This is a genomic window from Nocardioides sp. CF8 (assembly GCF_000389985.1).
GTDB lineage: Bacteria > Actinomycetota > Actinomycetes > Propionibacteriales > Nocardioidaceae > Nocardioides > Nocardioides allogilvus.
The window spans coordinates 3,769,330-3,825,092 of record NZ_CM001852.1; the positions used below are offsets into that span (position 1 = coordinate 3,769,330).

General features: G+C 70.2%; 54 protein-coding genes, 2 tRNA genes and 1 pseudogene (1 of these 57 running past the window's edge). 38 read left to right on the forward strand and 19 right to left on the reverse strand.

Features of this window, described 5'->3' with window-relative positions; genetic code table 11:
* Positions 1–61: 61 nt before the first annotated feature.
* Entirely contained in the window at positions 62–748 is a 687-nt protein-coding gene (locus tag CF8_RS18365; protein ID WP_010834599.1) for a winged helix-turn-helix transcriptional regulator, read from the reverse strand.
* 105 nt (positions 749–853) lie between these two features.
* On the opposite strand from CF8_RS18365, the gene CF8_RS18370 reads away from it, so the two are divergent.
* The 3 genes and pseudogenes from CF8_RS18370 to CF8_RS23705 all read left to right on the forward strand — a co-directional run.
* Positions 854–1,216 carry a peroxiredoxin-like protein gene (locus tag CF8_RS18370; RefSeq protein ID WP_010834600.1) on the forward strand — a complete coding sequence of 121 codons (363 nt, stop codon included), beginning with the start codon at positions 854–856 and terminating at the stop codon, positions 1,214–1,216.
* 44 nt (positions 1,217–1,260) lie between these two features.
* Positions 1,261–2,505, forward strand: a complete 1,245-nt coding sequence (locus CF8_RS18375) for a geranylgeranyl reductase family protein (RefSeq protein ID WP_010834601.1) — start codon at positions 1,261–1,263, stop codon at positions 2,503–2,505.
* Positions 2,506–2,556: 51 nt separating this feature from the next.
* Positions 2,557–2,994 (forward strand): annotated as a pseudogene (locus tag CF8_RS23705) (lysophospholipid acyltransferase family protein); the annotation flags it as partial.
* A 142-nt stretch (positions 2,995–3,136) separates the two neighbouring features.
* Here CF8_RS23705 and CF8_RS18385 read toward each other — a convergent pair.
* Entirely contained in the window at positions 3,137–4,354 is a 1,218-nt protein-coding gene (locus CF8_RS18385; protein ID WP_010834602.1) for an acyltransferase family protein, read from the reverse strand.
* Between the two features lie 48 nt (positions 4,355–4,402).
* Between CF8_RS18385 and CF8_RS18390 the strand changes: the two genes are divergently transcribed.
* The 5 genes from CF8_RS18390 (at position 4,403) to CF8_RS18410 (ending at position 9,964) form a co-directional block, all read left to right on the forward strand.
* Positions 4,403–5,287: an NUDIX hydrolase gene (locus CF8_RS18390; RefSeq protein WP_036491430.1), complete on the forward strand. Its 885-nt coding sequence runs from the start codon at positions 4,403–4,405 to the stop codon at positions 5,285–5,287.
* A complete protein-coding gene (locus CF8_RS18395; protein WP_010834604.1) occupies positions 5,284–6,555 on the forward strand; it encodes a hydroxyacid-oxoacid transhydrogenase in 1,272 nt (423 codons plus the stop codon). The genes CF8_RS18390 and CF8_RS18395 overlap by 4 nt, the downstream gene beginning before the upstream one ends.
* 101 nt (positions 6,556–6,656) lie before the next feature.
* Positions 6,657–7,889, forward strand: a complete 1,233-nt coding sequence (locus CF8_RS18400) for a class I SAM-dependent methyltransferase (protein WP_010834605.1) — start codon at positions 6,657–6,659, stop codon at positions 7,887–7,889.
* Positions 7,882–8,907: a hypothetical protein gene (locus CF8_RS21220; protein WP_051204266.1), complete on the forward strand. Its 1,026-nt coding sequence runs from the start codon at positions 7,882–7,884 to the stop codon at positions 8,905–8,907. The genes CF8_RS18400 and CF8_RS21220 overlap by 8 nt, the downstream gene beginning before the upstream one ends.
* 55 nt (positions 8,908–8,962) lie before the next feature.
* The gene (locus CF8_RS18410; protein ID WP_010834607.1) at positions 8,963–9,964 is read left to right on the forward strand and encodes a DNA topoisomerase IB; all 1,002 of its coding nucleotides are present in this window, start codon (positions 8,963–8,965) and stop codon (positions 9,962–9,964) included.
* Here CF8_RS18410 and serC read toward each other — a convergent pair.
* Positions 9,961–11,082, reverse strand: coding sequence for a phosphoserine transaminase (gene serC / locus CF8_RS18415; protein WP_010834608.1), 1,122 nt, complete (start codon positions 11,080–11,082; stop codon positions 9,961–9,963). The two genes, CF8_RS18410 and serC, sit on opposite strands and share 4 nt — an antisense overlap.
* A gap of 83 nt (positions 11,083–11,165) precedes the next feature.
* Between serC and CF8_RS18420 the strand changes: the two genes are divergently transcribed.
* Both CF8_RS18420 and CF8_RS18425 read left to right on the forward strand, forming a co-directional pair.
* Positions 11,166–11,702 (forward strand): GNAT family N-acetyltransferase, encoded by a 537-nt coding sequence (locus CF8_RS18420; RefSeq protein ID WP_010834609.1) that lies wholly within the window; start codon positions 11,166–11,168, stop codon positions 11,700–11,702.
* 53 nt (positions 11,703–11,755) lie between these two features.
* Positions 11,756–12,331 carry a hypothetical protein gene (locus CF8_RS18425; protein WP_010834610.1) on the forward strand — a complete coding sequence of 192 codons (576 nt, stop codon included), beginning with the start codon at positions 11,756–11,758 and terminating at the stop codon, positions 12,329–12,331.
* A gap of 7 nt (positions 12,332–12,338) precedes the next feature.
* On the opposite strand, the gene CF8_RS18430 is transcribed toward CF8_RS18425, so the two are convergent.
* Together CF8_RS18430 and CF8_RS18435 are read right to left on the reverse strand one after the other, a co-directional pair.
* Positions 12,339–13,019 carry a hypothetical protein gene (locus CF8_RS18430; protein WP_010834611.1) on the reverse strand — a complete coding sequence of 227 codons (681 nt, stop codon included), beginning with the start codon at positions 13,017–13,019 and terminating at the stop codon, positions 12,339–12,341.
* 123 nt (positions 13,020–13,142) lie between these two features.
* On the reverse strand, positions 13,143–14,246 hold the full coding sequence (locus CF8_RS18435; RefSeq protein ID WP_010834612.1) for a citrate synthase 2: 1,104 nt from the start codon (positions 14,244–14,246) through the stop codon (positions 13,143–13,145).
* 137 nt (positions 14,247–14,383) lie between these two features.
* On the opposite strand from CF8_RS18435, the gene CF8_RS18440 reads away from it, so the two are divergent.
* The 4 genes from CF8_RS18440 (at position 14,384) to CF8_RS18455 (ending at position 18,059) form a co-directional block, all read left to right on the forward strand.
* Positions 14,384–14,902, forward strand: coding sequence for a hypothetical protein (locus tag CF8_RS18440; RefSeq protein ID WP_010834613.1), 519 nt, complete (start codon positions 14,384–14,386; stop codon positions 14,900–14,902).
* Positions 14,899–15,552 carry a pyridoxamine 5'-phosphate oxidase gene (pdxH, locus tag CF8_RS18445; protein ID WP_010834614.1) on the forward strand — a complete coding sequence of 218 codons (654 nt, stop codon included), beginning with the start codon at positions 14,899–14,901 and terminating at the stop codon, positions 15,550–15,552. Before CF8_RS18440 ends, pdxH begins: the two co-directional genes overlap by 4 nt.
* A gap of 435 nt (positions 15,553–15,987) precedes the next feature.
* A complete protein-coding gene (locus CF8_RS18450) occupies positions 15,988–17,607 on the forward strand; it encodes an MDR family MFS transporter (RefSeq protein WP_332248894.1) in 1,620 nt (539 codons plus the stop codon).
* Positions 17,604–18,059 (forward strand): MarR family winged helix-turn-helix transcriptional regulator, encoded by a 456-nt coding sequence (locus CF8_RS18455; RefSeq protein WP_010834616.1) that lies wholly within the window; start codon positions 17,604–17,606, stop codon positions 18,057–18,059. The genes CF8_RS18450 and CF8_RS18455 overlap by 4 nt, the downstream gene beginning before the upstream one ends.
* Positions 18,060–18,065: 6 nt before the next feature.
* On the opposite strand, the gene CF8_RS18460 is transcribed toward CF8_RS18455, so the two are convergent.
* Both CF8_RS18460 and CF8_RS18465 read right to left on the reverse strand, forming a co-directional pair.
* On the reverse strand, positions 18,066–19,649 hold the full coding sequence (locus tag CF8_RS18460; RefSeq protein ID WP_010834617.1) for a glycoside hydrolase family 13 protein: 1,584 nt from the start codon (positions 19,647–19,649) through the stop codon (positions 18,066–18,068).
* Positions 19,646–20,440: a hypothetical protein gene (locus tag CF8_RS18465; RefSeq protein WP_010834618.1), complete on the reverse strand. Its 795-nt coding sequence runs from the start codon at positions 20,438–20,440 to the stop codon at positions 19,646–19,648. Before CF8_RS18465 ends, CF8_RS18460 begins: the two co-directional genes overlap by 4 nt.
* Before the next feature lie 223 nt (positions 20,441–20,663).
* On the opposite strand from CF8_RS18465, the gene CF8_RS18470 reads away from it, so the two are divergent.
* Entirely contained in the window at positions 20,664–21,350 is a 687-nt protein-coding gene (locus tag CF8_RS18470; protein WP_036491435.1) for a metal-dependent transcriptional regulator, read from the forward strand.
* Here CF8_RS18470 and CF8_RS18475 read toward each other — a convergent pair.
* Genes CF8_RS18475 through CF8_RS18485 form a run of 3 tightly spaced genes read right to left on the reverse strand, consistent with a single transcriptional unit; the run spans position 21,326 to position 24,283 of the window.
* Positions 21,326–22,168, reverse strand: coding sequence for a Sir2 family NAD-dependent protein deacetylase (locus CF8_RS18475; RefSeq protein ID WP_010834620.1), 843 nt, complete (start codon positions 22,166–22,168; stop codon positions 21,326–21,328). The genes CF8_RS18470 and CF8_RS18475 overlap by 25 nt on opposite strands.
* Positions 22,165–22,434 carry a DUF2277 domain-containing protein gene (locus CF8_RS18480; protein WP_010834621.1) on the reverse strand — a complete coding sequence of 90 codons (270 nt, stop codon included), beginning with the start codon at positions 22,432–22,434 and terminating at the stop codon, positions 22,165–22,167. The genes CF8_RS18475 and CF8_RS18480 overlap by 4 nt, the downstream gene beginning before the upstream one ends.
* A gap of 4 nt (positions 22,435–22,438) precedes the next feature.
* On the reverse strand, positions 22,439–24,283 hold the full coding sequence (locus CF8_RS18485; RefSeq protein WP_036491437.1) for a beta-propeller domain-containing protein: 1,845 nt from the start codon (positions 24,281–24,283) through the stop codon (positions 22,439–22,441).
* Between the two features lie 55 nt (positions 24,284–24,338).
* Here CF8_RS18485 and CF8_RS18490 point away from each other — a divergent pair, with 55 nt between their 5' ends.
* Positions 24,339–25,493 (forward strand): saccharopine dehydrogenase family protein, encoded by a 1,155-nt coding sequence (locus CF8_RS18490; RefSeq protein WP_010834623.1) that lies wholly within the window; start codon positions 24,339–24,341, stop codon positions 25,491–25,493.
* Between the two features lie 9 nt (positions 25,494–25,502).
* Here CF8_RS18490 and CF8_RS18495 read toward each other — a convergent pair.
* The 3 genes from CF8_RS18495 to CF8_RS18505 form a co-directional block, all read right to left on the reverse strand.
* Positions 25,503–25,578: transfer RNA gene (locus tag CF8_RS18495), tRNA-Arg, on the reverse strand.
* A 212-nt stretch (positions 25,579–25,790) separates the two neighbouring features.
* A complete protein-coding gene (locus CF8_RS18500; protein ID WP_010834624.1) occupies positions 25,791–27,440 on the reverse strand; it encodes a hypothetical protein in 1,650 nt (549 codons plus the stop codon).
* Positions 27,437–28,543, reverse strand: a complete 1,107-nt coding sequence (locus CF8_RS18505) for a hypothetical protein (RefSeq protein ID WP_010834625.1) — start codon at positions 28,541–28,543, stop codon at positions 27,437–27,439. The genes CF8_RS18500 and CF8_RS18505 overlap by 4 nt, the downstream gene beginning before the upstream one ends.
* A 330-nt stretch (positions 28,544–28,873) precedes the next feature.
* On the opposite strand from CF8_RS18505, the gene CF8_RS22110 reads away from it, so the two are divergent.
* From CF8_RS22110 to CF8_RS21225, 4 genes are all read left to right on the forward strand, one after another.
* Complete coding sequence (locus CF8_RS22110; RefSeq protein ID WP_156887269.1) at positions 28,874–29,419, forward strand: hypothetical protein; 546 nt, start codon at positions 28,874–28,876, stop codon at positions 29,417–29,419.
* A gap of 762 nt (positions 29,420–30,181) precedes the next feature.
* Positions 30,182–30,763: an RNA polymerase sigma factor gene (locus tag CF8_RS18515; protein ID WP_010834627.1), complete on the forward strand. Its 582-nt coding sequence runs from the start codon at positions 30,182–30,184 to the stop codon at positions 30,761–30,763.
* 2 nt (positions 30,764–30,765) lie between these two features.
* The gene (locus CF8_RS22115; protein ID WP_156887270.1) at positions 30,766–31,713 is read left to right on the forward strand and encodes a hypothetical protein; all 948 of its coding nucleotides are present in this window, start codon (positions 30,766–30,768) and stop codon (positions 31,711–31,713) included.
* 475 nt (positions 31,714–32,188) lie between these two features.
* Complete coding sequence (locus tag CF8_RS21225) at positions 32,189–32,800, forward strand: hypothetical protein (RefSeq protein ID WP_051204267.1); 612 nt, start codon at positions 32,189–32,191, stop codon at positions 32,798–32,800.
* Between the two features lie 337 nt (positions 32,801–33,137).
* On the opposite strand, the gene CF8_RS18530 is transcribed toward CF8_RS21225, so the two are convergent.
* On the reverse strand, positions 33,138–34,661 hold the full coding sequence (locus CF8_RS18530) for a sulfatase-like hydrolase/transferase (protein ID WP_010834629.1): 1,524 nt from the start codon (positions 34,659–34,661) through the stop codon (positions 33,138–33,140).
* Positions 34,662–34,847: 186 nt separating this feature from the next.
* On the opposite strand from CF8_RS18530, the gene CF8_RS18535 reads away from it, so the two are divergent.
* Positions 34,848–36,104 (forward strand): LCP family protein, encoded by a 1,257-nt coding sequence (locus tag CF8_RS18535; RefSeq protein WP_198016881.1) that lies wholly within the window; start codon positions 34,848–34,850, stop codon positions 36,102–36,104.
* Positions 36,101–36,307: a hypothetical protein gene (locus CF8_RS18540; RefSeq protein ID WP_036493632.1), complete on the forward strand. Its 207-nt coding sequence runs from the start codon at positions 36,101–36,103 to the stop codon at positions 36,305–36,307. Before CF8_RS18535 ends, CF8_RS18540 begins: the two co-directional genes overlap by 4 nt.
* 83 nt (positions 36,308–36,390) lie before the next feature.
* On the opposite strand, the gene CF8_RS18545 is transcribed toward CF8_RS18540, so the two are convergent.
* From CF8_RS18545 to CF8_RS18555, 3 genes are all read right to left on the reverse strand, one after another.
* Positions 36,391–36,735, reverse strand: coding sequence for an MscL family protein (locus CF8_RS18545; protein WP_010834631.1), 345 nt, complete (start codon positions 36,733–36,735; stop codon positions 36,391–36,393).
* Between the two features lie 63 nt (positions 36,736–36,798).
* Entirely contained in the window at positions 36,799–37,422 is a 624-nt protein-coding gene (locus CF8_RS18550) for an SAF domain-containing protein (RefSeq protein ID WP_010834632.1), read from the reverse strand.
* 62 nt (positions 37,423–37,484) lie between these two features.
* Positions 37,485–37,805, reverse strand: coding sequence for an FmdB family zinc ribbon protein (locus tag CF8_RS18555; protein WP_010834633.1), 321 nt, complete (start codon positions 37,803–37,805; stop codon positions 37,485–37,487).
* Positions 37,806–37,912: 107 nt separating this feature from the next.
* Here CF8_RS18555 and CF8_RS18560 point away from each other — a divergent pair, with 107 nt between their 5' ends.
* Together CF8_RS18560 and CF8_RS18565 are read left to right on the forward strand one after the other, a co-directional pair.
* Positions 37,913–40,534, forward strand: a complete 2,622-nt coding sequence (locus CF8_RS18560; RefSeq protein ID WP_010834634.1) for a penicillin acylase family protein — start codon at positions 37,913–37,915, stop codon at positions 40,532–40,534.
* Between the two features lie 16 nt (positions 40,535–40,550).
* On the forward strand, positions 40,551–41,261 hold the full coding sequence (locus CF8_RS18565; protein WP_010834635.1) for an AIM24 family protein: 711 nt from the start codon (positions 40,551–40,553) through the stop codon (positions 41,259–41,261).
* Here the strand turns inward: CF8_RS18565 and CF8_RS18570 are convergent.
* Positions 41,251–41,844, reverse strand: coding sequence for a 5-formyltetrahydrofolate cyclo-ligase (locus CF8_RS18570; protein WP_010834636.1), 594 nt, complete (start codon positions 41,842–41,844; stop codon positions 41,251–41,253). The two genes, CF8_RS18565 and CF8_RS18570, sit on opposite strands and share 11 nt — an antisense overlap.
* A gap of 22 nt (positions 41,845–41,866) precedes the next feature.
* On the opposite strand from CF8_RS18570, the gene CF8_RS18575 reads away from it, so the two are divergent.
* The 8 genes from CF8_RS18575 (at position 41,867) to CF8_RS18610 (ending at position 47,604) form a co-directional block, all read left to right on the forward strand.
* Positions 41,867–43,249, forward strand: coding sequence for a UTP--glucose-1-phosphate uridylyltransferase (locus tag CF8_RS18575; RefSeq protein WP_036491450.1), 1,383 nt, complete (start codon positions 41,867–41,869; stop codon positions 43,247–43,249).
* Positions 43,242–44,471 (forward strand): molybdotransferase-like divisome protein Glp, encoded by a 1,230-nt coding sequence (gene glp, locus CF8_RS18580; RefSeq protein ID WP_010834638.1) that lies wholly within the window; start codon positions 43,242–43,244, stop codon positions 44,469–44,471. Before CF8_RS18575 ends, glp begins: the two co-directional genes overlap by 8 nt.
* Positions 44,471–44,941: a cyclic pyranopterin monophosphate synthase MoaC gene (gene moaC / locus CF8_RS18585; protein WP_010834639.1), complete on the forward strand. Its 471-nt coding sequence runs from the start codon at positions 44,471–44,473 to the stop codon at positions 44,939–44,941. The genes glp and moaC overlap by 1 nt, the downstream gene beginning before the upstream one ends.
* Positions 44,938–45,408 carry a MogA/MoaB family molybdenum cofactor biosynthesis protein gene (locus CF8_RS18590; protein WP_010834640.1) on the forward strand — a complete coding sequence of 157 codons (471 nt, stop codon included), beginning with the start codon at positions 44,938–44,940 and terminating at the stop codon, positions 45,406–45,408. The genes moaC and CF8_RS18590 overlap by 4 nt, the downstream gene beginning before the upstream one ends.
* Entirely contained in the window at positions 45,405–46,010 is a 606-nt protein-coding gene (locus tag CF8_RS18595; RefSeq protein ID WP_010834641.1) for a GNAT family N-acetyltransferase, read from the forward strand. Before CF8_RS18590 ends, CF8_RS18595 begins: the two co-directional genes overlap by 4 nt.
* A gap of 87 nt (positions 46,011–46,097) precedes the next feature.
* The gene (gene sepX, locus CF8_RS18600) at positions 46,098–46,937 is read left to right on the forward strand and encodes a divisome protein SepX/GlpR (RefSeq protein WP_010834642.1); all 840 of its coding nucleotides are present in this window, start codon (positions 46,098–46,100) and stop codon (positions 46,935–46,937) included.
* 75 nt (positions 46,938–47,012) lie between these two features.
* Entirely contained in the window at positions 47,013–47,483 is a 471-nt protein-coding gene (locus tag CF8_RS18605; protein WP_010834643.1) for an SRPBCC family protein, read from the forward strand.
* A 48-nt stretch (positions 47,484–47,531) separates the two neighbouring features.
* A tRNA-Ala gene (locus CF8_RS18610) sits at positions 47,532–47,604 on the forward strand.
* A 47-nt stretch (positions 47,605–47,651) separates the two neighbouring features.
* Here CF8_RS18610 and CF8_RS18615 read toward each other — a convergent pair.
* Positions 47,652–49,271, reverse strand: coding sequence for a dolichyl-phosphate-mannose--protein mannosyltransferase (locus CF8_RS18615; protein WP_010834644.1), 1,620 nt, complete (start codon positions 49,269–49,271; stop codon positions 47,652–47,654).
* A 38-nt stretch (positions 49,272–49,309) separates the two neighbouring features.
* Here CF8_RS18615 and rsmI point away from each other — a divergent pair, with 38 nt between their 5' ends.
* From rsmI to CF8_RS18645, 6 genes are all read left to right on the forward strand, one after another.
* Positions 49,310–50,158, forward strand: a complete 849-nt coding sequence (rsmI, locus tag CF8_RS18620; RefSeq protein WP_036493645.1) for a 16S rRNA (cytidine(1402)-2'-O)-methyltransferase — start codon at positions 49,310–49,312, stop codon at positions 50,156–50,158.
* On the forward strand, positions 50,145–51,041 hold the full coding sequence (locus CF8_RS18625; RefSeq protein ID WP_036491454.1) for a TatD family hydrolase: 897 nt from the start codon (positions 50,145–50,147) through the stop codon (positions 51,039–51,041). The genes rsmI and CF8_RS18625 overlap by 14 nt, the downstream gene beginning before the upstream one ends.
* 275 nt (positions 51,042–51,316) lie before the next feature.
* A complete protein-coding gene (locus tag CF8_RS23535; protein ID WP_010834647.1) occupies positions 51,317–52,447 on the forward strand; it encodes a resuscitation-promoting factor in 1,131 nt (376 codons plus the stop codon).
* A 37-nt stretch (positions 52,448–52,484) separates the two neighbouring features.
* Positions 52,485–53,348 (forward strand): 16S rRNA (adenine(1518)-N(6)/adenine(1519)-N(6))-dimethyltransferase RsmA, encoded by an 864-nt coding sequence (gene rsmA, locus CF8_RS18635; protein WP_036491456.1) that lies wholly within the window; start codon positions 52,485–52,487, stop codon positions 53,346–53,348.
* Positions 53,345–54,253 (forward strand): 4-(cytidine 5'-diphospho)-2-C-methyl-D-erythritol kinase, encoded by a 909-nt coding sequence (locus tag CF8_RS18640; protein WP_198016882.1) that lies wholly within the window; start codon positions 53,345–53,347, stop codon positions 54,251–54,253. The genes rsmA and CF8_RS18640 overlap by 4 nt, the downstream gene beginning before the upstream one ends.
* Positions 54,253–55,763: the 5' portion of an ABC-F family ATP-binding cassette domain-containing protein gene (locus CF8_RS18645; RefSeq protein ID WP_010834650.1), read on the forward strand. 286 nt of this gene lie beyond the right edge of the window; the window shows 1,511 of its 1,797 coding nt (coding positions 1–1,511); the start codon lies at positions 54,253–54,255; the stop codon falls past the right edge of the window. The genes CF8_RS18640 and CF8_RS18645 overlap by 1 nt, the downstream gene beginning before the upstream one ends.

Consider the following 55,763-nt stretch of genomic DNA (forward strand, 5'->3'; position numbering starts at 1 on the left):
CCCAAATTGCTTCGACCGATTGACATTGCCGCGCTGGAGACAGCACAAACGTTCGGAACGCTCAGGTGGGTACGGCGCTGGGCACACCGCCGAGGAGCGGGTGGCAGCCCAGCCACACCGGGAAGCGGCTGGCCAGCTCGGGCGGGCCGAGCAAGGAGATCGTCCCGTCGGCCACGGCCTCGGCCATGGTGCGATCACCCATCCAGACCTCGGTCAGCGCCCTGAGCTCCGCCTCGACACACAGGTCGACGTCGCGCTGCGGGTCGACCAGGCACAGGTCGATCGCGGTCTTCTCGACCACCAGCCAGTAGCGCGTCTTGCGTGGGGGACCGCCGCGGATCCGGAACTCGACGACGGTCGGCCGCTCGGCCAGGCCGGCCGGGACGAGCATGCGGCGCATGTCCCACATCAGCAGTGACGGGTCGAGCTCGTCGACGCCGTAGCGGCTGCGTGCCCAGCGCTGGCCCCAGACCCCCATCGCCTCGATGATCGGGTAGAGCTCCCAGCCGGCGGGCGTGAGGGTGTAGGTGATGTCGCGGCCGGTCGCCGTACGCTCCGCGACTCCGGCGAGGACGAGCTGGCGCAACCGCTTGGTGAGCAGGCCGGGGGAGATGAGCGGCACCCCGCGCTGGATCTCGCCGAAGCGGGCGCTGCCGCACATCAGCTCGCGCAGGACCAACGGCATCCACCGCTCGCACAACAGCTCGGAGGTCTTGGCCACCGGGCAGAACTGACCGTAGGTCGGCATCCTCCGACGGTAGGCCTGCATCGGCGCCGTCGCTACAGAACGTGAAGTGCGGAGGGAAGAGCCCCGGGCCTCCAATGGGTTCCTCACCACTCACAGGAGGAAGCGATGGGCAAAGCAGTCATCTCACTGACCACCGGGCTGGAGGACGCGGAGAAGGTCACCGTGGCGTTCCTGGTCGCGGTCGGCGCGGCCGAGTCGGGGCGCCCGACACTGATGTTCCTGGCCAAGGAGGCGGTCCGGCTCGCGTTCGCTGGGGTCGCCACGGCGACCGCGTGCACGGGCTGTCCGACGCTGGAGAGCCTGATGGAGCGGTACGTCGCGGCGGGCGGCACCTATCTCGTGTGCCCGATCTGCGTGGACGCGAAGGGCCTCACGGACGGCGACCTGGTCGACGGCGCGAGCAAGGGCGGCACCATCCCCATGTGGGAGTGGATCGGCGACGAGGGGGCGACCACGTTCAGCTACTGAACCCGGATTCACCGGGGGTGGGTGCCGGCTGAGAGAATCCCGGTGTGACGACACCCACCTCGACCGACGTCCTCGTCGTCGGCGCCGGCCCGGCCGGCTCTGCTGCCGCGGCGTGGAGTGCGAGGGCCGGCCTCGACACCGTCCTGGTCGATGCGGCCGTCTTCCCGCGCGACAAGACGTGTGGCGACGGGCTGACGCCTCGCGCGATCGCGGAGCTGGGCAAGCTCGGCCTGACCGAGTGGCTGCAGGCACACACGGTCAACCTCGGGCTGCGCGCGCACGGCTTCGGCCAGACGCTGCTGCTGCCCTGGCCGGCGCTGCCCGACAGCGACCTGCCGGCGTGGGGATCCGCCGTGGCCCGCACCGAGCTCGACGACCACATCCGCACGGTCGCCATCAAGAGCGGCGCGCTGGCCCTCGACGGCGCGCGTGCCGTCGCCGTACGCATGGATGGCGACCGCGTCGCCGCCGTGACGTTCAGGTCGGGCGAGGACACCTTCGAGATCGAGTGCCGGCGCCTCGTCGTCGCCGACGGCGTCCGGTCGCCGCTGGGCAAGCTGCTGGGCCGCGAGTGGCACCGCGACACGGTCTACGGGGTGGCCGGTCGCTCCTACATCGAGTCGGCCATGTCCGACGACCCGTGGATCAGCTCCCACCTCGAGCTGCGCGGGGAGGACGGCGAGCTGCTCAGCGGCTACGGCTGGATCTTCCCCCTCGGCACGGGCGAGGTGAACCTCGGTGTCGGCACCCTCGCGACGCTGAAGCGTCCCGCCAACATCGCCATCAAGCCGTTGATGGGCTTCTACGCCGAGCAGCGCCGCGAGGAGTTCCAGCTCTCCGGCGACCTGCGGGCGCCGACGTCGGCGCTGCTGCCGATGGGCGGCGCGGTCTCCGGGGTCGCCGGTGCCAACTGGGCGCTGATCGGCGACGCGGCGGCCTGTGTGAACCCGCTCAACGGCGAGGGCATCGACTACGGCCTCGAGACCGGACGGCTCGTCGCCGAGCTGATGGCGGACGGTGCGGACCTCGGGACGACGTGGCCGCAGGTCCTGCGCGAGCACTACGGCGAGGCCTTCTCCATCGCCCGGCGGCTGGCAGGTGTCGCGACGATGCCGCAGGTCGTGGCTGCCCTCGGCCCGGCCGGGATGCGCTCCGACTGGCTGATGACCCTGGCCCTGCGCTGGATGGGCAACCTCGTCGACGAGGCCGACCGCGACCGCGCTGCGCGGGTATGGCGTTGGGCCGGTCGACGCTCGATCGCGCGCGACGCCCGCCCGCCCTTCGCGTAGTCCGATGGGGCTCCGACCGATCCATCGCGGGGGCGACTACGAAGGCATGACATGACCGACGGCTGGTATCGCACCGCGAACGCGCTGGGACGACTGGCCCTCAGGGGACTCGACGTCGACGTCCGGGCCACCGGGCTCGAGCACCTGCCGACGACCGGGCCGGTGCTGATGGCCGCCACCCACGTCTCCTATCCCGACTTCATCTTCATCGAGAAGGCCGCGGTCATGCGCCGGCGCTACGTGCGCTTCATGACCCGGCACGACATCTGGCACCAGCGGCTGCTGGCCGCCCCGATGGATCGGATGCAGCACATCCCGGTCGATCGCGAGGCGCCCGCGGCGGCGTACCTCAAGGCCCGACGGCTGCTGCGCGAGGGCGAGGCCGTCTGCGCCTTCCCCGAGGCCGGCATCTCCTACTCCTACACCGTGCGTGCCCTGATGCGTGGCGTGGCGAGCCTCGCCCGCGAGAGCGGGGTGCCGGTGGTCCCGGTGGCGATCTGGGGCAGCCAGCGGATCTACAGCGTCGGGCGGCTCGACCACACCGGCCGCGAGCCCAGGCCGGACTTCACCCGGGGTCGACGTGTCGACGTCACGTTCGGCGAGCCGATGCCGGTGGCGCCCGACGCGGACCTCACCGAGTCGACTCGGGACCTCGGCGTTCGCCTGACGGAGCTGCTCGAGGAAATCCAGGGTCGTCCGTACCACCGCCCACGGCCGGGGGAGCATGCGCCGTGGTATCCGTTTCACCTGGGAGGAGCGGCGCCGACCCGGCACGAGGCAAGGGAACTGGACTCGGTGCCGCGCTCGGCGGTGCGGCCGTCGTGGGGGCCGGAGGTGTGTGGTCGTCCCGACCAGCCCGCTTGCGATGCTTCTCCCACGTGCCGAGAGGGTTGACCAGCCACGACAGGTAGCGCCGTGACCAGGGGCTCGCCAGCGCCAGCCCCAGGAGCACGGCGCCGATCGTGGTGACCGCGAGTGCGGCGTACGGGTGGTCCCCGCTCCACTGGGTGAAGCCCTGTGCCTTGACCGTCTTGATCACGAAGCCGTGCAGCAGGTAGACGTTCATGGTGGCCGCACCCATCGCGGTGAACCACCCGCCGCGGCGCGGCACCAGCGCCATCACCGAGAAGGCGCCGATCAGCCCGACGGCCATCACCGAGAGCCGTGTCTGAGCGGCGGTCGCGACCTGCATGTCCAGGTCCTCGTAGCCGGCGTCGTACCAGAGGAAGGCGGTGCGGGCCCAGTCGTCGAGGTCTCGGGACAGCACCGCAATGAGCACGAGCGCACCGACCGCGGCGACCTTCACCCAGGGGTCGTCGAGGCGAGCGAGGTGTCGGGGCTTGAGGTGCAGGCCGAGCACGAAGAACGGCAGCAGGCCGAGGATCCGCGGGAGCATGAACCAGTCGAGCGTCCACAGTCCGCCGGCGAGGCTCACCACCACCGCCGCGGGCAGGAAGAGCCAGTGCCGCTTGAGGACCGGCGTCATCAACCGCCAGAAGAACAGGACGGGGAGATACCACATCGTCCAGTGCGGCTGGAGGTAGAGCAGCCCGGGCTCGCTCTCGCCGAGGCTGACGCGGTAGTAGTACAGCGCCGGCTCGAAGACGAGGTAGGGGATGACCAGGACGTAGAGCAGGCCCTTGAAGTGCCGCGGCGTCCATTCGAACGACTTCGAGAGGTAGCCGCTGATGAAGACGAACGCCGGGATGTGCCAGAAGTAGAGGAAGTCGTAGGCCCAGTTGCTGAAGTGGGTGTCGGGCAGCAGTCCCCAGGAGTGCCCGATCACGACGAGGGTCACCAGCGCCATCTTGGTGTTGTCGAGCCAAGGGTCTCGCTGTGTTGCCGCCACGAGTGTCACGCTACGACAACGCTGGGGGGCCATGGCAGGTTAGGTCCCATGGGTTCCCTGCCGAGACGACAGCGCGTGGCGGCCTATGCCGTGATCATGCGCGTCACCACCGAGCCCGAGGTGCTCCTGTGCCGGCTCGCGCCGCGCGTCAGCCGCACCGAGCTGTGGACGCTCCCGGGCGGCGGCCTCGACCACGGCGAGGACCCGCGCGACGCGCTGCTGCGCGAGATCGTCGAGGAGACCGGCCTCGACGCGACGATCGGTGACACCGCCCACGTCTATTCCGCCCACCTGCCGCGAGCCTCGCGCGACGGCGTGATGACCGACTTCCACGCACTGCGGATCGTCTACGACGCGTGGGTGCCCTCGGACGCGCCGGAGCCGCGTGTCATCGAGATCGGCGGCTCGACCGTCGAGGCCGCCTGGCACCCGCTCTCCCGGGTGGCCGACGGGTCGCTGCCCGTGGTGGCGATGGTGGGGGAGGCGCTGGCCGACCACTCACCCTTCCAGCTGCAGCGGATCGCCGCCTATGCGCTGGTGCGCCGCGGGTCGGCGGTGCTGCTCACGCGGCTGTCGGGGCGCGCCCACCACACCGGCTTCTGGACGCTGCCGGGCGGCGGGGTCGACCACGGCGAGCGACCCGCTGACGCGCTGGCCCGCGAGGTCGCCGAGGAGTGCGGGGTCGACTGTGAGGTCGGCCCGCTCCTCGACGTGCACGACACGCATTTCTCCGGTACGGCGCCGAGCGGCCGTGTCGAGGACTTCCACGGCGTCCACCTGATCTTCGCCGCCACGGTGCTCGCCGACGCCGAACCGCGCGTCGTGGAGGTCGGTGGCACCACCGATGCCGTGGCCTGGGTGGAGATCGCGGACATCGAGTCCGGGTCCGTGCGCGTGCTCGACCTCGTCCGCCATTCCTTGGAGCTCTCATGACCGAGACCGTGTTCACCTACGCCGCCCCCGGACTGAAGTTCGGCACCGGCGCCTCGGCCGAGATCGGTCACGACCTCCACCAGCTCATCGGGTCGTCGAGCGCCCGACCGCGGGTGCTGCTCGTGACGGATCCGGGCGTGGCGGCGACCGGGCACCCGGCGCGGATCGCGCAGCAGATCGGCGAGCGTGGTCTCGACGTCACCGTCTTCGACCGGGCCCGGGTCGAGCCCACCGACGAGTCGCTCGAGGAGGCGATCGCCTTCGCCCGCGACGGTGGGCCCTGGGCCGCGATCGTGGCCGTCGGCGGGGGCTCTGCGATCGACACCGCGAAGGCGGTCAACCTGCTGGTGACCAACGAGGGCGAGCTGTTCGACTACCTCAACGCGCCTGTGGGTGCCGGCCGGGCGCCGACCGAGCCGCTGCTCCCGCTGGTCGCAGTGCCGACGACCACCGGCACGGGGTCGGAGTCGACGACGATCTGCGTGCTCGACGTGCTCGCGCTCAAGGTCAAGACCGGCATCAGCCACGCCCGCCTGCGACCGACGCTCGCCGTCGTCGATCCGGCCCTGACGATGAGCCAGCCGGCGATGGTGACCGCGAGCTGCGGCATGGACATCCTGTGCCACGCGCTGGAGAGCTACACCGCGCGCTGGTTCGCCGACTTCGACGCCAAGCGCCCCGAGGAGCGGGTGCCCTACTGCGGCGCCAACCCGATCGCGGACATGTGGGCCGAGAAGTCGCTCTCGCTGCTGGCCGGCGCCTTCCGCACCGCCGTACGCGACGGCTCGTCGGTCGAGGCCAGGGAGCAGATGGCGCTCGCGGCGACCTTCGCGGGGCTCGGCTTCGGCAACGCCGGCGTGCACATCCCGCACGCCAACGCCTACCCGATCGCCGGGCGGGTGCGGGACTACCGACCCGAGGGCTACCCGCAGGACGAGCCGATCGTGCCGCACGGCATGGCCGTCTCCCTGACGGCACCCGCGGCCTTCGCGCTCACCTTCGACGCCGCGCCCGAGCGGCACCTGAGGGCCGCCTCGCTGCTCGGCGGGTCAGGCACCGGACCTGATGCCCTGCCGTCGGTGCTTCGCTCGCTGATGCGTGACATCGCCATCCCCAACGGGCTGGCCGAGGTCGGCTATCTCGACAGCGACGTCGACGACCTGGTCGAGGGCGCGCTCAAGCAGCAGCGGCTGCTGGCGACCGCGCCGCGCGCGGTGACTGGCGAGGACCTGGCCGGCGTCTTCCGCGCGTCCATGGAGCACTGGTAGCGCCAGTAGACTGAGCAGGTGAACCCCCGCCACCGCCGTCTTGTCATCCCGGTCGCGTTGGGAGCACTCATCCTGATCGTCATCGTCGCCGCCCTGTTCTGATGGCGGCCCTGCCCCTCTCCGAAGCGCTGGACCGGGTCCGCGCCCTGCTGCTCGACCCCGAGGGCCTGGTCCGCGCCGTCGCCTCCGGTCGCCAGAAGGGCCAGCGGCTCCCGCACGTCGCGGACCGTGACGTCCGCCGCGTCGAGCTCCGCCACGTCGACCTGAAGACCGGGCGCCACCTGCAGGTCGTGTCGTACGACGACACGCAGGCCCACACCGCGAACTTCGCCGTCGGCAGCGAGGCCGAGGCGGCGGTGGCCGCCCTCCTCGCCGAGCCCTTCGGCAACTGGCACGTCGACACGACGGAGCGGACCCACCAGCTGCGGGTCACCAAGAAGCTCGAGGCGATCGTGCACACCCAGGACCGCGCCGAGGCGCTCACCGCCGAGCGCGGCCACGACCGCGACAAGCAGCGGCTCCTGGCCGAGGACGACCCGGTGCTGGTCGCCCTCGGCATCTCGGACGCACAGGGGCGGATCAAGCCCACGCGGCAGGCGAAGTACCGCCAGGTCGAGGAGTTCCTCCGGCTGCTCGACAGCTCGATCACCGATGCCCTCGCCAAGGGCCACCTCCGCCGCCCGACCGAGGACGAGCCGCTGCGGGTCGTCGACCTGGGCTGCGGCAACGCCTACCTCACCTTCGCCGCGCAGCGCTACCTCAGCCACGTGCGCGAGCTGCCGGTGCGCGTCACCGGCGTCGACGTCAAGCAGCAGTCGGCCGACCACAACACCGGGGTGGCTGCCACCCTCGGCATCGACGCCGACTTCGTCGTCGGCACGATCGGCGAGGCCGACCTCCCGCAACCGCCCGACGTGGTGCTCGCGCTGCACGCCTGCGACACCGCGACCGACGACGCGCTGGCTCGCGCGATCGGGTGGGGAGCCGGGCTGGTGCTCGCCGCCCCCTGCTGCCACCACGACATCGCGGCCCAGCTCCGCAAGGCGACCACGCCGGCGCCGTACGCCCTGCTCACCCGGCACGGCATCCTGCGTGAGCGCTTCGCCGACACGCTCACCGACGCGCTGCGCGCCTCGATCCTGCGACTGGCCGGCTACCGCGTGGACGTGGTCGAGTTCGTCGAGAGCGCGCACACGCCCCGCAACACGCTGCTGCGCGCCACCAGGGTCGGTGAGCGCGCGCCCGCGGACGTGGGCGAGGACTACGACGACCTCGTGGCCACGTGGGGAGTGACCCCGAAGCTCGCCGACCTGGTGGAGCTGGACCGTGGCTGAGCGCGTGCTGCGCGGGCTCGGCGCCCTCGCCGTCCTCGCGCCGTTCGTCGTCGGGCTCACCGCCGCGGGCGCGGACCGCGACGGCGAGGAGGTCTTCCGCTTCCTCGACTCCGAGATCGTCGAGTCCAGCGGGCTGGTCCTCGAGGATGACCGCGCCCACACGATCAACGACTCCGGCGACACCGGCCGCGTGTTCACCGTCGACGTCGCGACGGGCGAGACGGTCGGCGTCACCTACTGGGCCGACGGCCCCGACGACGTCGAGGCGCTCGCCCCCGCGGGCCCCGGTCACGTGTGGGTCGCCGACATCGGTGACAACACCGCGTCGCGCGACTCGATCGAGGTCACCCGCGTGCCGGTCGGCGACGGCGAGCGGACCGTCGACGAGGAGACCATCGACCTCGTCTATCCCGACGGCCAGCGTGATGCCGAGGCGCTGCTCGTGCACCCCGTCACCGGTCGGTTGTACGTCGCCACGAAGGGCTTCTTCGGCGGCGAGCTCTATGCCGCGCCTCCCGAGCTGGCTGACGACGCCCCCAACATGCTGGGACTGGTGGGGGAGACCGCCGGCATCGTCACCGACGGCGCGTTCTTCCCCGACGGCGAGCACCTGGTCCTGCGGACCTACACCAACGCCGTCGTCTACTCCTTCCCCGCGCTCGAGCAGGTCGGCGCCTTCGACCTGCCCAGCCAGCAGCAGGGGGAGGGGATCGCGGTTGCCTCGACACGGGCCGTCCTGCTCAGCAGCGAGGGCCAGCAGGCACCCGTGCTGCGCGTGCCGCTGCCGGCGTCGATCCGCTCGGTGCTCTCGGCCACGGCCGGCCCCACGCCGTCGCCCCTGGCCTCGTCCTCGACCTCGCCCTCCGCGACGCCCGCCCCCGAGCCCGAGGGTGGAGCCAGGGCGGTGGACGACCTGACGGAGGCTGCCGGCGACCGCAGCGTGTGGTGGTGGGTCGTGAGCGGTCTGCTCGGTCTCGGTGTGCTGGTCGTGCTGGTGCGCGCGCTCAGGCCGCGCTGAGCCTGCCGCCCCGCGGGTGAGGCGACGGAGCGCGGCGCGCGGCTAGCGTGCGAGCATGCCCCGCCTGCGCCGTACCTCCCCGGACCAGAAGGGCTGGTCGCGCCGGCGGGCGGGGAAGGGCTTCACCTACCTCGACGAGCACGGCACGACGCTGACCGGCGAGGACCGGCAGCGCTGCGTCGACCTCGTCATCCCGCCCGCGTGGACGGACGTCTGGATCACGCCCCACGCCAACGGGCACCTGCAGGCCGTCGGCACCGACGACGCCGGGCGCCGGCAGTACCTCTACCACCCGGACTGGCGCACCAGCCGGGACGCGGCGAAGTTCGAGCGGCTGATCGACTTCGGCAAGGCACTGCCCCGGACCCGCGAGCGGGTGCTGGCGGACCTGCGCCGGGACGGCATGCCGCTCGAGCGGGCGTGCGCCATCGCCGTACGCCTCCTCGACCTCGGCTGCTTCCGCATCGGCAGCGACTCCTACACCGAGACCAACGGCAGCTTCGGCCTGACCACGCTGCGCCAGGAGCACGCGAGGCTGCGAGACGGCTCGCTCACCTTCTGCTTCGTCGGCAAGTCGGGGGTCGAACACAGCATCGAGATCGACGATGCGCCGACCATCGCCGCACTCGACGTGATGCGCCGGCGTCGGGGCGGCGACGAGCTGCTGGCCTGGCGCGACGGCAGGACGTGGCGCAGCCTGGACCCGGCGCAGGTCAACGACTATGTCCGGGACGCGACGGGGATGGAGGCCACGGCGAAGGACTTCCGGACCTGGCACGCCAGCGTGCTCGCCGCGCTGGCGCTCGCCGAGACCGACGAGCCGGGCGAGACCAAGGCGTCGCGCAAGCGCGCCGAGTCAGGCGCGATGAAGGAGGTCGCGGAGTTCCTCGGCAACACTCCCGCCCTGGCCAGGTCGGCGTACGTCGACCCGCGGGTCATCGAGGCCTACGAGTCCGGCCGCACGATCACCAACGCGGCCCGTCGCTCGTTCAGGACCTCTGACGAGCGGCAGGCCGCGCTGGAGCGTGCGACGTTGCGGTTGTTGCGGGAGAGCTAGAGCTGGCCGACGACGTGGTCGATGGCCGCGGTGAGCTTCTCGACGTCGGAGGGGTCGACCGCGGGGTACATCGCGATCCGCAGCTGGTTGCGGCCGAGCTTGCGGTAGGGCTCGGTGTCGACGATGCCGTTGGCGCGCAGCACCTTGGCGATCTCGGCGGCGTCGATCGCGTCGTCGAAGTCGATGGTGCCGATCACCAGGGAGCGCATGCTCGGGTCCTCGACGTACGGCGTCGTGTAGGCCGTCTTCTCGGCCCAGCCGTAGAGCGCGTCGCTCGAGGCAGTGGTGCGCTCGACCATGCCGGCGAGCCCGCCCTGGGCGTTCATCCAGTCGAGCTGCTCGGCCATCAGGAAGAGCGTCGCGACCGACGGGGTGTTGTAGGTCTGGTTCTTCGAGGAGTTGTCGATCGCGGTCGGCAGGTCGAAGAACGCCGGGATGTGGCGGTCGGTGCCGGCGATCTCCTCGGCGCGGGCCAGCGCCTTGGGCGACATCAGCGCGATCCACAGGCCGCCGTCGGAGGCGAAGCACTTCTGCGGCGCGAAGTAGTAGGTGTCGACCTGGGTGAGGTCGACGGGCAGGCCGCCGGCGCCGGAGGTGGCGTCGACCAGGACCAGCGCGTCGTCGGCCGCACCGGCAGGACGCAAGCAGGGCGCCATGACGGCGGTGGAGGTCTCGTTGTGGGCCCAGGCGTAGACGTCCACGCCCTCCTCGGCGACCGGGTCGGGCCGCGAGCCGGGCTCGCTCTTGATCACGCTCGGGTCGGCCAGCCACGGCGCGTCGGCCGCGGCCTTGGCGAACTTGGAGGAGAACTCACCGAAGGTGAGGTGCTGGCTCTTCTCGCGGATCAGGCCGAAGGTGGCGATGTCCCAGAAGGCGGTCGCGCCACCGTTGCCGAGGACGACCTCGTAGCCCTCGGGCAGGCTGAACAGCTCGGCGAGGCCCTCGCGGACCCGGCCGACGGTGTTCTTCACGGGGGCCTGGCGGTGCGAGGTGCCCATGAGGGACGAACCGGTCGCGGCGAGCGCGTCGAGGTGGCTGGTCTGGATCTTCGAGGGCCCGGCGCCGAAGCGGCCGTCGGCGGGCAGAAGATCGGCGGGGATCGTGATGGCGTCGGTCACCGGTGGTGCCTTTCCTGAAGGGGCTGAGGAGAGGAAATCCTGACGACGCTGTCAGCGGCGCCAGCCTCTCATACGATGCCAGCATGCGTCCTCTCAGCGTCTCAGGCGGACTCGACCTGCGTCAGGTCCCGATCGGTGATCCGGACGCCCAGGCGTTGATCGAGGAGGTGCAAGAGGTTTATGTTCTGCGCTACGGCGGTCGCGACGAGTCCCCGATCGACCACGCCGAGTTCGTGGCGCCGCACGGCGCCTTCTTCGTCGGCCACCTCGAGGGCCGGCCGGTCGTGTCGGGGGCGTGGCGTCGCCGTACCGACGTCGAGCTGGGTGGCACGACGAACACGGCCGAGATCAAGCGGATGTACGTCGCTCCCGCCGCCCGTGGCCTCGGGCTGGCCCGCCGGATGCTCGCCCACCTGGAGGACACCGCGCAGCAGGCGGGCGTGGCGGCGATGGTGCTGGAGACCGGCTCCAAGCAGCCGGAGGCGATCGCGCTCTACGAGTCCTCGGGCTACTCGGCGATCCCCGGCTTCGGGTTCTACCGCTGCGAACCCCTGAGCCGCTGCCTCGGCAAGGTGCTGGACGTGTCGGCGTGTCCAGCCGACACGCCGCACCACGAGTAGTTTTTTGCCCCTTTCGTCCCCACAGTCCCATCCGCACGCCTAACCTCGTCCTCGTGCGCAAGGGACTGGTGGTGCTGGTGACGGCTGCGCTCGTGGCCTGCCTGACGACCGTGCGCGCGGATGCCAACTACGTGATGCCGGTGGACGGCTATGCGAGCTACCAGCCGCAGAAGGCGTGCGCGCGCAAGGACAAGCCGGGCACGGTCGCGCTCGGCCAGTGGCTGGCGGCCCGCGGCGGCGCCTACGGCGGCACGCTGCGCGACTGTCGCAGCGGCGGGCAGTCCGAGCACAAGGACGGTCGGGCCTTCGACTGGACCCTGGACGCGACCGACCTCGATGACGAGGCCACCGCGGAGGCCTTCATCACCGAGGTCTTCGCCGACGACGAGCTCGGCGACACCGACGCGCTCGCGCGGCGGATGGGCATCATGTACGTCATCTGGGACGACAGGATGTACGCCGCGTGGGACGGCTTCGAGCCGAAGCGCTACCTCAGCTCCGGCTGCCGCTCCCGCAAGACCTGCTCGCCCACCCTGCGCCACCGCGACCACATGCACATCTCGCTGAGCAAGGCCGGGGCCAAGGCCCTGACGAGCTGGTACGTCGAGCGCGCAGCCGTCGCCGGCTGAGGACCGGCTACAGAAGCCCGACGACCAGGCCGAGCACGAGCGCGCCGACGACGATCGGCACGGCGACGACCAGTGCGCCGCGGTTGAGCGCAGCCATGACCTGGTTGGTGACCATGCCGTCGATCCTGTTCTCGAGCCGGTCGCTGGTGGCGTCCCAGTCGACGTCGTTGCCCGAGGTTGCGGCGAGCTCAACGGCAGCGATGGAGCCGACGCGCTTGTAGACCTGCTTCTTGGCGAACGCGCTGACGAAGCCGAGGACGCCGGAGCGCTCCTTGCCGAGCAGCTTGGCGGCGCCGATCACGCGGCTGGAGGCGGCGTCCAGGGCGTTGCCGCCGATGCCACCGGTGACGCGGTCGCCCGCGCGGGCCACGTCGAGCACGCCCTCGAGCGCGTGCGAGGCGAGGTTGGCCTCGTCGTTGGCGGCGACGATCGCCGCGCCGGCGGCGCGGTAGATCCCGAGGTAGACGGAGGCGACCGTGGTCGCGATGGTGATCAGCACGGCCATCAGGAGGACGCGCAGCCACGAGTCGGACAGGAGGTAGACCATCGTGCCGACGACCAGGGTCAGGACGGCGCCGAAGATCGTGCCCTTGACGGCGGTCTGCACGACGCTGCCGGCCGTGGCCCTGAGGGACGCGACGAGGGAGTCCTCGACGACCTGCTTTGCATTGCTGAGCGCACCGGCCATGGGATCTCACCTTTGATGTTCTCGTGGAGTTGAGCGAAGTATCCACCGGCTGATGCGGAAACAGCGGTATTTCGCAGCCACGTGGTGACTGTGAAATACCGCTGTCTCTCGTGACGAACGGACCTACTTGGCCCAGTCCTCGCTCCAGCCGTCGACCTCGCTGGCCGGGCGGGCAGCCGGGCCGGTGTAGATCGCGGACGGCCGGATCAGGCGACCGGTGCGCTTCTGCTCCAGGATGTGCGCCGACCAGCCACCCGTGCGGGCGCAGGTGAACATCGAGGTGAACATGTTGGCCGGCACCTCGGCGAAGTCGAGCACGATCGCGGCCCAGAACTCGACGTTGGTCTCGAGGACACGGTCGGGACGACGCTCGCGAAGCTCGGAGAGCGCGGCCTTCTCCAGCGCCTCGGCGACGGCATAGCGGGGAGCGTCGAGCTCCTTCGCCGTACGCCGCAGCACGCGGGCACGCGGGTCCTCGGCGCGGTAGACGCGGTGGCCGAAGCCCATCAGGCGCTCGCCGGAGTCGAGGAGGCCCTTGACGTACGCCGTGGCGTCGCCCGTCTTCTCGACCTCCTCGATCATGGTGAGCACGCGGGCCGGGGCGCCGCCGTGCAGCGGGCCGCTCATGGCGCCGATCGCACCGGAGAACGCGGCCGCGACGTCGGCGCCGGTGGAGGTGATGACGCGCGCGGTGAACGTCGAGGCGTTCATGCCGTGCTCGGCAGCCGAGCTCCAGTAGGCGTCGATCGCCTTGACGTGCTTGGGGTCGGCCTCGCCCTTCCAGCGGACCAGGAACTTCTCCGCGAGCGAGGAGCCCTCGTCGACGATCTTCTGCGAGACGACCGGCTTGTCGAGCCCGCGGGCCGACTGGGCGGCGTAGGACAGGACCATGACCGCGACGCGGGCGAGGTCCTCGCGGGCCTGCTCGTCGGTGATGTCATAGGTCTGGCCGAAGCCGAACTGCGGCGCGAGCATGGCGATCGCGGCCTGGACGTCGACGCGCACGTCACCGGTGTGCACCGGGAGGCTGAACGCCTCGGCAGGCGGCAGGCCGGGGGCGTAGGAGCCGTCGATCAAGAGGCCCCAGACGTTCTCGAACGGCACGCGGCCGACGATGTCCTCGATGTCGACGCCGCGGTAGCGGAGCGCCGATCCTTCCTTGTCGGGTTCGGCGATCTCGGTTTCGAATGCGACGACACCTTCGAGCCCGTGGTGGACCTCAGTCATGCGGCAGACGCTCCTTTGCGTATGGCGTAGGCCCGCCTCAGATGGTCTCGCGAGCCGACTAATTGTGCACCCGAGGGGCGAGCGCGTCATCACCGAGGCCCATTCCCGGCACCCGCTCGGCGGTCTAGGGTGCGGCCATGGACCTGGGATCGATCATCGGCAAGCTCGACGGAGGCGGCAGCGACCTGGCCGACCTCCTCGAGCTCCTCACCAACAACAAGGAGCAGCTCGCGATGCTCGGGCGACTGCCCGACTACCTCGAGAAGATCGCCACCGGTCTGGCCGGCGCGGGGGAGCAGGCGAAGTCGGCAGCGGTCTCGCTCGTCGGTGACGACGGCACGTCCGGGCTCAAGGGCACCCTGGCCGACTCCAGCGACGCCCTGGCCGGCATCGTCACCTCCATCGGCAACGGTGCCGCTCGCATCGCCGACGCGGCCGAGGCCGCCGCCCGGGTGCCGCTGATGGACGGCCCCGCCGCGCGGCTGGCCAGCGCGGCCGAGGAGATGAGCGGGGCGACCGAGCAGCTCGGCAAGCTCGCCACGGCCATGGACTCCATCGGCGACACGCTCGCGCAGGTCGGCGCAGCGCTGGCCAGGCTGGGTGACCATCTCGACGACTCGGGCACGCAGGCCCGGGGCTTCGCCGAGCTCGGATGACCGGTCGCGATCCGGACGACCTCGCGGCGCTGAGGGCGGAGTACGCCGACGGCGGGCTCGACGTCGGCGACCTGACATCCGAGCCGGTGTCGATGTTCCGGCGCTGGCTCGGCGAGGCGCTGGACGCGGGGCTGCACGAACCCAACGCGATGGTGCTCAGCACCGCCGGCGCGGACGCGCGCCCGTCGTCGCGGATGGTGCTGCTCAAGGGCCTCGACGAGCGCGGCTTCGTGCTCTTCACCAACCACACCTCGCGCAAGGCCGACGAGCTGGCGCTCAACCCGCAGTGCGCGCTGCTCTTCCCCTGGCACCCGCTCGAGCGGCAGGTGCGCATCGAGGGGACAGCTCGCGTGCTCGAGCGTGAGGCGGTCGAGGCCTACCACCGCACCCGCCCGCGCGGTGCACAGCTCGGCGCCTGGGCCTCGCTGCAGTCGCAGCCGGTCGCGTCACGTGAAGAGCTCGCGGCGGCGTACGACGAGGTGACTGCGCGCTTCGAGGGGCGCGACGTGCCGGTGCCGGAGCACTGGGGTGGCTACCGCGTCGAGCCGGAGACGGTGGAGTTCTGGCAGGGCCGGCCGGGCCGGATGCACGACCGCCTGGTCTACGAGCGCGACGGCGACGGCTGGCGGATCCAGCGCCTGGCCCCCTGAACTGGGGCAAACAAATGCGTTGAGCACTCCCGCATCCGGGCGTACGGTTGCGGCACACGGAAAGGAGGTGGTCCGAGAAATGAAGTCTTTTCGGATGAGTGAGGTGGCTGCCCGCTAGGCAGCACCAGTCGTCGACGTACTGCCGGCGAATCCAACGCAGTCACCCGACCCGCAGGCCCCGGAATTCATCCCCCGGATCGCCCCCCATGAGGGGCAGGCCTGCGGGTCGCTGCCATTTCTGCTGGAAACCTCCGCAACCTTCGATTCCCCCGCCTCTGCGGGGGAATCGAACGTTCCGGGGTGTTGCAACACCCAAGAAGGTGACACAAACCCCGAGAGGCCACCCCGCTTGGCGTCGCCGAGGATGGCGGATCCACGCCGCTCAGGAATATAGTTGTCGACGACAACCTTATGTCCAGCATGAATCGAGCGTCCGTGACGACCCCTGCAGCACCCCCGAGCGCCGAGCAGACCGGGGAGATGACCCACCGCGAGGTGATGGAGGCCCTCAGCGGACTCCTGCTCGCGATGTTCGTCGCGATGCTCTCGAGCACTGTCGTCTCCAACGCGCTGCCGGCCATCGTCACCGACCTCGAGGGCAGCCAGACCGGCTACACCTGGGTCGTCGTCGCGACCTTGCTGACGATGACGGCGACCACCCCGATCTGGGGCAAGCTCGCCGACCAGTTCTCCAAAAAGCTGCTCGTGCAGAGCGCGCTCGTGATCTTCTCCATCGGCTCGGTGATCGCCGGCCTCGCGCCCTCGATGGAGGTGCTGATCGGGGCCCGCGCGATCCAGGGCCTCGGCGTCGGCGGCCTGACCGCCCTCGTCCAGGTCGTCATCGCGACGATGGTCTCGCCGCGCGAGCGCGGTCGCTACAGCGGCTACATCGGCGCGGTCTTCGCCCTCGCGACGGTCAGCGGTCCGCTTGTCGGCGGCCTGCTCGTCGACAGCGTCGGCTGGCGCTGGTGCTTCTTCTCCGGCCTCCCCGTCGCGCTCCTCGCCTTCGTCGTGCTGCAGAAGACCCTGCGCCTGCCGACCATCAAGCGCGAGGTCACCATCGACTACCTCGGCGCCACGCTGCTCATGGGTGGTGTCTCGCTGGTGCTCGTGTGGGTCTCGCTGGCGGGCAGCCAGTTCACCTGGACCTCCGCGACCAGCCTCGTCCTCGTCGCCGCGGGTCTGGCCGTGATCGTCGGCGCCGTCCTGGTCGAGGCGTACGTCGCCAAGGACCCGGTCATCCCGCTGCGCCTGTTCAAGGACCGCACGACCACGCTCGCCACCGCCGCCTCGGTCCTGATCGGGGTCGCCATGTTCGGGGCGACGGTCTATCTCTCGCAGTACTTCCAGCTCGCGCGCGGCATGTCACCCACTCGCGCGGGGCTGATGTCGATCTGCATGGTCGGCGGGCTCCTCGTCTCCAGCATCATCTCCGGGCGGCTGATCACGAAGACCGGCAAGTGGAAGAAGTTCCTCATCGGCGGGATGGTCTTCGTCATCGTCGGCCTGGCCCTGCTGGCCACGATCGACGACACCACCAACCTGGCCCTCGTCGGTGTCTTCATGGCGGTGCTCGGCCTCGGCCTGGGTGCGACCATGCAGAACACCGTGCTGGCCGTGCAGAACAGCGTGGCCGCGGCCGACCTCGGTTCGGGCTCCAGCGTGGTCGCGTTCTTCCGCTCGGTGGGCGGCACGATCGGCGTCTCGGCCCTGGGGGCCGTGCTCAGCCACCAGGTCTCCGACCACGTGCGCACCGGCCTGGCCTCGCTCGTCCAGGCAGGCACCGTCACGGAGGACCAGCTCGCGGCGCTCGGCGCCGACTCGCACTCGATCCCCGACCTGGACACCCTCTCGCCGCCCGTGCGGCAGGTCTTCGAGCACGCCTTCGGCGAGGCGACGGGGCACCTGTTCCTGATCTCGCTGCCGTTCGCCGTACTCTCGCTGCTCCTGTTGGTCTTCATCGAGGAGAAGCCCATGCGCACCACCGTCCTGCGTGACGACGAGATCGCCGCAGCCGCCGCGCCCGAGGCGACGCCGTCCGGAGTTGGGCGATGAGCTCTCTCGACCGCGAGCGCACGATCCTCGACCTCGAGGTCGAGATGGCGGTCCTGGTCCGCCGGATCAAGCGCGTCATCAGCGAGCGCGCCCAAGCGATCCACCCCGACCTGACGTCGACGGGCTATCTGGTGCTGGCCTACATGAACGAGCACGGACCGGTGCGGGCGTCCGAGGTCGTCGACGCCTTCAACCTCGACAAGGGTGCTGTCAGCCGGCTCGTGCAGACGGTCGTCGACCTCGGCCTCGTCAGCAAGGAGCGCGACCCCGACGACGGTCGGGCCTGGGTCGTCAGCCTCACCGACGAGGGCAGGCAGCGCATGCACGACCTCGCGACCGTGCGCCGCGCCCGCCTCGGCCGCCGGCTCGAGGGCTGGTCGGACGCCGACCTGAACGTCTTCGTCGCGACGCTCGCGCGCTACAACACCAGCCTCGACGAGGACCAGGACTAACCGGGACTAGCGCAGCCAGACCGCCGTGTTCGCCGGCAGGTCGCCCTCGACCGGCCCGCTCGCGATGACGACCTCGCCGGCCGGCAGCGGCACTGCCGCCGAGCCGCAGTTGAGCACGACCGTGACGTCGCCGCGCCGGAAGGCGAGCACGTCGCTGCCGAGATCGGGGAGCAGCTCGACGTCGGCCCCGGCGCCCGCGAGCACGGCTCGGCGGGTCGCCAGCGCCGTACGGTAGAACTCCAGCGTCGAGCCCGGCTGACCAGTCTGGGCCTCGGCCGTCAGCGGCGCCCAGTCGGCAGGCTGGGGGAGCCACGGCTGTCCGGTCCCCGGTCCGAAGTCGTACGGCGCTGCGCTGCCGCCCCAGGGCATCGGCACCCGGCAGCCGTCGCGACCGACCTCGCCCGTGCGGAACCACGACGGGTCCTGACGGGCGGCCGGCGGGACGTCGACCTGCTCGAGACCGAGCTCCTCGCCCTGGTAGAGGTAGGACGCCCCGGGCAGCGCCAGCATCGTCAGGGTGGCGGCCCGGGCACGCGCCAACCCGACGGCGCCGCCGCCGTAGCGCGTCGGGTGCCGCACGACGTCGTGGTTGGACAGCACCCAGGTCGGCGCGGACCCGACGGGCTCGACCGCCGCCAGGGTGCCGTTGATGACGTCCGCGAAGGCCGCCGCCGACCAGTCCGCGAGCAGCCAGGCGAAGTTGAACGCCTGGTCGAGCTCGCCGGGCCGGACGAAGGCCGCCATGGACGCCGGCGTCTGGGTCCAGGCCTCCGCGACGGCCATCCGGTCGGGGCCGTACTCGTCGAGGACCTTGGCCCACCGACGGTAGACGTCGTGCACCTCCGGCTGGTCCCACATCGGCTCGTCCTTGAGCTCACGGCTGACCATCGAGTGGTCGGTGTTGACCTGTCCCGAGGTCGCGGTGATGCCCTCGGGCAGCACCTGGTCGCGCAGCGAGGCCTCCTTGAACAGGCCGTGGGCGACGTCCACCCGGAAGCCGTCGACACCGCGGTCGAGCCAGAAGCGGAGCACCTCCTCGAAGAGGTCGCCGACCTCGGGGTTGCGCCAGTCGAAGTCGGGCTGGGTGGTGTCGAAGAGGTGGAGGTACCACTGGTCGGTGTCCCCGACCCGGGTCCAGGCGGGACCACCGAAGACCGACGCCCAGTTGTTCGGCGGGGCCTCGCCGTCGTCGCGCCCGGTCCGGAAGATGTAGCGGGCCCGCTCGCGCGAGCCGGGCCCGGCGGCCAGCGCAGCCTGGAACCACTCGTGCTCGTCGGAGGAGTGGTTGGGCACCAGGTCGACGATCACCCGCAGCCCGAGGTCGTGGGCCTTCGCCAGCAGCGTGTCGGCGTCGTCGAGGCTGCCGAACAGCGGATCGATGTCGCAGTAGTCGGCCACGTCGTAGCCGTGGTCGCGCTGCGGGGAGGTGTAGAACGGCGTGATCCAGAGGGCGTCGACGCCGAGCTCGCGGAGGTAGGGCAGCCGCTCGGTGATGCCGGCGAGGTCGCCCACACCGTCACCGTCGGCGTCCGCGAAGGAACGGACGTAGACCTGGTAGATGACGGCGTCGCGCCACCAGCTCCCGCTCATGGCCGGACACCTCCGAAGGCGGCCGGGTCGACCGCGATCCAGATGTGCTCGGCGCTCGCGACGATGCGCGAGTCGGCGTCGTAGAGCGTGGCCGAGGTGAAGGTCTTGCGCCCCTCGGCGCCCCGCTTGGCTCCCACCACGACGTGCTCCTCGCCGATCACCGGCAGGGTGTCGATGCGCGCCGTCATCCGTCCGAGCACCATCAACCGGTCGGTCAGGTCGCCGGCCCACCCGCCGACGCAGTCGAGCGCCGCCCAGGTGGCGGCCACCCAGGCGCGCGCCGGCGTGTCGACGTAGGTGTGGTAGTCCTCGTTGAGGCTGGGGTGGGGACGCCAGGTCGCGGCGACCCGCTCGCCGCTCACCACGCCGGGGAAGATGCGCAGCCCGTCGCCCTCCTCGCGCCCGGTGCCGCAGGCGAAGCAGGTCGGGAACGGGTGGAAGCGGTGACCTGCGTACGTCGCCTCGGCGGCCCGCGCCTCGTCGGGACCCACCGGGTCGACGTCCGCGAGGGCCGGCTCGCCCTCGTCCGGGAGGCGCCGGGCGCTGGCGATCACGACGCCACCGAAGCTCGCGCTCGTGACGCCGTCCTGCTCGGTGAGCAGCATGGGGGAGTCGAGCGGCGGCGGCTGGCGCAACGAGACCTCGACGGTCGGCCACTCACCGGCGCGGTTCTCCGGGCAGGCCAGGGCCAGGTGGGTCGCCAGCGCACCGGCGGTCCACCCTCCGTTGCCCGAGTCGGGAGGTCCGCAGAAGCGGCGAGGGACGAGGAGCTGATCGGGGATCTCGTTCACGCTTCGCCACTGTGCCGCACTAAGGGCGTGTCTCTCAATCCCATGGCCTGCTGCGCGCCGCCCGGCACGCACGCTGGCTGCGTTGTCGTCAGTCGCCATGACTCCGTCATGTCTCCCTCCTCCGCCTTCCCATCGCACGCCCCGGACGACGCTCGCGACGGCCGAGGATCGAGAGACACGCCCCATCAAGTCCTGCCAATCCGGATGGGTAAGAATGGGTCGAGTGAGCGACCTGATCGACACCACCGAGATGTATCTCCGCACGATCTACGAGCTCGTGGAGGAGGACATCATCCCGCTGCGCGCGCGCATCGCCGAGCGCCTGCACCAGAGCGGGCCGACCGTCTCCCAGACGGTGGCGCGCATGGAGCGCGACGGACTGGTCACGGTCGAGGGTGATCGCCACCTCGAGTTCACCGAGGAGGGCATGCGTCTCGCCACCCGGGTCATGCGCAAGCACCGCCTCGCCGAGCGGCTGCTCACCGACGTCATCGGTCTCGACTGGGAGCTCGTGCACGCCGAGGCCTGCCGCTGGGAGCACGTGATGTCGGAGACCGTCGAGCGTCGGCTCGTCGAGCTGCTCGGCCACCCGACCGAGTCCCCCTACGGCAACCCGATCCCCGGTCTCGACGAGCTCGGTGAGAGCGCGCTGGGCGAGACCTTCATGGAGGGCGTCGAGTCGCTGGCGGCCGTCGCGGGTCCGGTGGAGTCGCGCGTGCACGTGCGCCGCATCTCCGAGGAGATGCAGAAGGACGAGGTGCTGATGAGTGCGCTGCGTCGCGCCGGTGCCCTGCCCGACAAGACGATCACCGTCGTCGCCACGTCCGAGGGCATCCTGATCGGCTCCGGCGGCGAGACCGCCGAGATCTTCGCCGACGCCGCCGATCACATCTTCGTACGCCGCCTCTGAGCCAGCTCGTCGGCCAGTGACGCGAGGAAGTCGCTGGTCCCGACCTCGAGCTTGTGGGTCGCGAGGTCGTCGCCGCGCGTCAGGCCGCGGTTGACGATCACCACGGGCGTGCCGGCCGCGGCCGCGCGCTTCACGAACCGCAACCCGCTCATCACGGCCAGCGACGAACCCGCCACCAGCAACGCGCCGTCGGCGCCCAGCGCATCGACCGCGTCGTAGCAGCGGGCCACGCGGTCGGCCGGGACGTTCTCCCCGAAGAACACGACGTCCGGCTTGAGCACCCCACCGCAGTCGTCGCACACGGCGACCACGAAGTCGGCCGTCGCGTCGAGGTCGACGTCGCCGTCGGGCCGCATCGCCGCGTGCCCGTGGCGCACCATCCAGTCGGCGTTGAGCTCGTCCAGCCTGACCTGCAACGCCGCGCGCGGCGACGTACGGCGACAGGCCAGGCAGACGACGTCCGCGACCCGTCCGTGCAGCGCGACGAGACGGTCGGAGCCGGCGGCCTCGTGGAGGCCGTCGACGTTCTGGGTGATGAGGAGCCTCGGATCGATCTGCGCCAGCGCGACGTGACCGGCGTTGGGCACGGCGGCGCCCATCCGTGCCCAGCCGAGGTGGCTGCGCGCCCAGTAGCGCTGCTGCGCGACCGGGCCGGAGACGAACTCCTGGAAGGTCATCGGGGTGCGCGTCGGCGCCCCGGGCCCGCGGTAGTCGGGGATGCCGGAGTCGGTCGACAGCCCGGCACCGGTCAGGACGACGAGGTCGCGCTCGGCGAGGAGGTCGAGCGCCTCCTCGGGTGCGGCCTGGGTGGCCGTCACGTCCCGTAGCGCAGCTGGGCGCGGGCCTTGGCCCTGGCGGCCTCGACCTCGCGGTCCTTGGGCGGCGCGGTCGTCACCAGGTCCTCGAGGAGGTGCTGGGTGAGGTGCGCGATCTCGCGCACGGCCTCGTAGAAGACCGCCTCGTTGGCCTGCGAGGGCTTGGTCGTCCCGGCGACCTTGCGGACGTACTGCAGCGCGGCAGCCGTCACCTCGTCCTTGGTCGCCGGCGGCTCGAAGTTGTTGAGCGGGCGGATGTTGCGGCACATGCGTTCAGGATAGGTCGAAGAAGGAGACGGCGTCCCCGGTCACCAGCACCACGCGGCCGTCGGCGAGCGGGACCAGCCGGACCTCGGCCACCTCGTCGCCGTACTCCACCTCGACCATGCGGTTGGAGATCTCGCCGGCCTGCAACGACAGCACCGAGACCCAGCCGGTGCGACCGCGCCACCCCTGCGAGACGACGGTCAGGGCCGTACGGCGATCCGGCAGCCAGGTGAACTGGCGCGGGTCGATCCCCGCACCCGCCATGGAGTGCTTCGGGTAGGCCACGACGTCGAGCTGGCGCGGGTCGGTCAGGTCGGTGACGTCGAAGAGCGCCGCCTGCGCGCCGCGGGTCATGCCCCGGCTGTCGGCGTCCTGGCCGACGCCGATCAGCCGGCGCTCGCCGAGCGGGTGCAGGTACTCGCTGAAGCCGGGGATCTTCAGCTCGCCCATCAGCTCGGGCTCGTCGGGGTCGGTGAGGTCGATGGCATAGAGCGGGTCGGTCTGGCGGAACGTCACGACGATGGCGAGGGTGTCGAACCAGCGCACCGACTTGATCTCCTCGTTGACGCCGAGCTTGTCGACGCGGCCGATCTCGGTGAGCGTCGTGCCGGTCTCGCGCAGCGTCACCACCGAGCTGAAGTTGCCGGTCTCGTTGGTCGCGCCGAGCGCGACGCGGAGCGCACCGTCGGCGTGGTCCATCGACCAGCGGTCCCTGACCTGCCCCTCCACGGTCCCGGAGGCGACGTACGTCGTGTCGGTGCCGTCGAGGGCGAAGGCGAACAGCTCGGTGCTGCCGTCGCCGCCCGGACAGGTCTCGAAGCAGTCGATGGTCGGGGTGCCCCACCAGCCGAAGGAGGCAGGGCCGGCAGCGAGGTAGAACCGGTCGGGGGAGAAGTAGGAAGCGGTGGAGGTGGTCGCGACGGCAGTGGTGACGGGCTCCACGACGGCGGGCTCGAAGGTCACGACGGTGGTGGTGCCGAGCGTGGTCTCCATGGTCGGGACTGCGACGTCGCCGCAGTCGACGGCGGGCTCATCGCCGACGGTGGGCAGCCAGTCGGCGAGGGTGGTCTCGCGCACGAGCCGGCGGTTGAAGCGCTCCGCGCTGTCCTCGCTGAACTTGCCGTGGGGGAGGCGGAAGTCGAGGTCCGGGAGCCCGTTGTCGAGCACGACCCGCACCACGTCCCCGTGCAGGCGGGCTGCGCTGATGCTCGCGGAGTAGTCGGTCTCCTCGACGACCTGCGGGGTCCCGGGGCGACTCACGTCGACGACGAGGATGCGCGCGCCGGTCGGCTGGTGCCGCCGACCCAGGTCGCCGAGCACGACGAGGCGGTCACCGGAGAGCAGCAGCTCGCCGTCGTGCAGGTCCGGGAGCTGGAGGGAGGACAGCTGGCGGGGCTCGTCGCCGGCGACGTCGTGGGTCGTGAGCACGTTGTCCTGGATGCGGAAGAGCAGGTCGCCCGCCACCTTCACGACGTCCGGCTCGTCGACGCCGACCTCCTGCACGTTGGTGCCGCTCTCGTTGCTGGTCGCGCGGGTCGTGGTCGGGACCCGGGCGTTCGCGGTCGACTGCCCGGCGACCGTCGTGCTGGCCCGGGCATCGAACATCACGATCGCGCCGCCGCCCCAGCCGTAGGGCGAGACGAGGTCGAGTCCGCGATCGACGTACGACTCGAGCAGGGCGTCGCAGTCGTCGGCGACCTCGAGCGAGGCGTTCGCGAGCCTCACGGGCACGGGCGCGCTCGACGGGCCGTGACCCTCATCCCCGCGGTCGAGGGCGAAGCCGACCCCGACGCCGACTCCGGCGGCCAGGGCGACGGCGGTGGCGGAGGCGACGGCGGTCCGGATCTTCACGCCTATCGGACGCCACCCCTCGCCGGGCGGTTCCCCGACCTGTGAGGATGTGGGCATGGCTGATCGTGACTTCGACATCGTCCTCTTCGGCGCCACCGGCTTCACGGGGCAGCTCACCGCCGACTACCTCGCGCGCAACGCGCCCGAGGGCCTGCGCTGGGCGCTCGCCGGTCGCAACCAGGCCAAGCTCGAAGCCGTCCGCGACAAGCTCGGTCTCCCCGACCTCGAGCTGCTGCACGCCGACTCGACCGACCCGATCTCGCTGGCCGACGTCGCCGCCCGGACCCGGGTCGTGATCACCACCGTCGGTCCCTACCTGCAGTACGGCGCAGCGCTGGTCGCCGCCTGCGCCGACGCCGGCACCGACTACGTCGACCTCACGGGCGAACCGGAGTTCGTCGACCAGATGTATCTCCAGCACCACGAGACCGCCGTACGCACCGGCGCCCGGCTCGTCCACGCCTGCGGCTTCGACTCGATTCCCCACGACCTGGGCGCGCTCCACACCGTCCAGCAGCTGCCCTCCGACGTCCCGATCACCCTGCGCGGGGTCGTCCGCTCCGGCGGCATGGCCTCGGGCGGCACGATCCACTCGGCCCTCGGCCAGTTCTCCCGGGCGCGCGAGATGAAGGCGGCGTACGCCGCTCGCCGCCGCATGGAGGGAAAGCCGGCCGACGGCCGCTCGTCACGGGCCGTGTCGGCCAGGCCCCACCGCGACCCGGTGCTGGGCTACTGGCTGGTCCCGGTGCCGACCATCGACCCGATCATCGTGGCCCGGAGCGGCGCCGCGCTCTCGACGTACGGACCGAGGTTCCGCTACTCGCACTTCGCCGGGACCAAGACGATCCGCTACGCCGCCGGTGGGGCGGTCGCCGTCGGCGCGCTGGCCGCCGCGGCGCAGGTCAGGCCCGTGCGCAACTTCCTGCTCGGCAAGGTGTCGGCCGGGGACGGGCCCGACGAGGCGAAGCGGGAGAAGTCGTGGTTCACCGTCGACTTCGTCGGCGAGGGCGGCGGTCGGACCGTCCGCACCCGCGTCAGCGGCGGCGACCCGGGCTACACCGAGACGTCGATGATGCTGGCCGAGTCGGCGCTGTGCCTGGCCTTCGACGACAACCCGCCGACGGCCGGACAGGTCACCACCGCCCAGGCGATGGGCGAGAACCTGCTCGCCCGTGTCCAGGCGGGGGGCCTGAGGTTCGAGACCCGGTGACGGTGCTGGTGGTGCCCCAGGCAAGAGTCGAACTTGCGACCTTTCGCTTAGGAGGCGGCTGCTCTATCCACTGAGCTACTGGGGCGGGCCATACACACATTCGTGATGAAAACCCGTGCTGGCGCAGTCATTTTGTCAGCAGCCGGTGGATGTGACGAACGCGGGCCCCTGAGCGTGACCGGATGGGTCGACGCTCGGGGGCCGTTTTGGTGTCAGGGCAGCACGAGTGCCCCGCTGCCCTGAGGGCGCGGGGTGCTCATGTGAGGCTGTTCAATTTCTTCGCGAAAGCGGCCGTGGTTAGGCCACCTGTGGGTCGTCGTAGACCGGGTCGAGAAGGTCGTGGTCGGCGAGGCGGGACAGGTGGATGGCCCATGCTTCGGCGTTGACCTGTCCGGCGTGCAGGAGCATGCGGAGCGACTGGTTGTGCCAACCCCACGCGGGCATCCGCTTGAGGTGCCACGCTTCCTCGATGTCCTTATTGCCGGACTCGGCGTCGGGACGGAAGCCGTAGACGCGCTTGAAGTGCTTGTCGGTCATCGGGACCTGACGGAGGTACTCGCTGCGCTTGAAAGCGTCGTCGGGGCGGGACACCAAGGTGATCCGGTGTGCTTGCTTGCCTCCGCACTTGGTGCAGTCGATGGTGACTTCGCGGTACCAGTTGAACGAGTCCTTGCCGCCGGGGCGGCGGATGGTCCGTCCGTCGAGCGCGACGAGGTCTGGTGTTCCGGCAGCGTTGACTTTCTGCTCGTAGGGCGCGCCGCCGATGCCGTAGATGCGGTGGCGACAGACGCCGCCGGAGTAGGGAACTTCGACGGTCTCGATGTGGTGGGACTTCTCCCAGCGGTCGCCAATCTTGACGGAGTTGCGTCCGTTCTTGGGTCCTCGTGTGGGCTTGTTGACGACCAGCAGACCCTTCTTCATGTAGGGGTCGATGTGGACGTGGGAGTAGATGCCGTCCATGACGATGGTCTGGATGCCGGGCAGCCGGTCGAGCAGGCCGTCGGTGATGCGTCCGATGGCAGCGGCTTCGTCGCTGTCGCTGGGGGACATGGTCTCCACGTCGAGGATGAGGCGTGTGCCGTAGTAGGGCAGCCGTGCCCAGGCGTAGGTGCCCTTGATGCCCCACTCGAACTTGTTCTTGTCTTGGCCCTTGAGTTTGTTGATGGTGGCGGCGTCTGAACCGGCAGGGATGTCGGGGGTGCCAGCCTCAGGCCACAACTTGGTGTTGGAGTCGTAGCGCCGGTCGGTGAGGACTTCGCCGGTCTCCTTGTCGACCTTGGCTGGAACGCCTGCGGGGTACTTCGACGGCGAGGTGGAGACCTTTCCGTCGAAGGTGACCGTCAGGTGCCGTACGGGGTCGGTAATGCGGAACCGTTCCGTGGGGTCGAACATGCCCATGTCGAGGGCACGCTCGGCAGCGGTCTCACGCTGCGCGCTGTGCAGCAGGGTCAACCAGTCGTTCTTCTTGACCTTGCGCTGGAAGTGGTTCCACTGGTGCAGCATCGGTCCGGTGTCGGGGAGTGAGTCCGCCAGTTCAGGGCTGATGGAGCGCCGAATCTCGTCGCGAACTAGGTCCCAGATGTGGTGGTCGCTGAACCACGTCTCGGTCTCGGCGGCGGAACCGACGATGGAGATGGCCTGCCCGTACAGCAGCATGATGGAGTTGGGGAACATCGTGGGGCGTCCCGGCGTCCGCTCTTCCTTCTCGGGCAGTGCGGCTGCCCGCACGTACAGGTGGTGGTCGCCTGCGGCGGCGAGCAACTTCTTGAGGTCGTTGAGACGGCGCTCGCGCTTCTGGCGGGTGGTCTCCTTCATTGAGTTGGACATCGCCCGAGCGGCACGGCGGATGCGGTGCTTGCTGACGACGCCGTCGCGCTGGCGGCTGGCCTTCTGGCGGTCACGGGCGGTGGTCTTGGCAACCGGGCTCTTCTTCGAGGCGGTCATCATGCACCGGCCTTCGACGTGGCAGGAACGTCGTACCGGTCGCTACAAGAAGCGCTTGCCGGAGCAGGAATCTCGTAGCGGGTGCGCCAGTCAACGGACACGAGCCGGGCGGCGGCGTCGATGGACCTCAGGCCGCAGCGAACCGCTACGGCCTCCATCGAGCCGGTCTCGGCGTAGACCCGGTTGGCGACGTACTCGTGAATGGAGGACGGACGCACCCCGTCCGCGACACCGAGCCCGGCCTTCGCGAGGGCCCGAACCAGCATCTGGTTGGTGGTCATCGCGTACTTCGACGGGTCTTGGTCGGCGACGTGGCCCCGGTGCACCAGCGAGAGCCCAGTGATGTCGCGTCCGTTGCGGCGCGTCATGTACGCAATGCGGTTGTGCAGCGCGGTGGTCTGCCAGTCGTCGAGCGTCACCCAGCGGGCCAGGTTGCGACGGCCCAGACCGGGCAGCCACACGACCTGCTCGGACAGGTGCACGTCGGCGGCTTCGACCTGAGCAATCTCCGTCACCGTGGCACCCGCGAGCGCCAGGGCGACAGCGGCGGGCATCTTGTTCTCGCGCGCCCCATACGCGGCACGGTCCATGAGGCACGCGGCCTCAGGCTCGCTGAGCGGACGGATGCGCCCGTTGGAGCGTCCGTGCGTGGTCACCTTCTCGCCAGGGTTCTGGTCCCACAACCCGAGGTGGTGGCAGGTGGCGAAGAAGTTGATGAGCGAGGTACGGCGGTTGGCCTGCGTCCCGTACGCGGGATGACCGGTCGCGTTCGTCGACCACATCTTCCCCACGGGGCGGGCGTGCACCCAGTCGGCGCACACGATGGCGTCGCACTCACGCAGCATCTCGGCACCAGTGGCGCGAGCGTAGGTGACGAACTGGTTCAGGTTGTGCTCGTAGCGACGCAGCGTCGGAACGCTGAACCCGACAGGAACGGTCTGGGCGGACCACGCGGCAATGACGAGCGCGAGCGCGTCAATGACGGGGACGAGACCGGGGGCGGACAGGAACGCTGCGAGAGTGAACGGGTCGTAGGGACCCGGCAGACCGACGCGGCGGCGGTTGGAGGAACGGCGGATGAACTGCTTGGAGTTCGTGGTTGACATGGGTTCGGCCCTTTGGGGCTCAGGAACAGACCCTTCTACGAACCCCCTACGTCTAGGGCTGGGTTCGAGACGCCGGTCTGCTCGCTAGGTGCGTCTGCACCGGACCCGCTGGTACTGCGGGTCGCCTCCTGCTCGCTTCATGCTTGCTCTCCTTGTGGACGTGTCTGTTGCTGACAGGTCCAACAGTGAGGGCGGCAAAACAGGGCATATGTGACTTGTATCAGTGATCGTGAGCGATGTCGAACGTTTGTTCGAAACCAAACCTTCTGTGCAGGTCTATGCGGTGTATGCCTGCGGTTGCGCGTTGTCAGCGTGTATACCAATCACGTGATGAGTGATCAGGAGTTGGGTTCGAGGCGTAGCGCCCGACGCCCGTGCGAGGTGTGCGGGCTGGCCCTCGGCGCGACACATGGCAACCGGCGCTACCACCCCGGCGATTGCGCTGACGCTGCCCGCAAGTCCAGGCACGCCCGCAACCAAGCCGCCTACCGAGCACGCCGAAACCCTTCGGTCGAACCGCTCGTGCCTGATGACTTCCGCGCGGGACGAGTCACCGTCAGAGGTGTCGTCGTTCCGGGCGACCGAGCAGCCGCCATCCGCGCCGCCACTCTCAAACCACTGCTCGCCAGCCTGGAGTTCCACGAGGCGCTCAAGACGGTGCCGTACTCCGACGTGATGAACTCAGAGGAACTGGGACGGTTGCGGTACTACGTCGATGACGTGCTCGTGCTCATCGACACCATCGACGAAGTCATTCGCGTCCCCGACATCGACACAGATGCGGTTGACCCTTCTGAGGGGCTCCACATCGTCAAGCGGCTCTGGCTGAAACAGAAGCGACCCGGGGCACCAGCGCGCAGAGGTTCGTCGCAGTGACGGGTGGCCTGCCTGTTAGCCGGGTGCGGGCGGGGGTTCAGCCCTAGGCCGGTTCTCTAGTTCGTCGGCCTCGTAGCAGCACTCCAAGACAAACTTCGCAGCCCAGAGCCCGTCGACGTATGACCGGCGGTTGCGATAGAGGTGCTCCGAGACCTCCATCAGCGCTTCCCGACCGGTGGGAGTGCGGGCGTAGGCGATTACCGCCTCCCGACCTGCTTCGCGCGCTTCCCGTGCGCCCCGAGTGCAGTCAGCGGTCAGCACCGCCTCCATGGCAGCCCACGACGCCTTCTGAAGACGGGTAGCGCACCGGCGACCACCCTGCGCCTTCGTCTGACACATGCTGACACCTCGTTCGTTGAACCGCTGCTCTGGCAGTTGGTCCCTAACGGGGCGCGCTGGTGGACCGGCGAGCCTGTCCCCAGCGGTGTTAGAGCGTTCGGACCGGCCAGAAAAGTTCTCCTCTCGTGCCGTACCCCTACGCGGGCGGGTGTCGATTCAGTGGTCGACGTGTTTGTCGCGCGGCGGTCGCTTGTCTCACCCCCGGTACGAGACGGACTCGTGGTTAGGCGACTCGTCCTTCTTACGAGGAGCACCAATGAGTGGCCGCACCTCGGCTGACGGCCTCTGACCCCCACCCCCGGACGAGTGGCCCCGACTTTCCCCCAGGTCGGGGCCACTCTCTTGCCTTCTTGCGGGACCAGACGTCGGGGCAATTGGAGCGAACCGGTCAAGTGGAACCGAGCAGTGGGCGATAGTTAGAACATGGACCCCGACGACTTCGGTGAGGTGCTGACTGCTGCGCAGTCCGGCACGCCGTGGGCGTGCACCGAACTTTGGGTCCGTTACGCCCCCCGGGTCACCGCGTTCCTCCGCGCCCGTGGCTCACACGAGCCCGAAGACCTCACTAGCGACGTGTTCCTCACCGTCTTCAAGAACCTGCACGCCTTCCGCGGCGACGAATCCGGGTTCCGGGCCTACCTGTTCACCGTCGCCCGACGCCGACTCATCGACGAACTGCGCCGCCGGTCCCGCCGCCCGACACAGAACGAATGGTCAGAAACCGCTGACACCCGCCGAACCGGCAGCGCCGAAGACCACGCACTCGACCAGGCCGGAACCGACTGGGCCCGCAAAATGATCGACTCGCTATCCCCGGACCAACGTGATGTGTTGTTGTTGCGCATCTTCGGCGACCTCACCGTTGAACAGGTCGCCGACGTGCTCGGCAAACGAGAAGGAGCCGTCAAGGCACTCCAACGCCGGGGACTGGCCACGCTGCGACGTAAAGGTGCTCACAGCCCGTGCCCTTCGGGGCCCACCGAGCGATGGCAAGAGGTGAGATGACCATGCAGCGACTCACCAACGACGAGATTGACGCGCTCCTCACCCAACAGACGCCCAGCGTCCGCGAGGGGGACGCCGATGTGGCGAGCCTGATTGCCGACCTCCGCCACGCGTTCCACCCCACCACCCCACCGGCCCCCACAGTCGAACTTGCCTCCTACCTTGACCCAACCCTTTTGGCGGCTCGCCCTGCGGACAACGCCGCAACCGCACCCACCCCCACACCAGCCGCACAACCATCCGTTCCGACGACGTCAGCCCCGTCGCAGCGCACGCTGCGAACACGCCGGTTGGTGGTTTGGCTATCGGGTCTCGGCCTAGCCGGGCAGGTCGGCCTTGGGGCGACAGCAGCAGTCGCAGCGGTCGCCGGGGCTGGCGTCGCAGGCGCGCTGCCCGACCCCGCACAAACCGTGTTCAACGAAGTTGTCGCCACCCTCGTCCCCGGCGCGAACACAGACACCTCGCCGTCCGATTCAAGTGACGACACGCCTGTCCTTGAGGACCCGTCCGCTCCGGCGCTCGTGACACCCACTGATGACGAAACGAACAAGCCGCGTCGTCACAAGCCGACCCCGGACGCCAAACCGACACCGGACGAACAGAACACTCCGGCAAAGCAACACCCAGACTCCGACTCCGAGACTCAGCCAGTCGTTCGCGACCCGCAGGCTCCCTCGGACGACGACGACGGCACCGGCGTCGAGGACGAAGCCAAGGAGCAAGCCGAGGAACAAGCCGACAAGGTGGACGGCACCCGTAACGACGCCGAAGACCAAGCCGACACGACTGCCAGCGACCCAGACACCGACGCTCGAACAGACACCCCAGACCCGCCCGAAACAACTGGTGGCGACCTGAGCGTAATACAAAACCCAGACAAAACCACCGCAGACGACGCCCTGAACAACACCGTCGAGATGCCTGCAGAAACCGCCGTCCAAGACCAATAACCCGCACTCACTGAATCGCCATGAAACGCGAGGCGATTCAATGACTGGGTCTGCCCCCGAAGACGGCGCAGGTAAGCGACATGCATCACGGAGTTGGCGGGCCGCGCTGACGGGAGCCCACATCGGACGGTTGATGAGGTGGTTGCGCCCGTCAAGCCAACCCTGCTCGGTGAGGACGCCGTTGTCGTTGCGATGTTGCCGTAGACACGATGCGCAGGGATACGCAGGAAACTTTCTGGGCCGAAGCCGTACCCCTGTGGGTGCGGGTGTCGATTCAGTGTTCGAGACGGGCATCGCCCTGCACGGTTCGGCGTTGTTGCGCGGTGGTCGCTCGTCTCACTCGGTGCGAGACGCTCGCGCATCGGTTCGCTTTTGTACACGCTCCCTGCCGATGAATTCCCTACAGACATCCCCTTCCCCCTTACGAAATGGGTTTCCAGCCATGAACATCCGACACAGTCTCTCTGTTGTTGCCGTGACCGCCCTGCTCATCTCAGGTGCCGCGACGACAGCACAAGCCGCCACTGGTGACAGCGACCACGACGGCATCTCCAACCGGTTCGAACGCACGCACGGGATGAACCCGAACCGTGCCGCCGACGCCAAGGCCGACTTCGACAAGGACGGGTTGAACAACCTGCGTGAATACCAGGTGGGGTCCGCTCTGCGCGACGAAGATACCGACAACGACGGCGACGACGACGGCGACGAGGTGCGCGACGGGTTCGCTTCCACTGACGTGGACGACGCTGACACCGACAACGACGGCACCCTCGACGGCGACGAAGACGCCAACCACGACGGCATCGACAACGAAGACGCCGACGACGCGACAGAAACGTGTGTCGCCGACGACGACGACCGCGACAGCGACAACATCGCCGACGAGGACGAGAACGACTTCGGTTTCAAGGTCGGCGACTCCGACTCCGACAATGACGGTGTCGAAGACGGCAACGAAGACGCCGACCACGACGGCGTGAACGACGAAGACGCCGACGACAGTGCCTCCGACGACTGCGACGACGACGCCGACAACGACGGCGTGGACGACGAAGACGCCGACGAGGACTCGCTGCTGTCCTGACCGACTCGCCTGAACCTGCACAACAGGTAGCACATAGACGGTGGCCCGCCCAGCAAAGTGCTGGGCGGGCCAGACGCTTTTCGGGGGCCAACCTCAAACTGATGGCAACAGCCAGTCACAGGTCGGTGACCATCACGCCGATCTTGGACCGCCGGGGTCCCGTGGTTGTGCCACCCGGCGAGCGGCTGCCCCGTTCCAAAATTTGCGAAATCTGTTCAACGGTCCACACGGGTGCTTCGAAATCAGGCGTAAACCCTGGTTATCAACACGGTCTACTGGGGCGGATCGGCGCTCATCCTGCCATGCACGCATGCATGGATGGGAACCGACGTCGGGCTCAGCGACCAGGCTTGGGGACCGGGCCGAAGCCCCGGTTGCAGCTGCTGCCCGCGCAGTCGTCGAGCAGCCGGTAGCGGCGCTCCAGCTCGCGGCGTACGGCGACGTAGCGCTTGTCGAGGAGCAGGTTGGTCAGCTCGAACGGGTCCTTGGTGCGGTCGTAGAGGAACCCGTCGGCAGGGGCGTTGTTGATCCGCCGGCCGTAGGAGTAGCGCTCGGTCAGCACGCCGCGGTAGGCCCAGCCGGCGAAGCGTGCGGACGGATCCTTGGCGCCGGTCTGGATCAGCATCGTGTCGCGGTGGCCCGGAACCGCGGGGTCACGCAGGGTGGCGGCGAAGCTCTCCCCGTCGGTGGTGAGGGTCGGGGTCAGCGACATCAGCTGCGCGATCGTGGTCGTGAGGTCGACGAGCGAGACCGGCCGATCGGAGCGCGTGCCCGCGGGGACGCCCGGGCCGCGGACCACGAGCGGCACGTCGAGGATCTCGTCGGTGAGCCGGTCCTTGCCGGTGTAGCGGTGCTCGCCGAGGGCATAGCCGTTGTCGGAGGTGAAGACGATGAAGGTCTCGTCGAGCTCGCCGGTGCGCTCGAGGGCCTCGACCGTGTGGCGCACGGCCTCGTCGACGGAGAGCAGCGACCGGATGCGCCCGAGGTTGAGCCGCCGCATCGCCTCCGGCTTCAGCTTCGCCCGGCCGCGCACGATCGACTCCTTGTCGCGCATGTCGGCCTCGTTGAAGCTCGGCGCCTTGAACGCCTTGGGGGTCAGGCCCGTGAGTGCTTGTGCGTACGCCGCTTCGGCCGGCGGCACCATGCCGCCCCGGTCGCCGTCGCCGTCACCCTTGGCGGACGCCGGGAACCAGATGTGCGGCGCAACGTGGTTGGCGAAGATCAGGAACGGCCGGCGACCCGCCCAGGTGTCGATGTCGGCCACGGTCCGCTCGTCGAGGCGGGTGGTGACGTAGTCGTCGGTGTAGGTGTCGCCGTCGAAGAAGGTGAAGTTCTCGTAGTCGGTCGCCGGCTCGAGCAGGATGTCGAAGTTGGTCCAGCCCGGGTCGGCGGGGGCGTCCGCGTCGAACTTGTTGAGGTGCTTGCCGTGCAGCGCCGTGGCGTAGCCCGCGGCCTCGGCCCAGGTGGCGATGGTCGACGACGGGTCGAAGGCCTGCCATCCGCCGTACCGACCGGAGTTGTGGCGCACGCCGTTGTTCTGGGCGTACTGCCCGGTCATCAGCTCGGCCCGTGCCGGGCAGCACAGCGGGTGCGGCGACTGTGCCTGGGTGAAGGTCATGCCCTCGTCGGCCAGCAGGCTCCGCACGTGGGGGAGGTAGGCCAGGTCGTCCTTGCGCATGTCGTCGGTCAGGAAGACGACGACGTTGGGGGCATCGCTCGCAGCCACCCGGCTCGTCGCCGAGGAGTTCACCACCTGCTCCGGCCCGATCGGGGTCTGACCACTGACCGCGATCGCGGCGATGAGCGCCAGGAAGAGGAGTCCGGCACCTGCGGTGAGGGACAGGCGGAGGGATTGCGGCACGGAACAGGAACCTTCGGTTGCCAGACGGGCGGAAAGTGGTCGAGACGAACCCCCATCCTCACTCATGACTCCTCACGGCGGGGAATTTGTGCTGGACCGGACTACGGTGACAATTTGAGCCTCTCGCGTAGGTTGCGTAGGTCGCCCGTGCAGGGCTCCGCCAAGAAGAAGGTTGTGGACTGAGTCGTGGCAGGTGTGTCGAGCCCTGGAACGGATGTTCCTGCGCCCAAGCGCAAGGCGGAGGCCCAGCGCAAGCACACGGTCGGCCAGGTCATGCTGGTCAGCTCGCTGGTCCTGGCGCTGGTGACAGGTCTCGGTGTCGTGTTCCTCTACCGCCACCTCAACGGCAACATCAGCACGAAGTCGCTCGACGCCATCGGCAACCGGCCCGAGAAGATCTACCGCGGCAACGGCGAGCCCCTCAACATCCTGGTCATGGGTGACGACACCCGGTCCGGCGACGACAACGACATCGACCAGGAGACCGGAGGCGGCTCGGACACCACGATCCTGGTCCACCTGTCCGCCGATCGGAAGCGGTCCTATGCCGTGTCGATCCCGCGCGACTCGATCGTCGACCGTCCCGAGTGCGACGACAGCGCCGCCGCGCCCGACGTCATGTGGAACGCGGCGTTCGGCACCGGCGGTGAGCTGTGCACCGTCGCCCAGTTCGAGCAGTCCACCGACATCCTCGTCGACCACTTCGTGGTCATCGACTTCAACGGGTTCGGGGAGATGGTCGACGCCGTCGACGGCGTGCCCGTCTGCGTCCCCGAGGACATCGACGACCCGAAGCACGAGATCTTCGTCCCGGCTGGCGACCCGTCCGTCCTCAGCGGCGACGAGGCCCTGGACTACGTCCGCGCCCGCTATGTCGGTGAGCTCGCTCAGCAGAACGACCTCAGCCGGATCAAGCGTCAGCAGACCTTCATCGCGGCCCTGATCCGCAAGGTGAAGTCGGCCGGCACGCTCACCCGCCTCGACCGGGTCGTCGGCTTCCTCGACGCGGCCACGCGCTCCCTGCGCACCGACGAAGGTCTCGGCTCGGTCACCCGGATCGGCAAGATCGCCCTGCAGCTGCAGGACGTCGGGCTGGACAACATCAAGTTCATCACCGTCCCGACGGCCTACTACCCGCTCGACTCCGAGTTCAAGGGCAAGGTCTACTGGACCGAGGACGCCGACACCCTGTGGCAGATGCTCAACGAGGACAAGGCGCTGTCGCCGAACCTGCTGGCCGACTCCGTGACCGCCGAGCCGCCCGCGACCTCGAGCGAGGCGCAGGAGTCGGAGTCTCCCGCCCCGACCGAGACCGAGTCGCCGGCCGAGACCGAGTCCCCCAGCGAAGAGGCGTCCCCGACCGAGACTCCCGCCGAGTCCGAGACGACGGCCCCCAGCGAGGAGCCGACGCCGAAGGAGACGACACCCGGGGTGTGCGCGTGAGCGACGCTCCGGAGCAGGACACCCCCGAGGCCGGCTCGCCCGAGCCGGAGTGGGTACGTCGCAAGCGACTCGCCGCCGTCTTCGGTGACGTGCTCCCCGAGCAGACGAGCGACGACCGCTCGCCCGGCTCGCGCGGCGACGGGGCCGGCGACGGCAAGGGCGACGACTGGTACCGCGACCAGGTGCCGCCCCACCACGGCTGAGTCGGCGCTCCCGCAGAAATGCAACGAACGGCCCGCCCCGAGGGGCGAGCCGTTCGTGGTGAAGCAGGTGCTGGAGCCGAAGCTCAGCTGCGGGCCCGGAGGGCGTCGCGGATCTCCGTGAGCAGCTCGGTGTCGCTCGGGCCCGAGGCCTCGGCCGGGAAGAACTTCTCCTTGGCCTTGGTGTAGGGAACGACGACGAAGAAGTAGACGATCGCACCCATGATGATGAACGCGATCAGGGCGTTGAGGAAGAAGCCCAGGTCGCCCAGCTTGGCGTCACCGAAGACGTCGTCGAAGCCACCGGGAAGCAGGCCGGTCAGCCACGCGCTGAAGGCCGTGACGACGGACGCGAACGAGAGCGCCATGATCAGGCCGACGGCGATCTCGACAAGGTTGCCCTTGAGGATGAAGTTCTTGAATCCACTCATTGCATTATCTCCTTGCGTGACCCCGAGAGACGGAATCAATCAATGTCAGGACAACCGAGCACGCTAGCGGGTATACGTCACCGTGAGAAACTCCTGCAGCGTGGCGGCGGCGACAAATTGCGCACGGTCCGGGGTGATGCCGGCGACGACCAGGCGTCCGGTAAGGGTGGAGTCGGCCGAACCGGGCGGCGGGATCGCCAGCACCAGCACGTCGCTCGCCACCTCTGAGACATCGCCCGACTCGGGGTCGACAGCGCTCAGGTCGACGCGGTCACCGACCTCGAGCAGCTCGACCACGGCCGGGTCGGGGAGCCGCAGCGGCATCACCGTGAGGTCGGGATGGGCCTGCGCCAGCTCGGAGCCGACGAAGCGCAGGTCGGTGATCGCCTCACCCTGGCGCAACGGAGCCGCGAGCACCTGACCGGCCACGGCGCCCGTCAGCCCGGCCGGCGCCAGCTCCGTCGGCCACCTCACCATCGACACGTCGTCCGCCTCCAGTCGCTCGCCGGCGGCGAGGTCGCGCGAGGCGACCGGCACCTCGACGGTCGGCGGGCCGGGGCCGACGGTGGTGCGCAACCCGATCAGCACGGCCAGCGCGACGAGCAGCGCCGCGAGCGGGCGGCGCCGGGCCAGGATCGCGCGCCGGAGCGCGTGCAGGCGGCGGCGTACGGACGAAGCAGTGGGCATGCAGCGACGCTAGGGCGCTGCACCGACGAGCAGCCTGTGGTCATCCACAGGCGGCGGGCAGGTCAGCTGCTGGAGGAGCCTGTGGACGGTGAAGGGCTCGAGGTGGCGGCGGGCTTGGACGAACCGGAGTCCGACGAGGAGGAGGACGACGAGGACGACGACGAGTCGGAGGAGCCGCTGCTCGCGGGCACGGTCGACGACGAACCGGAGCGGCTGTCGGTGCGGTAGAAGCCCGAGCCCTTGAACACCACGCCCACGGCGTTGAAGACCTTGCGCAGCCGGCCCTCGCACTCGGGGCACACGGTCAGCGAGTCGTCGCTGAAGCTCTGGAACTGCTCGAAGGCGTGGCCGCACTCGGTGCAGGCGTACTGATAGGTGGGCATGAGAAACCTTGCTGGCTGGCGCAATCGGGACCGCGATCAGATGGGCCCGCGACTCGCTGGCACTCCACCCGATCGACTGCCAAGGGTACGGCACAATGCCTGATGAGATGACCGAGCAACCTGCGACCACGCCCGACGACGACTTCTCGTTGCGCACCCTCTTCCGCAAGGCGCCACGGGGCCTGCGCTGGTCCGCCTACGTCGCGGCCGCCCTGGCACTGCTGCTGGTCGTGCTCCTCGTGACCGCGGTCGCGTTCGTACGCCGACCCGTGCCCGAGACCGACGGTGCCCTCGAGCTCGCGGGGCTCGAGGGGCACGTCGAGGTGATCCGCGACGACCACGGCATCCCGCAGATCTACGCCGACACCGACGCCGACCTGATGCGTGCCCAGGGGTTCGTGGCCGCGCAGGACCGCTTCTTCGAGATGGACGTACGGCGCCACGTGACCGCCGGACGGCTCTCCGAGCTCTTCGGTGAGGACGGCCTGGAGACCGACAAGTACATCCGCACCATGGGATGGCGACGGGTCGCGGAGCAGGAGTGGGCGCTGCTGGAGACCGAGACGCGCGACGCGCTCACGGCCTATGCGCAGGGCGTCAACGCCTACCTCGACCAGCTCGGCACCAGCGAGATCGCGGTCGAGTACACGATCCTCGGCCTGACCGGCCTCGACTACGAGCCGGAGCCGTGGGAGCCCGCGGACTCGCTGGCCTGGCTCAAGGCGATGGCCTGGGACCTGCGCGGCAACATGGACGACGAGATCGCCCGCGTGATGGCCAGCCTGGACCACACCGAGGAGGAGATCGCCGAGCTCTACCCGGCCTACGACCCCGAGGCACACCCGCCGATCGTCGGCACCGGTGGCGTCGTGGACGAGGTGTTCGAGCAGAACGCGAGCGGCAACTCCACGCGCAACCCTCGGCGCCCGGCCTTCGACGCGGAGGCCGTCCGCACGCTCGTCGACCTGAAGGCGGGCCTGGACCGGATGCCCGAGCTGCTCGGTCGCGGCGAGGGGATCGGCTCCAACTCCTGGGTGGTCGACGGCGAGCACAGCGCGACCGGTCAGCCGTTGCTCGCCAACGACCCGCACCTCGGGATCAGCCAGCCCGGCATCTGGATGCAGACCGGGCTGCACTGCCGCGAGATCACCCCCGACTGCACGCTCGACGTCGCCGGCTTCACGTTCTCGGGCGTGCCCGGCGTGATCATCGGCCACAACGCCGACATCGCGTGGGGCTTCACCAACCTGGGCCCCGACGTCACCGACCTCTACCTCGAGCAGGTCGAGGGCGCGACCTGGATCCAGGACGGCAAGCCCCGGCCGCTGACGCTGCGCACCGAGACGATCAAGGTCCGCGACGGGGACGACTTCGTCCTGCACATCCGCGAGACCGCCCACGGGCCGCTGCTCAGCGACGTCTCCCGCGAGCTCAGCACCGTCGGGGCCAACGCGCCGACCGACCAGCCGGGGGAGCGCGGCAACGGCTATGCCGTGGCGCTGCAGTGGACAGCACTCCGTCCGACGACGACCGCTGACGCGGTCCTCGGCCTCAACCGCGCGGGCGACTGGGACGAGTTCCGGGCGGCGGCCAGCGACTTCGCCGTACCAGCCCAGAACATGGTGTACGCCGATCGCGACGGCCACATCGGCTACCAGGCGCCCGGCCTCGTGCCCATCCGCAAGTCGGGCAACACCGGCGCGATGCCGGCCGAGGGCTGGCTCTCGGCCAACGACTGGACCGGCGACTTCATCCCCTTCGACGGGCTGCCCAACGTGCTCGACCCCGAGGAGGGCTTCATCGTCACGGCCAACCAGGCCGTGATTGACGACGACTACCCCTACTTCCTGACCGACGACTGGGACGCGGGCTACCGCTCGACGCGGATCCGCGAGCTGCTGGCCGAGGAGGGCGAGCTGTCGGTGGGGGAGATGACCCGCCTCCAGCTCGACACGGCCAACCCCATGGCGCCGACGCTGGTGCCCTACCTCCTCGACATCGAGGACCTCGGCTCGCCCTACTACCGCGACGGCCAGGAGCTGCTGGCCGACTGGGACTTCACCCAGCCCGCGGACAGCGCCGCGGCGGCCTATTACAACGCGGTGTGGAGCAACCTGCTGCGACTGACCTTCCACGACGAGCTGCGCGAGGGCATCTGGCCCGACGGCGGCGACCGGTGGTTCGCGGTCGTCACCGACCTGCTGACCGACCCCGCCGGGCCGTGGTGGGACGACAGCGAGACCGAGGACGTCACCGAGTCACGCGACGACATCCTGAGCCAGGCGATGCGCGACGCGCGCGACGAGCTGACGATGCGCCAGTCGCTCGACGCCGACGACTGGACCTGGGGCCACCTGCACCAGCTCGACCTGCACCACTCCACGCTCGGCGAGTCCGGCGTCGCCCCGATCGAGCGGCTCTTCAACCGCGACGGCCGCGGCGTCGGCGGCGGACCGAGCATCGTCGACGCGACGAGCTGGAACGCCGCGCTCGGCTATGGCGTGACGGCGGCCCCGTCGATGCGGATGGTCGTCTCGCTCGCCGACTTCGACGCCTCGCGCTACATCAACCTCACCGGCGTCTCCGGCCACCCCGGCTCCTCCCACTACGGCGACCAGACCGAGCTGTTCGTCAACGGTGACTACCTGCCGTGGGCGTTCACCCGCGACGCCGTGGTCGAGGCCGGCGAGGACACCCTCGTGCTGACTCCTGCCGGGGCCGCCGACTGATCGCTAGGCTCGGGCCATGAAGAGTGAGCTGTTCGCCCAGGACAACCTCGAGATCGGTGACGGGCAGCGGTTCGCCCTCCAGAACCCCTACATGCTGCGTGTCTCGCTCGGTCCCGACGTGCTCGCGGTCAAGGGCGGGATGGTGGCCTTCCAGGGCCAGGTCCGCTTCGACCACGAGAAGTCCGGCTCGATGGCCAAGCTGATCAAGAAGGTCGTCACCAGCGAGGACATCCCGCTGATGCGCGTCTCCGGCCAGGGTGAGGTCTTCTTCGCCCAGGAGGCCGGCACCGTCCACCTCCTCACCCTCGAGGGCGACGGGATCTCGGTCAACGGCCGCAACCTGCTGGCCTTCGACGCTGCCATGGAGTGGGACATCAACCGCGTCCGCGGCGCCGGAATGATGGCCGGCGGCCTGTTCAACACCACCGTCCGCGGCACCGGCACGGTCGCCCTGTGCACCGTCGGCAAGCCGGTCGTCCTCGACTGCTCCCAGCAGCCGACCTACGTCGACGTGCAGGCGGCCGTCGCCTGGTCGTCCTCGCTGGTGCCCAGCGTCGTGTCGAGCATGAACATGAAGTCGATGCTGCGCGGCGGCTCCGGCGAGGCGTTCCAGTACGCCTTCCACGGTCCCGGCTTCGTCGTCGTCCAGCCCTACGAGTGGGTGGCCCCGCAGACCGGCTCCGGCGGCGGTGGCGGCGGACTGATCGGCGACCTGCTCAAGGGCTGACGGGCCTGACCCCCGTCGGCGTGACGACGTGCGTCACCCGCCGGTCGTGGACCTCGATCGGCACCACCAGGCCGGCCTCGTCGTCGTGCAGGAGCACGCCGACGGGCACGCCTGCGCCGACCCGCGCGAGCGCCCGGTCGTAGGACCCGCCCCCGCGACCCAGCCGGTCGCCGTCGCTCGACGCGGCCAGCCCGGGCACCAGCACGACGTCGGCGCCGGCGACGGCCTCGACCCCGAGGCGCTGGCCGGTCGGCTCGAGCAGGCCGCGCGACGCGGGCTCCAGGGCTCCGGTGAAGACCGCCCAGTCGAGGTCGTTGTCCGCCCGCAGCACCGGGAGCAGCACCCGCTTGCCGGCGGCATGCATCGCCTCGAGCAGCAGCCCGGTCCCCGGCTCCCGGCCGACCGAGACATAGGCAGCGACGGTGACCGCTCGGCGTACGACGTCCCACGCCAGCGCGTGCTCGGCGATCGCCTGCGCCGCGGCGACGGATTCGGCCAGCGGCCGCTGCCGCCGAGCGGCGAGGACCTGGTCGCGCAGGGCGTCCTTCGCGGGCGCGACGGGGGGCTGGGCTGGTGTTGGCACGCGATCAGCCTACGATCGGAGCATGGGTAGCAAAGGCCTGGAAACGGCACGCGCCAAAATGCAGGACGCAGGTGTCGATCCCGTCGCCATCGACACGTTCGCGCACTACTACCGCCTCTTGGAGCACGGCGAGACCGGGATGATCCCCGAGTCGACGATCACCCCGCTCGACATGGAGTCACTGGCCGACGTCGAGGTGGACGACGAGGCCGCGGCCGAGGCGATCCGCCGGACCGCGGTGATCAAGCTCAACGGCGGCCTCGGCACCTCGATGGGCATGGACCGGGCGAAGTCGCTGCTGTGCGTGCGCCGCGGGCTGAGCTTCCTCGACATCATCGCGCGGCAGGTGCTGCACCTGCGCAAGGAGCACGGCGCCGACCTGCCGCTCATCTTCATGAACTCGTTCCGGACGTCGGCCGACACGATGGCCGCGCTCGCCCGCTACGAGGACCTCCAGGTCGACGGGCTGCCGCTGGAGTTCCTCCAGAACAAGGTGCCCAAGCTGCTCGCCGCCGGGCTCGTGCCGGCGGCCTATCCGAAGAACCCCGACCTCGAGTGGTGTCCGCCCGGCCACGGCGACCTCTACACCGCGCTGCGTGGGGCCGGCCTGCTCGCCCAGCTGCGCGAGGCCGGCTTCCGCCACGTCTTCGTGTCCAACTCCGACAACCTCGGCGCGGTCCCCGACGCACGCGTCGCCGGCTGGTTCGCGCAGAGCGGCGCGCCGTTCGCGATCGAGGCCGTACGGCGAACCGCCTCCGACCGCAAGGGCGGCCACTTCGCCACGCGCAAGGCCGACGGCCGGATCGTGCTGCGGGAGAGTGCCCAGACGCTGGAGGCCGACAAGGACTCGCTGGCCGACCTCGACCGGCACAAGTACACCTCGACCAACAACCTGTGGTTCGACCTCGACGCGATGACCGAGGCCCTCGACGCGCGCCAGGGCATCCTCGGCCTGCCGATGATCCGCAACGTCAAGCACCTCGACCCCGCCGACCCGACGACGCAGGAGGTCATCCAGATCGAGACCGCGATGGGCGCCGCGATCGAGATCTTCGAGGGCGCCCGCACCATCGAGGTCGGCCGCGACCGGTTCGTGCCGGTCAAGACGACCAACGACCTGCTGGTGCTGCGCTCCGACATCTACGACCTCGGCCAGGACTTCGTGCTCGACCAGTCCTCGGACGGTGTCCCCTTCATCGAGCTCGACGGCGACTTCTACAAGCTGGTCGGCGACTTCGACAAGCGCTTCCCCGAGGGAGCCCCGTCGCTGCGCGAGGCGAGGTCACTCGTCATCGACGGCGACGTCACCTTCGGCAAGGGCGTCCGCGTCGTCGGCGACGTCAAGATCAAGGCACCCAGTGCCGAGCGGATCGACGCGTCGGCCGTGCTGGCAGCCGATGGCTGAGCTGCTCCCGGTCCCCGACCTCGTCGAGCGGATCCTCGCGTCGGTCTCGCCGCTACCCGACTTCCCACAGCCGCTGATGGAGGCGCTCGGGCTCGCGCTGGCCGAGGACGTCACGGCCGACATCTCGCTGCCCGGCTTCGACAACTCCGGCATGGACGGCTACGCCGTGACGTACGCCGATGTGTCGACCGCCTCCGAGGACGCCCCCGTCCAGCTGCCGGTGGTGGGGGAGATCGGTGCCGGCCAGGGCGGGCTGATGGCCCTCTCTCCCGGCACCGCCGCGAAGATCATGACCGGCGCGCCCGTGCCGGCCGGCTGCGACGCCGTCGTCCCCTACGAGTGGACGGACCGGGGCGTGGCCCAGGTGCGGATCACCCGAGCCCCGAGCAAGCACCAGCACATCCGGGTCGCCGGCGAGGACGTCGCCGAGGGCGACCTCCTGCTCGAGCACGGCACGGTCCTGGGCCCGCGCCACCTCGGCCTGCTCGCCGCGGTCGGCCGCGCCACCGTGCGCTGCCGCCCGCGTCCGCGCGTCGTCGTCATCTCCACCGGCTCCGAGCTGCGCGAGCCCGGATCGCCGCTCGGCCGGGACTCGATCTACGACGGCAACTCCTATCTCCTCGCGGCTTCCGCGCGCGCGGCCGGTGCGATCGCCTACCGCGTCGGCATCGTCCCCGACGACCCGCGCACGTTCACCGACGCGCTCAGCGACCAGCTCGTGCGCGCCGACATCGTCGTCACCAGCGGCGGCGTCTCCGAGGGCGACTTCGACGTCGTCAAGGAGGCACTGTCCTCCCTCGGCTCCGTCTGGTTCGGCGGCGTCGCAATGCAGCCGGGCAAGCCCCAGGGCTTCGGCACCGTCGGCGACGACCGCACCCCGATCTTCACGCTGCCCGGCAACCCCGTCTCGGCCTACATCTCCTTCGAGACGTTCGTGCTGCCGGCGATCCGCCGGATGATGGGCAAGCTGCCCTACTCGCGGCCGCTGACCCGGGCCCGCCTGACCCACGGCATCTCCTCGCCCGAGGGCAAGCAGCAGATGGTGCGCGCGGCCTGGGACTCCGACCGCGGTGGGGCCTTCGTGACCCCGGTCGGCGGACACGGCTCCCACCTGCTCGGCGACCTGGCTGCGAGTGATGCGCTCATCGTCGTACCCCCCGACACCACGGCCCTGCGAGCCGGCGACATGGTGCAGGTCCTCCGACTGGACGAAGGCTTCTGATGACCTCCTTCTCCCACATCGACGACGCCGGCGCAGCCCGGATGGTCGACGTCTCCGGCAAGGCCGTGACGGCGCGTACGGCGAGCGCATCGGGCCGGGTCCACGTCTCGCCGGCCGTGATCGCGCTGCTCCGCGGCGCGGGCGTGCCGAAGGGCGACACCCTCGCGGTGGCTCGGCTCGCAGGCATCATGGGCGCCAAGCAGACCCCGTCGCTGATCCCGCTGTGCCACCCCCTCGCGCTGTCGTCGGTCACCGTCGACCTCTCGGTCACCGACGAGTCGGTCGACATCCTCGCCACGGTCGCCACCACCGACCGGACCGGCGTCGAGATGGAGGCGCTCACCGCGGTCTCGGTCGCCGCGCTCACCGTCATCGACATGGTCAAGGCGGTCGACAAGGGCGCCGTGATCACCGACGTGCGCGTCGAGACGAAGACCGGCGGCAAGTCGGGCGACTGGAAGCGGTCATGAAGGCCGCCGTCGTCGTCGCGTCCAACCGCGCGGCGGCGGGTGTCTATGCCGACGAGACCGGCCCGCTGATCACCGCGTGGCTGGTCGAGCAGGGCTTCTCGACGGGTGAGCCCGTCGTCGTGCCCGACGGCGAGCCCGTGGGCCGCGCGATCTCCGCGGCCGTCACCGACGGTGCGCGCGTCGTGCTGACCACCGGCGGCACCGGCCTCACGCCGACCGACCGCACCCCCGACGTCACGCGCCCGCTGCTCGACCGCGAGGTGCCGGGCATCGCCGAGGCGATCCGCGCCCACGGCCTGGCCAACCAGGTCCCGACCGCGATGCTCTCGCGCGGCGTCGCCGGGGTCATCGGGTCGTGCCTGGTCGTCAACCTCCCCGGCTCCCGCGGGGGTGTGAAGGACGGCCTGGCCGTGCTGGCGCCGGTGCTGCGGCACGCGGTGGAGCAGATCGTCGGAAGCGACCATTGATCCCGGTCAAGCCGATGCCCGGGTGGCCGGCCTTCCTGGTGCACGGCGAGGTCGCCCTGCGACCGCTGGAAGCCTCCGACGCCGAGGCGTGGCGTGACGTCCGCTCGCGCAACATGGACTGGCTCAGGCAGTGGGAGGCGACCCTGCCCCCCGGTGAGGACCACTCCGGCGGCAACTACGCCCAGGTCGTGCGCCGCCTGCGCAGGCTCGCCCGGCAGGGCCAGGCGATGCCGTTCGCGATCGAGGTCGACGGCAGCTTCGCCGGTCAGGTCACCGTCAACAACATCGTCCGCGGGTCGGCGCAGTTCGCCTCGATCGGCTACTGGCTCGACCGCGGCGTCGCCGGTCGCGGGATCATGCCGATCGCGGTGGCGATGGTGATCGACCACTGCTTCACCAGTGCCCGGCTGCACCGGATCGAGATCAGCATCCGCCCGGAGAACAGCAACTCGCTGCGCGTCGTGGAGAAGCTCGGCCTGCACGAGGTCGGCTACGCGCCGCGGTTCCTGCACATCGACGGCGCCTGGCGCGACCACCGGATCTTCGCGGTCACGGTCGAGGACTGCCCGCGAGGGATGCTCGCGACCCTCATCTCGTCGTGAACGAATCACACGAGTCACACGAGTTGCCTTGCGACACACCTATGGACTTGCGCCTCACACTGCGCTAGGGAATCTAACCTCAGAGGTGTGGACCTGAGTGCGTTGATCTTCGTTGCGCTGGCGGTGGCGTGGGCCGTCTACCTGATTCCCAAGGCGCTCAAGCACCATGACGAGGTCGTCCGGAGCCGGTCGGTCGACCGGTTCTCCCAGACGATGCGCGTGCTGGCCCGTCGCGAGCCGATCAACCGCCGCGATGCCCGCCTCGTCGTCACGCCCAACCGCCACACCTCCGCGCCGACCGTCGAGACCAAGGCCTCCAGCCTCGCCGCGACGCAGCCGTCGTACGCCGCTCGCCGGGCCGCCGCCGCGAAGGCCACCCGGCGTCGCCGCAACGTGCTCGGGCTGGTCCTGCTCGCCAACACCCTCGTCATCGGGCTCGCCGTGGCCGGCGTGCTCACCTGGCCGTGGGTCGCCCTGCCGGCCGGTCTCCTCGTCGCCTGGCTGGTCGCCTGCCGCGTCATGGTCAAGGGCGAGCGGGCCGCTGCCCGACCCGTCCGGACCACGCGGCCGGTCGTCGACGAGCTCCCCGAGACCACCGACTCCCCGATGACGCCCGACGTCGAGGCGTGCGAGGAGCCCGCCGCGGCTCCCGCTCCCGTGCAGGTCGACGAGGCTGAGCCGGCCCGTGCCGAGGGCGCTGCGCCCGTGCGCGCCGAGGGCGCGTGGGACATGGTGCCGACGACCTTGCCGACCTACGTCTCGAAGGCGCCCGCCGTGCGCCGTACGGTCCAGACGATCGACCTCGACTCGACCGGTGTCTGGTCCTCGGGTCGCAACGACGACGACTCCGCCCTGGCCCGCGAGGCCGAGGAGTCCGAGCGCACTGCCCGCACCGCCGCGGCCGAGCGCCGCGCCGCCGGTTCCTGACGCCGTCCGCTGGTTCGTCGGACGTCCCGCCTGACGTCCGACGGGGTGGCTGTGCGCCGCCGCTACGTTGGATCCATGGCCACCGTCACGCTGTCCGAGTCCCGCGCCGTCCCGATCCCGGTCGAGGAGGCCTTCGACCGGGTGCTGGCACACCCGCTGCCCTCCGTCTTCCGCCGCCGCCGGCTCGCGATCCCGCCGATCAGGGACGTGCGTCACCAGGACGGCGAGTGGGGGAGCGTCGGCCAGACGCGCACGATCGTGCTCGCCGACGGCGGTACGATGCGCGAGACGCTGACCTCCAACGACCGCCCGCACGCCTTCGGCTACACCATCTCCGAGGTCCGTGGCCCGATGAAGCCGCTGGTCGCCAGCGCCGACGGCCGCTGGACCTTCGAGCCCGCCGGCACCGGCACCCGGATCACCTGGACGTGGGTGCTCACCCCGACCGCGGCCGGTCGCGTGGCGATGCCCGCCTTCGGCGCGATGTGGCGCGGCTACGCCCGGCAGGCACTCGAAGAGGTCGAGGCCATCCTGCTCGGCGACTGACGCGATTGGGCGCCCCCGAATATCGGCTGGTATCTTTTCCAATCGCTTGGGGGTGTGGCGCAGCTGGTAGCGCGTCTCGTTCGCATCGAGAAGGCCAGGGGTTCGAGTCCCCTCACCTCCACAAGCACCGAACGGCCCGTCCCAGACGGGCCGTTCGTCATTTCCGCCTCAGATCCAGCGGGTGAACCAGATCCGCCGCAGCCACTCGTCATGGGTGATGAGCTGGTCGGTCCACACCGGCCAGAACCACGCGAAGGCGAACACGGTCAGCACGACGAACGACCCGGAGATCACCACTCCTGCCGTACGCCGCGGGGTGGGCGCGTTGGACGAGCCCACGATGCTGCCCAGGGCGAGCGCAAGGCCGAGCACCAGGAACGGCAGGCACGCGATGGCGTAGAAGATGAAGATCGGCCGGTCGTCGAACCTCAGCCACGGCAGCCACGTCGAGCCGACACCGACGACCGCGACGCCGAAGCGCCAGTCGCGTCCGCCGGCCCAGCGGACGACGGCGAAGACCAGCGCCAGCGACCCGGCCCACCAGATCAGCGGGTTGCCGAGCAGCAGGACCTGGCGCAGGCAGGTGGAGCCCGTGGGCGCGTCGCAGCCCTGGCTCCCCGGCTTGATGTCCAGCTGGGCGTCGACGCCGACGGGGCGGCTCATCAGCAGCCAGCCGATCGGGCGCGAGGCGTAGACGTGGGTGCTGTCGTTGAGGAAGTGGGCGTGGAAGGCGTAGACGTCCTGGTGGTAGTCCCACAGCGAGTGCAGCGACTGCCGGACCTCGCCGATCCCCTCCGCGTCGGGTTGGCTCGCACTCGCCCAGGGCTTGCCGCCGTCGAAGGTCGTGTACTGCGTGTTGCTGAGGGTCTCCTCGTACTCGTCGGCGTGCACCAGCCAGCCGGTCCAGCTCGAGACGTAGACGACCAGCGCCACGAGCACGAGGCTCGCGAACGCGATCGGGCCGTCGACCAGGAGCGCTTTCACCAGCGCCTTGGGCTGTCCGAAGGACCGCCGGGCGCCGTAGTTCCAGGCGGTCAGCAGCAGGCCGAACGCGGCGAGCGGGAAGAGCGCCGTCCACTTGGTGCCGACGGCCAGTCCGAAGGCGATGCCGGCGGCGACCAGCCACGGCCGGAAGAGCGCCCGGGTGCGGCCCCGGGCGAGCCGGGAACGGAACCACTGTCGGTCCGCCACGACACAGTGGACGCCCAGCAGGATGAAGAAGGCGAGGAAGATGTCGAGCAGGGCCAGTCGGGACAGGACGAGCTGCAGGCCGTCCAGGGCGAGCAGGAGCCCGCCCACGAGGCCGAGCGCGGTCGAGCCGGACACCCGGCGGACGAAGCGGCACATCAGCAGCACCATCAGCGAGCCGACCACCGCGGCCGCGATGCGCCAGCCGAAGGGGTCCATGCCGAAGGCCTTCTCGCCCAGCGCGATGATCCACTTGCCGACCTCGGGGTGCACCACCATCGACGGGGTGTCCGCCCAGAGCCCGCCCGCCTGGCCGTTGAGGATCGTCTTGTCCGCGTCCTCGACGTAGGTCCGCACGTAGCCGTTGCCGAGCATCGACCACGCGTCCTTGGCGTAGTAGGTCTCGTCGAAGCTGAACTGGTGCGGGGTGCCGAGCTTCCACCAGCGCAGGAAGAACGCCAGCGCGGTGATCGCGAGGGCCAGCGTCCACCCGATGAGCGGGTCCTCGGTGTGCCAGCGCGGCCTGGCTCGCTCCTGCGCGGACGGGACCTCACTGCCCGTCGCGGTGCGCGACAGACTGACGGTGGCAGGAGCGGTCACGTCCGAGACTCTAGATCGTCCCTGACATGATCGGCGGCATGTCCTCCACCACGCCTTCCACCGGGGTGCTCGTGCTCGCCGCCACCCCGATCGGCCAGGCCGGGGACGCGCCGCCGCGACTGGCGGCCGAGCTGTCCGGTGCCGACGTGGTCGCGGCCGAGGACACCCGTCGGCTCAAGCGGCTGACCAGCGACCTGGGCATCACCCTGACCGGCCGCGTCGTGTCCTACTTCGAGGGCAACGAGTCGGCGCGCACGCCCGTCCTGCTGGCCGCGCTGCTCGCCGGCGAGCGGGTCGTGCTGGTGACCGACGCGGGCATGCCGAGCGTGTCCGACCCGGGCTACCGGCTCGTCGTCGCGGCGGTCGAGCACGACGTGCACGTCACCGCGGTGCCCGGACCCAGCGCCGTGCTCACGGCGCTCGCGGTCAGCGGCCTGCCCGTCGACCGGTTCTGCTTCGAGGGCTTCTTGCCGCGCAAGGCGGGGGAGCGGAGCCGCCGGCTCGCGGGACTGGCCCGCGAGGACCGGACGATGGTGTTCTTCGAGGCGCCGCACCGCACCGAGGCGGCGCTCGCCGCGATGGCCGAGGCCTTCGGCGGGGAGCGCAGCGGGGCGGTGTGCCGTGAGCTGACCAAGACCCACGAGGAAGTACGGCGAGGACCGCTCGCCGACCTGGTCGCGTGGGCCGCCGAGGGGGTCCGCGGAGAGGTCACCATCGTCGTGGAGGGCGCTCCGGCGCAGGCCGAGGTCGGCACCGACCCCGAGTCCCTGCGCGCCGCCGTCGCCGAGGAGGAGGCAGCGGGTGCCACCCGCAAGGAAGCGATCGCCGACGTCGCCCGCCGGGCCGGCGTCCCGAAGCGGGAGGTCTACGACCTTGTCCACCGATAGGCCGACGAACGAGCCCACCCGCGCCCGCGCGGCCACCGAGGAGACGTCCGGGGCCCGTCGTGACCGCCAGCGCCCGCCGGCCCCCGAGCCGCTGCCGCTGCCCGTGGTCGACAACCACTGCCACCTCGACATCGCCGACGGCGACTGGCTGGAGACGCGGGAGGCCATCGAGCTGGCCCGGTCGGTCAACGTCACCCGGATCGTCCAGATCGGCTGTGACCTGCCCGGCGCCCGCTGGGCGGTGGCGGCGGCCGCCGAGCACCCCGAGCTGATCGCCGGGGTCGCGCTGCACCCCAACGAGGCGCCTCGGGTCGAGGACCTCGACGCCGCGATGGCCGAGATCGAGGCCCTCGCGGGCGCCCACGACCTGGTGCGGGCCGTCGGTGAGACCGGGCTCGACCACTTCCGCACCGGCGAGGACGGCCGGGCGGTCCAGGAGGAGAGCTTCCGCCGCCACATCGACCTGGCCAAGCGGCTCGACAAGACGCTGGTGATCCACGACCGGGACGCCCACGACGAGGTGCTGCGCGTCCTCGACGAGGAGGGGGTGCCCGACCGCTGGGTGATGCACTGCTTCTCCGGCGACGTCGACCTCGCTCGCGCCTGCCTGGAGCGCGGAGCGCACCTGAGCTTCGCCGGCACGGTCACGTTCAAGAACGCCGCCGGCCTGCGCAACGCACTGGCCGTGACGCCGATCGACCGCCTCCTGGTGGAGACCGATGCGCCGTACCTCACCCCCACGCCGTTCCGTGGCCGACCCAACGCTTCCTACCTCGTCCCGCACACCGTCCGGGCCATGGCCGAGGTCCGCGGCGACGACCTCGAGACCCTCTGCGAGGCGATCAACCTCAACACCGAGAGGGCCTTCGGCGGCCCGTGGTGAGGGGTCGGAGGGGGCGCGTGAGCGCCGTCACGACCGCCGAGACGCTGGTCACGATCGGCCCGGAAAACCGCCGTTCGACTTTGAACCATCCGTCATCACCGTTATCGTCCTGTGACGTTGGCCGGGATCGGGAACGATTCGCCAGCGCCCGGAGGTTGGTATGAGCCCCCTCCGCGAGACCCCCGCTCGCACCTCGCCCACCGCCCCCGGTGGACACACCTGCACGCGGGAGCGCTGACAGCCCGAGGCCCGGAGAGCTCGAAGTCCGGAGAAACGTGCGCTCACGCATCGTCCACCTCAGCAAGTCCAAGGCCCTGCTGGCGACTCTCGTCGCCGTCATCGTCGTCGCCGTCGGCGGCTCGACGTTGGGCTACGCAGCACTCAGCAAGTCGGTGACGCTGTCACTCGACGGCCAGGCCCAGACGGTCACGGCCATGGGTGACACGGTCGCCGAGGTGCTGGCCTCGGAAGGCATCGAGCTCACCGACAAGGACCTCGTGGCCCCCGCACTCGACGAGAGCGTCGATGACGGAAGCCGCATCTCGGTCCAGTTCGGCCGCCCGCTCGAGCTGAGTGTCGATGGTGAGGAGCGCACCTACTGGGTGAACTCCACCGACGTCGCGAGCGCCCTGGGCGAGATCGGCCGCGGCTATCCGACCGCCGACCTCTCGACCAGCCGTGACGCCACGATCTCCCGCAGCGGCATCCGCCTCGAGGTCACGACCCCGAAGAAGATCCGGATCCAGGTCGGCAAGCAGGAGATGAAGACCCAGAAGATCACGGCGCTCACCGTGGCCGAGGTCCTCGACGAGCTCGGCGTGAAGGTGTCGAAGCACGACAAGGTGACCCCCGGCCTCAAGAAGCAGATCACCGACGGCGACAAGATCGTGCTCACCGACATCCGCATCGTCACCAAGCGCGTCAAGAACGAGGCGATCGACTTCGACGTCATCGAGCGCCCGGACGACTCCATGTTCGAGGGCGACGACGAGACGGTCCGCGAGGGCCGCGACGGCGTGCGCGACGTGACCTACAAGCTCACCGTCCGCAACGGCCAGGTCATCGCGACCAAGGTCGTCACCGCCGACGTCCAGCGCGAGCCGGTCGACGCCATCGTCAAGGTCGGCACCAAGGAGGAGGTCACCTCCAACTACGCCTCCGGCGGCACGGTCTGGGACGCCCTCGCGCAGTGCGAGTCCGGCGGCAACTGGGCCATCAACACCGGCAACGGCTACTACGGCGGCCTGCAGTTCAACCTCGGCACCTGGCAGGCCTACGGCGGCACGGGCCTCCCGAGCCAGGCCTCGCGGGAGACCCAGATCGCGGTCGCGACCCGCCTCCGTGACGCTTCCGGCGGGTACGGCGCGTGGCCGCACTGCTCCGCCCAGCTGGGCCTGCCTCGCTGATCACGCTGATCGCGCGGTCGACATCTAGGCTCTGCGTATGACATCCCCTTCCGCCGGTCCGAGACTTCTCGGGCCGGCGGAGGTGCGAACGCTCGCGGCCGAGCTCGACCTGCGCCCGACCAAGCAGCGCGGTCAGAACTTCGTCATCGACGCCAACACGGTGCGCCGCATCGTGCGTGACTCCGGCATCGGACCCGACGACGTCGTCGTCGAGGTGGGCCCCGGGCTCGGCTCGCTCACCCTCGGGCTACTCGAGGTCGCCCGGCGCGTGGTGGCCGTCGAGATCGACCCGCTGCTCGCCGCACGGCTGCCCGCGACGATCGAGGACCGCGCCCCCGACCACGCCGACGCCTTCGAGGTCGTGCTGGGCGACGCGATGCGGATCGAGGCGATCCCCGGTCCGCCGCCGACAGCCCTCGTCGCCAACCTGCCCTACAACGTCTCGGTGCCGGTCCTGATCCACATGCTCACGCTGCTCCCGTCGCTGGAGCGCGGGCTGGTGATGGTGCAGGCCGAGGTCGCCGACCGTCTCGCGGCCGGCCCCGGCTCCAAGATCTACGGCGTCCCGTCGGTGAAGGCCGCCTGGTTCGCCGACGTGCGGCGCGCCGGCGCCATCGGTCGCAACGTCTTCTGGCCCGCGCCCAACGTCGACTCCGGCCTCGTCGCCTGGACCCGCTGCGACCCGCCGGACACCACGGCCACTCGCGAGCAGGTCTTCACCGTCATCGACGCCGCCTTCGCCACCCGCCGCAAGCAGATCCGCGCGGCCCTGCGCCCGCTCGCCGGCTCCAGCGAGGCTGCCGAGCACGCTCTCGTCCAGGCCGGCATCGACCCGACGGCGCGCGGCGAGGTGCTCACCGTGGCCGACTTCGCCCGGATCGCCGAGGGCATGCCGTGGTGAGCACCGTCTCCGTCCGCGCCGCCGCGAAGATCAACCTCCACCTCGGCGTCGGCGCTGTGCGTGACGACGGCTTCCACCCGCTCGACACCGTCTACCAGGCCATCAGCCTCTACGACGACGTCACCCTCACCGGCGCGGTGGTGCCCTCGCTCGAGCTGGAGTGCGCCGACTACATCGACGCCGGCGACGTCCCGATCGGCGGCGGCAACATCGCCTTCCGTGCGCTCGAGGTGATCCGCGCCCGGACCGGGCGCCACGGCCACGAGGCCGTCGAGATCCTCAAGTCGATCCCGGTCGCTGGCGGGATGGCGGGCGGCTCGGCCGACGCCGCCGCGACCCTGCTGGCCTACGACCGGCTGCACCGGACCGGCCTGCCCGACGACGTGCTCCTCGAACTCGCGGCCGAGCTCGGCAGCGACGTCCCCTTCTCGCTCGTGGGCGGTACGGCGCGTGGCCGTGGCCGTGGCGAGGTCGTGCAGCCGCTCGACGACCGCGGCACCTGGTGGTGGGTCGCCGTCCCGTCCGGCGTCGGCCTGTCCACGCCCGAGGTCTACGCGCACTTCGACAAGCTGTTTCCCGACGCGCTGGCCGAGCCGGCTGAGCCGGCCGACCTGCTGTCGGCGCTGGCGAGCGGCGAACCGCTGCGGCTGGCCCGCACCCTGCACAACGACCTGCAAGCGCCGGCGGTCGACCTGCGACCCGAGCTCGGCACCCTGATCGACCGCGGCGAAGGCGAAGGTGCCCTGCGCGGCCTCGTCTCCGGTTCGGGCCCGACCTGCATCTTCCTGTGCGACTCGCTCGACGGCGCCCACGCCGTCGTCGCGGGCCTGCGGGGTGCGGGGCACGACGTCGTACTCATCGCGAACGGCCCTGTCGCCGGCGCACATCTCCTGGAGCGCCCCTGATGGCCAACCTGATCAACCTCGAAAAAGTCTCGAAGGCCTACGGCATCCGGCCGCTGCTGAGCGAGGTCTCGCTCGGCATCAACGTCGGTGAGCGGATCGGCATCGTCGGACGCAACGGCGACGGCAAGACCACGTTGCTCGAGGTGATGACCGGTCTCGAGGAGCCCGACTCCGGCCGCGTCTCGATGAGCCGTGGCGTCGAGATCGGCTACCTCCACCAGGGCGACGAGCTCGTCGACACCCACACCGTGCGCGAGGCCGTGCTCGGGGGCCGCGCCGATCACGAGTGGCTGGCCGACTCGACCATGCGTGGCGTCGTCACCGAGCTGCTGGCCGGCGTCTCGCTCGACCGGCCGGTGCTCGGCCTCTCCGGTGGCGAGCGCCGCCGCTGCTCGTTGGCCGCGCTGCTGCTCGGCGAGCACGAGCTGATCATCCTCGACGAGCCCACCAACCACCTCGACGTCGAAGCGGTCGCCTGGCTCGCGGGGCACCTCATCCAGCGCTCGTCGGCGCTCGTCGTCGTGACCCACGACCGCTGGTTCCTCGACGAGGTCTGCCAGACGACGTGGGAGGTCCACGACGGCGCGGTCGACTCCTACGAGGGCGGCTACGCCTCGTTCGTGCTCGCGAAGGCGGAGCGGCAGCGGCAGGCCGGTGCGTCCGAGCAGCGCCGCCAGCAGCTCGTGAAGAAGGAGCTCGCCTGGCTGCGGCGCGGCGCCCCGGCGCGGACCGCGAAGCCGAAGTTCCGCATCGAGGCGGCCAACCAGCTGATCGAGGACGTGCCGCCGCCGCGGGACCGCCTCGAGCTGCAGAAGTTCGCGACCCAGCGCCTCGGCAAGGACGTCATCGACCTCGAGCACGTCGACATGTCCCGCGGTGATCGCCAGCTGCTGTCCGATGCGACCTGGCGCCTCGGCCCGGGTGACCGGGTCGGCATCGTCGGCGTCAACGGCGCCGGCAAGACCTCGGTGCTGTCCCTGATCGCGGGCAGCCTCGAGCCCACCGCCGGGCGGGTCAAGCACGGCCGCACGATCGCGATGGAGCACCTCACCCAGGCCATCGACGAGGTCGACCCCAACGGTCGGGTGCTGCCGACGATCGAGGCGATCGCGCGCGTGACGCGTACGGCGACGGGCTCCGACATCACCGCGACGTCGATGCTCGAGCGGTTCGGCTTCACCGGCGACAAGCTCACCGCCCGCCTCGGCGACCTGTCCGGTGGCGAGCGCCGCCGCTTCCAGCTGCTCAAGCTGCTCCTCAACGAGCCCAACGTGCTGCTGCTCGACGAGCCCACCAACGACCTGGACATCGACACCCTCAACGTCCTCGAGGACTTCCTCGACGGCTGGCCGGGCACCCTGATCGTGGTCTCCCACGACCGCTACTTCCTCGAGCGGGTCACCGACTCCGTCTGGGCTCTGCTCGGTGACGGCCAGATCTCGATGCTGCCGCGCGGAGTGGACGAATACCTCGAGCGTCGCGCTGCGGGCCTCGACTCGGTGGCATCGCG

Excerpts from the sequence above, each read along its gene's own strand:
- CF8_RS18365 (WP_010834599.1), bottom strand. The coding sequence starts at position 748 with ATGCCGACCTACGGTCAGTTCTGCCCGGTGGCCAAGACCTCCGAGCTG.
- CF8_RS18370 (WP_010834600.1), top strand. The coding sequence starts at position 854 with ATGGGCAAAGCAGTCATCTCACTGACCACCGGGCTGGAGGACGCGGAG.
- CF8_RS18390 (WP_036491430.1), top strand. The coding sequence starts at position 4,403 with ATGGGTTCCCTGCCGAGACGACAGCGCGTGGCGGCCTATGCCGTGATC.
- CF8_RS18395 (WP_010834604.1), top strand. The coding sequence starts at position 5,284 with ATGACCGAGACCGTGTTCACCTACGCCGCCCCCGGACTGAAGTTCGGC.
- CF8_RS18400 (WP_010834605.1), top strand. The coding sequence starts at position 6,657 with ATGGCGGCCCTGCCCCTCTCCGAAGCGCTGGACCGGGTCCGCGCCCTG.
- CF8_RS18410 (WP_010834607.1), top strand. The coding sequence starts at position 8,963 with ATGCCCCGCCTGCGCCGTACCTCCCCGGACCAGAAGGGCTGGTCGCGC.
- CF8_RS18420 (WP_010834609.1), top strand. The coding sequence starts at position 11,166 with ATGCGTCCTCTCAGCGTCTCAGGCGGACTCGACCTGCGTCAGGTCCCG.
- CF8_RS18430 (WP_010834611.1), bottom strand. The coding sequence starts at position 13,019 with ATGGCCGGTGCGCTCAGCAATGCAAAGCAGGTCGTCGAGGACTCCCTC.
- CF8_RS18435 (WP_010834612.1), bottom strand. The coding sequence starts at position 14,246 with ATGACTGAGGTCCACCACGGGCTCGAAGGTGTCGTCGCATTCGAAACC.
- CF8_RS18440 (WP_010834613.1), top strand. The coding sequence starts at position 14,384 with ATGGACCTGGGATCGATCATCGGCAAGCTCGACGGAGGCGGCAGCGAC.
- pdxH (WP_010834614.1), top strand. The coding sequence starts at position 14,899 with ATGACCGGTCGCGATCCGGACGACCTCGCGGCGCTGAGGGCGGAGTAC.
- CF8_RS18455 (WP_010834616.1), top strand. The coding sequence starts at position 17,604 with ATGAGCTCTCTCGACCGCGAGCGCACGATCCTCGACCTCGAGGTCGAG.
- CF8_RS18460 (WP_010834617.1), bottom strand. The coding sequence starts at position 19,649 with ATGAGCGGGAGCTGGTGGCGCGACGCCGTCATCTACCAGGTCTACGTC.
- CF8_RS18480 (WP_010834621.1), bottom strand. The coding sequence starts at position 22,434 with ATGTGCCGCAACATCCGCCCGCTCAACAACTTCGAGCCGCCGGCGACC.
- CF8_RS18490 (WP_010834623.1), top strand. The coding sequence starts at position 24,339 with ATGGCTGATCGTGACTTCGACATCGTCCTCTTCGGCGCCACCGGCTTC.
- CF8_RS18500 (WP_010834624.1), bottom strand. The coding sequence starts at position 27,440 with ATGATGACCGCCTCGAAGAAGAGCCCGGTTGCCAAGACCACCGCCCGT.
- CF8_RS18505 (WP_010834625.1), bottom strand. The coding sequence starts at position 28,543 with ATGTCAACCACGAACTCCAAGCAGTTCATCCGCCGTTCCTCCAACCGC.
- CF8_RS22110 (WP_156887269.1), top strand. The coding sequence starts at position 28,874 with ATGAGTGATCAGGAGTTGGGTTCGAGGCGTAGCGCCCGACGCCCGTGC.
- CF8_RS18515 (WP_010834627.1), top strand. The coding sequence starts at position 30,182 with ATGGACCCCGACGACTTCGGTGAGGTGCTGACTGCTGCGCAGTCCGGC.
- CF8_RS22115 (WP_156887270.1), top strand. The coding sequence starts at position 30,766 with ATGCAGCGACTCACCAACGACGAGATTGACGCGCTCCTCACCCAACAG.
- CF8_RS18545 (WP_010834631.1), bottom strand. The coding sequence starts at position 36,735 with ATGAGTGGATTCAAGAACTTCATCCTCAAGGGCAACCTTGTCGAGATC.
- CF8_RS18550 (WP_010834632.1), bottom strand. The coding sequence starts at position 37,422 with ATGCCCACTGCTTCGTCCGTACGCCGCCGCCTGCACGCGCTCCGGCGC.
- CF8_RS18555 (WP_010834633.1), bottom strand. The coding sequence starts at position 37,805 with ATGCCCACCTATCAGTACGCCTGCACCGAGTGCGGCCACGCCTTCGAG.
- CF8_RS18560 (WP_010834634.1), top strand. The coding sequence starts at position 37,913 with ATGACCGAGCAACCTGCGACCACGCCCGACGACGACTTCTCGTTGCGC.
- CF8_RS18565 (WP_010834635.1), top strand. The coding sequence starts at position 40,551 with ATGAAGAGTGAGCTGTTCGCCCAGGACAACCTCGAGATCGGTGACGGG.
- CF8_RS18575 (WP_036491450.1), top strand. The coding sequence starts at position 41,867 with ATGGGTAGCAAAGGCCTGGAAACGGCACGCGCCAAAATGCAGGACGCA.
- glp (WP_010834638.1), top strand. The coding sequence starts at position 43,242 with ATGGCTGAGCTGCTCCCGGTCCCCGACCTCGTCGAGCGGATCCTCGCG.
- moaC (WP_010834639.1), top strand. The coding sequence starts at position 44,471 with ATGACCTCCTTCTCCCACATCGACGACGCCGGCGCAGCCCGGATGGTC.
- CF8_RS18590 (WP_010834640.1), top strand. The coding sequence starts at position 44,938 with ATGAAGGCCGCCGTCGTCGTCGCGTCCAACCGCGCGGCGGCGGGTGTC.
- CF8_RS18605 (WP_010834643.1), top strand. The coding sequence starts at position 47,013 with ATGGCCACCGTCACGCTGTCCGAGTCCCGCGCCGTCCCGATCCCGGTC.
- rsmI (WP_036493645.1), top strand. The coding sequence starts at position 49,310 with ATGTCCTCCACCACGCCTTCCACCGGGGTGCTCGTGCTCGCCGCCACC.
- rsmA (WP_036491456.1), top strand. The coding sequence starts at position 52,485 with ATGACATCCCCTTCCGCCGGTCCGAGACTTCTCGGGCCGGCGGAGGTG.